Source organism: Mesobacillus jeotgali (genome assembly GCF_900166585.1).
GTDB lineage: Bacteria > Bacillota > Bacilli > Bacillales > Cytobacillaceae > Mesobacillus > Mesobacillus jeotgali_A.
This window is the reverse complement of record NZ_FVZC01000004.1, coordinates 1-57,671: the sequence shown is the minus strand read 5'-3', so window position 1 is coordinate 57,671 and position 57,671 is coordinate 1. Positions and strand designations below refer to the sequence as shown.

The 57,671-nt window shown below is 43.8% G+C and carries 56 protein-coding genes, 2 tRNA genes and 1 rRNA gene (1 of these 59 running past the window's edge); 3 read left to right on the top strand and 56 right to left on the bottom strand.

Features of this window, described 5'->3' with window-relative positions:
• The 19 genes from lysS to spoIIE all read right to left on the bottom strand — a co-directional run.
• On the bottom strand, positions 1–1,369 hold the 5' portion of the coding sequence (gene lysS, locus B5X77_RS00590) for a lysine--tRNA ligase (protein WP_079504217.1). 116 nt of this gene lie to the left of the window's left edge; only the first 1,369 of its 1,485 coding nucleotides appear in the window; it begins with the start codon at positions 1,367–1,369; its stop codon lies beyond the left edge, outside the window.
• A 207-nt stretch (positions 1,370–1,576) separates the two neighbouring features.
• A complete protein-coding gene (gene dusB, locus B5X77_RS00585; RefSeq protein WP_079504216.1) occupies positions 1,577–2,578 on the bottom strand; it encodes a tRNA dihydrouridine synthase DusB in 1,002 nt (333 codons plus the stop codon).
• A 70-nt stretch (positions 2,579–2,648) separates the two neighbouring features.
• The gene (locus B5X77_RS00580) at positions 2,649–2,852 is read right to left on the bottom strand and encodes a helix-turn-helix domain-containing protein (protein WP_079504215.1); all 204 of its coding nucleotides are present in this window, start codon (positions 2,850–2,852) and stop codon (positions 2,649–2,651) included.
• The gene (folK, locus tag B5X77_RS00575; protein WP_079504214.1) at positions 2,804–3,331 is read right to left on the bottom strand and encodes a 2-amino-4-hydroxy-6-hydroxymethyldihydropteridine diphosphokinase; all 528 of its coding nucleotides are present in this window, start codon (positions 3,329–3,331) and stop codon (positions 2,804–2,806) included. The genes B5X77_RS00580 and folK overlap by 49 nt, the downstream gene beginning before the upstream one ends.
• 2 nt (positions 3,332–3,333) lie before the next feature.
• Positions 3,334–3,693, bottom strand: a complete 360-nt coding sequence (gene folB, locus B5X77_RS00570; protein ID WP_079504213.1) for a dihydroneopterin aldolase — start codon at positions 3,691–3,693, stop codon at positions 3,334–3,336.
• Entirely contained in the window at positions 3,686–4,510 is an 825-nt protein-coding gene (gene folP, locus B5X77_RS00565; RefSeq protein ID WP_079504212.1) for a dihydropteroate synthase, read from the bottom strand. Before folP ends, folB begins: the two co-directional genes overlap by 8 nt.
• Complete coding sequence (gene pabC, locus B5X77_RS00560; protein ID WP_079504211.1) at positions 4,503–5,381, bottom strand: aminodeoxychorismate lyase; 879 nt, start codon at positions 5,379–5,381, stop codon at positions 4,503–4,505. The genes folP and pabC overlap by 8 nt, the downstream gene beginning before the upstream one ends.
• Positions 5,381–5,971, bottom strand: coding sequence for an aminodeoxychorismate/anthranilate synthase component II (gene pabA / locus B5X77_RS00555; RefSeq protein ID WP_079504210.1), 591 nt, complete (start codon positions 5,969–5,971; stop codon positions 5,381–5,383). The genes pabC and pabA overlap by 1 nt, the downstream gene beginning before the upstream one ends.
• Complete coding sequence (locus B5X77_RS00550) at positions 5,968–7,371, bottom strand: anthranilate synthase component I family protein (protein WP_373887792.1); 1,404 nt, start codon at positions 7,369–7,371, stop codon at positions 5,968–5,970. Before B5X77_RS00550 ends, pabA begins: the two co-directional genes overlap by 4 nt.
• 221 nt (positions 7,372–7,592) lie before the next feature.
• Positions 7,593–8,519, bottom strand: a complete 927-nt coding sequence (gene cysK, locus B5X77_RS00545; protein ID WP_079504209.1) for a cysteine synthase A — start codon at positions 8,517–8,519, stop codon at positions 7,593–7,595.
• Between the two features lie 227 nt (positions 8,520–8,746).
• On the bottom strand, positions 8,747–9,631 hold the full coding sequence (locus B5X77_RS00540; RefSeq protein ID WP_079504208.1) for a peptidyl-prolyl cis-trans isomerase: 885 nt from the start codon (positions 9,629–9,631) through the stop codon (positions 8,747–8,749).
• Between the two features lie 22 nt (positions 9,632–9,653).
• Entirely contained in the window at positions 9,654–10,532 is an 879-nt protein-coding gene (gene hslO, locus B5X77_RS00535) for an Hsp33 family molecular chaperone HslO (protein ID WP_079504207.1), read from the bottom strand.
• A 52-nt stretch (positions 10,533–10,584) separates the two neighbouring features.
• Positions 10,585–11,361, bottom strand: a complete 777-nt coding sequence (locus B5X77_RS00530) for a type III pantothenate kinase (RefSeq protein WP_176167186.1) — start codon at positions 11,359–11,361, stop codon at positions 10,585–10,587.
• A 265-nt stretch (positions 11,362–11,626) separates the two neighbouring features.
• Positions 11,627–13,597: an ATP-dependent zinc metalloprotease FtsH gene (gene ftsH / locus B5X77_RS00525; protein ID WP_079504205.1), complete on the bottom strand. Its 1,971-nt coding sequence runs from the start codon at positions 13,595–13,597 to the stop codon at positions 11,627–11,629.
• A 134-nt stretch (positions 13,598–13,731) separates the two neighbouring features.
• Positions 13,732–14,271: a hypoxanthine phosphoribosyltransferase gene (gene hpt / locus B5X77_RS00520; protein WP_445081450.1), complete on the bottom strand. Its 540-nt coding sequence runs from the start codon at positions 14,269–14,271 to the stop codon at positions 13,732–13,734.
• Positions 14,272–14,298: 27 nt separating this feature from the next.
• Positions 14,299–15,684: a tRNA lysidine(34) synthetase TilS gene (tilS, locus tag B5X77_RS00515; protein ID WP_079504204.1), complete on the bottom strand. Its 1,386-nt coding sequence runs from the start codon at positions 15,682–15,684 to the stop codon at positions 14,299–14,301.
• 175 nt (positions 15,685–15,859) lie between these two features.
• Positions 15,860–16,885, bottom strand: coding sequence for a protein kinase domain-containing protein (locus B5X77_RS00510; protein ID WP_079504203.1), 1,026 nt, complete (start codon positions 16,883–16,885; stop codon positions 15,860–15,862).
• Positions 16,854–17,591, bottom strand: coding sequence for a vWA domain-containing protein (locus B5X77_RS00505; RefSeq protein WP_079504202.1), 738 nt, complete (start codon positions 17,589–17,591; stop codon positions 16,854–16,856). The genes B5X77_RS00510 and B5X77_RS00505 overlap by 32 nt, the downstream gene beginning before the upstream one ends.
• A gap of 349 nt (positions 17,592–17,940) precedes the next feature.
• Complete coding sequence (spoIIE, locus tag B5X77_RS00500) at positions 17,941–20,415, bottom strand: stage II sporulation protein E (protein ID WP_079504201.1); 2,475 nt, start codon at positions 20,413–20,415, stop codon at positions 17,941–17,943.
• Between the two features lie 281 nt (positions 20,416–20,696).
• Here spoIIE and B5X77_RS00495 point away from each other — a divergent pair.
• Positions 20,697–20,770, top strand: a tRNA-Met gene (locus tag B5X77_RS00495).
• A gap of 138 nt (positions 20,771–20,908) precedes the next feature.
• Positions 20,909–20,980 (top strand) — tRNA-Glu (locus B5X77_RS00490).
• 625 nt (positions 20,981–21,605) lie between these two features.
• Here the strand turns inward: B5X77_RS00490 and B5X77_RS00485 are convergent.
• From B5X77_RS00485 to metG, 26 genes are all read right to left on the bottom strand, one after another.
• Entirely contained in the window at positions 21,606–22,061 is a 456-nt protein-coding gene (locus B5X77_RS00485; RefSeq protein ID WP_079504200.1) for a S1 domain-containing RNA-binding protein, read from the bottom strand.
• 74 nt (positions 22,062–22,135) lie between these two features.
• On the bottom strand, positions 22,136–22,534 hold the full coding sequence (locus tag B5X77_RS00480; protein WP_079504199.1) for an FtsB family cell division protein: 399 nt from the start codon (positions 22,532–22,534) through the stop codon (positions 22,136–22,138).
• Positions 22,535–22,627: 93 nt separating this feature from the next.
• Entirely contained in the window at positions 22,628–23,263 is a 636-nt protein-coding gene (yabQ, locus tag B5X77_RS00475) for a spore cortex biosynthesis protein YabQ (RefSeq protein ID WP_079504198.1), read from the bottom strand.
• On the bottom strand, positions 23,260–23,562 hold the full coding sequence (gene yabP, locus B5X77_RS00470; protein WP_079504197.1) for a sporulation protein YabP: 303 nt from the start codon (positions 23,560–23,562) through the stop codon (positions 23,260–23,262). Before yabP ends, yabQ begins: the two co-directional genes overlap by 4 nt.
• A gap of 87 nt (positions 23,563–23,649) precedes the next feature.
• Complete coding sequence (locus B5X77_RS00465) at positions 23,650–23,922, bottom strand: RNA-binding S4 domain-containing protein (protein WP_079504196.1); 273 nt, start codon at positions 23,920–23,922, stop codon at positions 23,650–23,652.
• A gap of 39 nt (positions 23,923–23,961) precedes the next feature.
• Positions 23,962–25,425 (bottom strand): bifunctional methyltransferase/pyrophosphohydrolase YabN, encoded by a 1,464-nt coding sequence (gene mazG / locus B5X77_RS00460; RefSeq protein WP_079504195.1) that lies wholly within the window; start codon positions 25,423–25,425, stop codon positions 23,962–23,964.
• A gap of 42 nt (positions 25,426–25,467) precedes the next feature.
• Positions 25,468–27,072 carry a putative polysaccharide biosynthesis protein gene (locus B5X77_RS00455; RefSeq protein WP_079504194.1) on the bottom strand — a complete coding sequence of 535 codons (1,605 nt, stop codon included), beginning with the start codon at positions 27,070–27,072 and terminating at the stop codon, positions 25,468–25,470.
• A 334-nt stretch (positions 27,073–27,406) separates the two neighbouring features.
• Positions 27,407–27,943, bottom strand: coding sequence for a stage V sporulation protein T (gene spoVT, locus B5X77_RS00450; RefSeq protein WP_079504193.1), 537 nt, complete (start codon positions 27,941–27,943; stop codon positions 27,407–27,409).
• A gap of 265 nt (positions 27,944–28,208) precedes the next feature.
• Positions 28,209–31,745 (bottom strand): transcription-repair coupling factor, encoded by a 3,537-nt coding sequence (gene mfd, locus B5X77_RS00445; protein ID WP_079504192.1) that lies wholly within the window; start codon positions 31,743–31,745, stop codon positions 28,209–28,211.
• Positions 31,746–31,914: 169 nt separating this feature from the next.
• Positions 31,915–32,145 carry an anti-sigma-F factor Fin family protein gene (locus B5X77_RS00440; RefSeq protein WP_079504191.1) on the bottom strand — a complete coding sequence of 77 codons (231 nt, stop codon included), beginning with the start codon at positions 32,143–32,145 and terminating at the stop codon, positions 31,915–31,917.
• Positions 32,146–32,300: 155 nt separating this feature from the next.
• The gene (gene pth, locus B5X77_RS00435) at positions 32,301–32,861 is read right to left on the bottom strand and encodes an aminoacyl-tRNA hydrolase (RefSeq protein WP_079504190.1); all 561 of its coding nucleotides are present in this window, start codon (positions 32,859–32,861) and stop codon (positions 32,301–32,303) included.
• 134 nt (positions 32,862–32,995) lie between these two features.
• Positions 32,996–33,628, bottom strand: a complete 633-nt coding sequence (locus tag B5X77_RS00430) for a 50S ribosomal protein L25/general stress protein Ctc (RefSeq protein ID WP_079504189.1) — start codon at positions 33,626–33,628, stop codon at positions 32,996–32,998.
• A gap of 153 nt (positions 33,629–33,781) precedes the next feature.
• A complete protein-coding gene (locus B5X77_RS00425) occupies positions 33,782–34,738 on the bottom strand; it encodes a ribose-phosphate diphosphokinase (RefSeq protein WP_079504188.1) in 957 nt (318 codons plus the stop codon).
• A gap of 18 nt (positions 34,739–34,756) precedes the next feature.
• Positions 34,757–36,130 (bottom strand): bifunctional UDP-N-acetylglucosamine diphosphorylase/glucosamine-1-phosphate N-acetyltransferase GlmU, encoded by a 1,374-nt coding sequence (gene glmU, locus B5X77_RS00420; RefSeq protein WP_079504187.1) that lies wholly within the window; start codon positions 36,128–36,130, stop codon positions 34,757–34,759.
• 344 nt (positions 36,131–36,474) lie between these two features.
• Positions 36,475–36,765, bottom strand: coding sequence for a septation regulator SpoVG (spoVG, locus tag B5X77_RS00415; RefSeq protein WP_023613316.1), 291 nt, complete (start codon positions 36,763–36,765; stop codon positions 36,475–36,477).
• Between the two features lie 810 nt (positions 36,766–37,575).
• Positions 37,576–37,950 carry a RidA family protein gene (locus B5X77_RS00410; protein ID WP_079504186.1) on the bottom strand — a complete coding sequence of 125 codons (375 nt, stop codon included), beginning with the start codon at positions 37,948–37,950 and terminating at the stop codon, positions 37,576–37,578.
• Between the two features lie 34 nt (positions 37,951–37,984).
• A complete protein-coding gene (purR, locus tag B5X77_RS00405) occupies positions 37,985–38,809 on the bottom strand; it encodes a pur operon repressor (protein ID WP_079504185.1) in 825 nt (274 codons plus the stop codon).
• Positions 38,810–38,864: 55 nt separating this feature from the next.
• On the bottom strand, positions 38,865–39,734 hold the full coding sequence (gene ispE, locus B5X77_RS00400; protein ID WP_079504184.1) for a 4-(cytidine 5'-diphospho)-2-C-methyl-D-erythritol kinase: 870 nt from the start codon (positions 39,732–39,734) through the stop codon (positions 38,865–38,867).
• 347 nt (positions 39,735–40,081) lie between these two features.
• On the bottom strand, positions 40,082–40,261 hold the full coding sequence (locus B5X77_RS00395; RefSeq protein WP_079504183.1) for a small, acid-soluble spore protein, alpha/beta type: 180 nt from the start codon (positions 40,259–40,261) through the stop codon (positions 40,082–40,084).
• A 235-nt stretch (positions 40,262–40,496) separates the two neighbouring features.
• Entirely contained in the window at positions 40,497–40,760 is a 264-nt protein-coding gene (gene veg, locus B5X77_RS00390; protein ID WP_079504182.1) for a biofilm formation stimulator Veg, read from the bottom strand.
• Positions 40,761–40,957: 197 nt separating this feature from the next.
• Entirely contained in the window at positions 40,958–41,836 is an 879-nt protein-coding gene (gene yabG, locus B5X77_RS00385; RefSeq protein ID WP_079504220.1) for a sporulation peptidase YabG, read from the bottom strand.
• Positions 41,837–42,092: 256 nt separating this feature from the next.
• A complete protein-coding gene (gene rsmA, locus B5X77_RS00380; RefSeq protein WP_079504181.1) occupies positions 42,093–42,971 on the bottom strand; it encodes a 16S rRNA (adenine(1518)-N(6)/adenine(1519)-N(6))-dimethyltransferase RsmA in 879 nt (292 codons plus the stop codon).
• Positions 42,964–43,527, bottom strand: a complete 564-nt coding sequence (gene rnmV, locus B5X77_RS00375) for a ribonuclease M5 (RefSeq protein WP_079504180.1) — start codon at positions 43,525–43,527, stop codon at positions 42,964–42,966. The genes rsmA and rnmV overlap by 8 nt, the downstream gene beginning before the upstream one ends.
• A 393-nt stretch (positions 43,528–43,920) precedes the next feature.
• A complete protein-coding gene (locus tag B5X77_RS00370) occupies positions 43,921–45,105 on the bottom strand; it encodes a G5 and 3D domain-containing protein (RefSeq protein ID WP_079504218.1) in 1,185 nt (394 codons plus the stop codon).
• Between the two features lie 238 nt (positions 45,106–45,343).
• Entirely contained in the window at positions 45,344–46,111 is a 768-nt protein-coding gene (locus tag B5X77_RS00365) for a TatD family hydrolase (protein ID WP_079504179.1), read from the bottom strand.
• Between the two features lie 294 nt (positions 46,112–46,405).
• Complete coding sequence (metG, locus tag B5X77_RS00360) at positions 46,406–48,361, bottom strand: methionine--tRNA ligase (protein ID WP_079504178.1); 1,956 nt, start codon at positions 48,359–48,361, stop codon at positions 46,406–46,408.
• An 841-nt stretch (positions 48,362–49,202) separates the two neighbouring features.
• Here metG and B5X77_RS00355 point away from each other — a divergent pair.
• Positions 49,203–49,490: an AbrB/MazE/SpoVT family DNA-binding domain-containing protein gene (locus B5X77_RS00355; protein ID WP_079504177.1), complete on the top strand. Its 288-nt coding sequence runs from the start codon at positions 49,203–49,205 to the stop codon at positions 49,488–49,490.
• A 50-nt stretch (positions 49,491–49,540) separates the two neighbouring features.
• Here the strand turns inward: B5X77_RS00355 and rsmI are convergent, their stop codons facing one another.
• The 11 genes from rsmI to rrf form a co-directional block, all read right to left on the bottom strand.
• Complete coding sequence (gene rsmI, locus B5X77_RS00350; protein ID WP_079504176.1) at positions 49,541–50,422, bottom strand: 16S rRNA (cytidine(1402)-2'-O)-methyltransferase; 882 nt, start codon at positions 50,420–50,422, stop codon at positions 49,541–49,543.
• Positions 50,423–50,444: 22 nt separating this feature from the next.
• Positions 50,445–51,188 (bottom strand): tRNA1(Val) (adenine(37)-N6)-methyltransferase, encoded by a 744-nt coding sequence (locus tag B5X77_RS00345; RefSeq protein ID WP_079504175.1) that lies wholly within the window; start codon positions 51,186–51,188, stop codon positions 50,445–50,447.
• A 62-nt stretch (positions 51,189–51,250) separates the two neighbouring features.
• On the bottom strand, positions 51,251–51,625 hold the full coding sequence (yabA, locus tag B5X77_RS00340; protein ID WP_079504174.1) for a DNA replication initiation control protein YabA: 375 nt from the start codon (positions 51,623–51,625) through the stop codon (positions 51,251–51,253).
• A 13-nt stretch (positions 51,626–51,638) separates the two neighbouring features.
• Positions 51,639–52,469: a PSP1 domain-containing protein gene (locus B5X77_RS00335; protein ID WP_079504173.1), complete on the bottom strand. Its 831-nt coding sequence runs from the start codon at positions 52,467–52,469 to the stop codon at positions 51,639–51,641.
• Positions 52,462–53,469, bottom strand: a complete 1,008-nt coding sequence (holB, locus tag B5X77_RS00330) for a DNA polymerase III subunit delta' (RefSeq protein ID WP_079504172.1) — start codon at positions 53,467–53,469, stop codon at positions 52,462–52,464. The genes B5X77_RS00335 and holB overlap by 8 nt, the downstream gene beginning before the upstream one ends.
• Before the next feature lie 13 nt (positions 53,470–53,482).
• On the bottom strand, positions 53,483–53,923 hold the full coding sequence (locus tag B5X77_RS00325) for a YaaR family protein (RefSeq protein WP_079504171.1): 441 nt from the start codon (positions 53,921–53,923) through the stop codon (positions 53,483–53,485).
• 28 nt (positions 53,924–53,951) lie between these two features.
• On the bottom strand, positions 53,952–54,281 hold the full coding sequence (locus tag B5X77_RS00320) for a cyclic-di-AMP receptor (protein WP_079504170.1): 330 nt from the start codon (positions 54,279–54,281) through the stop codon (positions 53,952–53,954).
• A 431-nt stretch (positions 54,282–54,712) separates the two neighbouring features.
• A complete protein-coding gene (gene tmk / locus B5X77_RS00315; RefSeq protein ID WP_079504169.1) occupies positions 54,713–55,345 on the bottom strand; it encodes a dTMP kinase in 633 nt (210 codons plus the stop codon).
• A complete protein-coding gene (locus B5X77_RS00310) occupies positions 55,346–56,767 on the bottom strand; it encodes an aminotransferase class I/II-fold pyridoxal phosphate-dependent enzyme (RefSeq protein WP_079504168.1) in 1,422 nt (473 codons plus the stop codon).
• A gap of 84 nt (positions 56,768–56,851) precedes the next feature.
• Positions 56,852–57,013, bottom strand: coding sequence for a sigma factor G inhibitor Gin (locus tag B5X77_RS00305; protein ID WP_373887791.1), 162 nt, complete (start codon positions 57,011–57,013; stop codon positions 56,852–56,854).
• Positions 57,014–57,596: 583 nt separating this feature from the next.
• Positions 57,597–57,671, bottom strand: a 5S ribosomal RNA gene (rrf, locus tag B5X77_RS24065); the annotation flags it as partial.

Here is a 57,671-nt window from a genome sequence, read left to right as displayed (position 1 = left end):
ATTCCAATGCTTCGATGAAATCCTCATCCATTTCGTGTGCTTCATCGTTACCTTGTTCCTTTTCTTTCAACTGTGCTTCAAAACGTTCTCTTTGATCGATTGGATCGTTAAGCTCAGTGAACGCGTTCGCATGCTCTCTCGCTACGATGAACAATTCGAAACGGTCAGTGAAACGTGAATCTTCATCATTCTTTTTCGCCAAAGGAGAGATATCAACCGGATGGCCAAAGATGAATGTTGGCTGGATCAGGTGCTCTTCCACTTTTTGCTCGAAGAACTCATTGACGATATGGCCATATTGCATGTGCTCAGTGATTTCCACTCCGTGTTCTTTGGCAAGTGCACGTGCTTCCTCTGTACTCATCTGTGGCCAGAAGTCCACTCCTGTATATTCTTTAATCGCATCTACCATATGGACTCTCTTCCATTCTGGTTTAAGATCGATTTCATATTCTCCATACTGGATGGTTGTTGTACCAAGTACATCCTGTGCGATATACGCAACCATGTTCTCTGTGAGTGACATGATATCACGCCAATCCGCGTATGCTTCATAAAGCTCAAGCATTGTGAATTCTGGATTATGTCTTGTAGAAACCCCTTCATTACGGAATACCCGGCCAATTTCATACACTTTTTCAAGTCCGCCGACAATCAGACGCTTCAAGTGAAGTTCAATAGCGATACGCATGTACAGCTGCATATCGAGTGCGTTATGATGGGTAATGAAAGGTCGCGCTGATGCTCCGCCAGCAATGGAGTGCATTAACGGTGTTTCAACTTCCAGATACCCCTGGTTATCAAGGTAACGGCGCATCGACTGGATGATGCGGCTGCGGTTGATGAAAGTAGTTTTGCTTTCATTGCTGGTAATCAGGTCGAGATAACGCTGGCGATAGCGCTGCTCAACGTCTTTAAGACCATGGAACTTCTCAGGAAGCGGGCGCAATGCCTTTGTTAGGAATATGAAGTTTTCAGCCTTGATTGACAGCTCGCCAACTTTAGTTTTGAAAAGTGTTCCCTCAACACCGACGATATCACCGAGATCAGCTGAGTCAAAGACTTGGTATTGCTCTTCACCGACTGCATCCTGGCGGACATAGATCTGGATCTGGCCAGCAAGGTCCTGGATGTGCGCAAAGCCTGCCTTTCCTTTTCCGCGTTTCGTCATGATCCGTCCAGCTATTTTTACCGAAACATTCTTTGCCTCGATTTCTTCTTTCTCTAACTCGCCAAATTCGCTGATCAGCTCTTCAGTAAGGTGTGAGCGTTCGAAACGTTTGCCGAATGGGTCCATGCCTTTTTGACGCAATGCACTCATTTTGTCTCTTCTGACTCTAAGCTGGTCATTTAATTCTTCATGACTCATGTCGCTTTCACTCCAATATATAATTAAATTTAATATGTAATCCTGAGTAAGTTAGGTGGATACTTTTATTATTTTACACAAACAAACGTATTCAGACATTAAAAATCTCTTTTTATCTCCCAAATAGAAATAAAAACTGCCAGTTTGACCACTGGCAGTTACATTTAATACACGTATTATAGGAAATGTGATGGGTATTGTCAATTTTTATCCAACCTGGTGAACTGTTTGTTCTTTCGCTTCTACTTCATCCGCAAAGTTCCTCAGCAAGCTGACAAGCTGGTCTCTTGTTGAGCATTCATTAATACCGTTACGAACCGTCGCATTTCCGCGGATGCCTTTCAGGTACCACGCAGCATGCTTCCGCATTTCGCGGACAGCAATATGCTCGTTTTTCAGAGCAATCAGGCGGTCCAGATGAAGAATACTGACATCAATTTTCTCGCGCGCTGTTGGTTCGTCCATCAACTCGCCAGTTTCAAGGTATTTAACTGTACGGTAGATCATCCATGGATTACCCAGTGCAGCGCGACCAATCATTACTCCGTCTACACCTGTCTCTTCCAGCATTCTCTTTGCATCCTCTGGAGTCTGCACGTCACCGTTACCGATCACAGGAATGTTTACAGCCTGCTTGACATCACGGATGATATCCCAGTTAGCTATCCCTTCATACAATTGTACACGTGTACGGCCATGAAGTGCTACTGCCTTCCCGCCAGCTCGTTCTACCGCACGGGCATTCTCGATGGCGAAAATATGTTCGTCATCCCACCCCATGCGCATTTTTACCGTTACTGGTTTATCAACCGCATCTACAACAGCGGATACCATTTCGTAGATTTTATTTGGGTCTAGCAGCCATTTTGCACCTGCATCACATTTCGTGATCTTTGGCACGGGGCAGCCCATATTGATATCAATGATATCGGCATTCGTGTTTTTGTCCACGTATTGGGCAGCCTGGACAAGCATATCCTTTTCACCGCCAAAAATTTGCAGGCTCAAAGGCTTTTCACGTTCATCTATATATAACATGTCGAGGGTTCTATTGTTTTGAGAAACAATCCCTTTGTCGCTGACCATTTCGGCACAAACCAGCCCTGCGCCGAATTCTTTTACTGTCAAACGGAACGCTGAGTTGCAAATGCCAGCCATTGGCGCGAGGACGACCTGATTTTTCATTTCAATATCGCCAATCTTAAGCATGTTTTCCTCCTTCGTTTTGTGCTGTCGATTCCGCTCCGAAGCAGCAGTTCAATTAAATATATCGCAAGCCCTATTGTGGCGTTAATTCATCCAACCCAACATCCAAAAAATTTGCGATTCTGGTAATCAATCTTTCATCAGGCATTCTGTTTCCCCGTTCGATTTCACCAAGGACCGATACGGAAATGCCAAGCTCTTTTGCGAAGCCTTCTTGAGTGTAACCCTTCAGCTTTCGATAAGCGCGAATACGTCTTCCCCATTTTTCTGCTTCCATATTCGTACTCCTTCTCTATCCGGTATACTTAGTAGACAGTTTTTCAGCGGCTCCCTCATGGTTGGGAGCGTGATACTTGGGTCCATTTCAAGCAATGGAAGGATTACAAATGCGCGTTCACTCATCCGAGGGTGCGGAATTGTAAGCTTCTCTGTTTCAATATTCTCTTGATTATACAGCAAAATGTCAAGGTCCAAAGTTCTCGGCCCCCATTTTATTTGCCTCTTTCTCCCAAGCTTCAATTCAATTCGCAGGCAAGTATCCAACAGTTCGAAGGGTGAAAGGTTTGTCTCTACCTGGATTGCCATATTCAAGAATTGATCCTGATCTGTGTAGCCCACCGGGTCTGTCTCATAGACGGATGAAGTATTTACCACAGTAATCATCTCATGACTTTCAAGTAAGATGATGGCTTGTGTTAGATAACCAAATCGGTCACCCACATTGGACCCGAGCGCAATATATGCTTTGTTTTCCACTGTCATCTACTCCTTGTGATTTCGACTGCGACGGATTTGTAATGTCCAGGGATTGGCGGGTCCGGCTTGATGACCTTTACATGGCATGCTTCTACGAGCGAAAACCGGTCCAGTATGGTGCCGGCGATTTTGTCCGCAATGGCTTCTACAAGCTTGAATGGTTTGCCTTCAACGATATCCTTGCATACTTGATATAAATCGGCGTAGTTAATGGAATTCTCAAGTTCATCACTTTTTCCTGCTGTCGAGAGGTCCAGTTCCACCGTCAAATCCACTGCAAAACGCTGTCCAAGCCTTGTTTCTTCAGGAAACACACCGTGGTATCCGTAAAACTCCATTTGATTGACATGTATTTTATCCACCAAATTCACCCTTTCCCATCATAGCATCCATCATTTTAGCCATCCTCGACATTTCTTTCACATCATGGATCCTGACGATCTGACAGCCTTTTTGGATCCCGAAGCATACTGTCGCACCTGTCCCTTCTGTTCTTTCAGAAACAGGGAGGTCGAGCACGCCGCCAATCATCGATTTTTTCGAGGTGCCCAGCAGCACAGGATAACCTAAGGACACTAGAGTATCCAGATGGCGCATCATCTCCAGGTTCTGTGATAAGTCTTTTGCAAATCCGATACCCGGGTCAAGGATAATTTGCTCATCCCTGACGCCTGCTTTTTTGGCTATCGTGATGCTTTCATATAAATCATTCAGTACATCCCTGATGAAATGAGAATAATTACGGTCCTTACGATTATGCATGAGGATGATCGGCACACCTGTTTCAGCTGCAACATCAGCAATCTCGGGGTCTTCCTTTGCTCCCCAAATATCGTTGATGATCACTGCTCCGGCTTCGACTGCGCTTTTGGCGACCTTTGATTTATAGGTATCAATTGAAATCGGAATCTGCAGTTCTTTTGTGATTGCCTCGATTGCAGGTACTACCCTGCTGATCTCCTCTTCATCTGAAATGCGCTCATGGCCAGGCCTCGTTGATTCGCCGCCGATATCCAGGATATGCGCTCCGTCCTCGATCATCTGTTTTGCATGGGCCACAGCATTTTCAATATGGTTATACTTGCCTCCATCTGAAAAAGAATCTGGGGTGACATTTAAAATTCCCATAATCAACGTTTCATTAGTGTAATCCAATGTATATGGACCAGCTTTAATCATTTGCGAGCCCTCCAATCAATTGTCTTCTGCTCCATAGCGTTCCACGCTGTACTTCATATCGTTGGTATAATCTTTTAACCGCCCCGCCTGATTTCCCAGGAAAACTTTTACCTGCAAAAGAAGTGACGGGAACTATTTCCTGTATCGAGTTTGTCAGGAATATTTCATCAGCTGCTTCCGCTTCTTCTTTTTTGTAAAAGCCTTCACGTACCTCAATGCCCGCTGTACGGGCCAACTCGATGACGAACTTGCGTGTCACTCCATCCAAAATACCGGTATCGACCGACGGGGTGAAAAGGATTCCTTCCCGATACCAGAAAAGATTTGAGACGATTCCTTCTGCCAGGAAACCTTCGTTATTTAAAAAGATGCCTTCCGTATCCATTGCGGGGCCTGCTTCACGCTTGGCCAGCACATTGTTCAGATAGTGATGTGATTTCAAACGGACATCCCCTTCTGGAGTGTTCCGCCTCAAATCAAGCAGCACTGCTTTTTTCTCATTCATATCACCTGCCGGGGGCAAAGGCTTGGCAAAAGCGATGACATTTGGCTCCCTGTAGCTTTCCGTCCGCAAACCAATTTCACCATTGCCCGCGGATATATTAAAGCGGATATATGCATCCCGTAGAGAGTTTTTCGCTAAAAGACCTTCCAGGATTCCGACCGTTTCCGTGCGTGTAAATTCAGCTTCGATATTCAGGATACGCAGACTGCCATTCAGCCGCTCCAAGTGATCATCCAGCAAAAACGGATGTCCATTGTATACCCGGAAGGTTTCGAAAACTCCCAAACCATATAAAAAACCATGGTCAAACGGGGAAATCGCGGCCTCATTGCTATCCGCATAACTGCCGTTAATATAAATGTACATTACAGACTTACTTCCTTAGCTTTATTATAATGAGCAATAAAGTTCCGAAGCAGCTGTTTACCCGGCGTCGTTAAAATTGATTCAGGATGAAACTGGACACCTTCTACGGGCAGGGTTTTATGGCGTACCGCCATGATTTCCCCTTCCTCTGTCCAAGCTGAGACTTCAAGGCAGTCAGGAAGGGTATCCCTTTTTACGATGAGTGAATGATAACGTGCTGCAGGGAAAGGGTTTTCCACTCCTTCGAAAATGGTCTTGCCGTCATGATAGACCATTGATGTTTTCCCATGCATGAGCCGCTCTGCACGGACCACGTCTCCGCCAAACACCTGGGCAATAGACTGATGGCCAAGGCAAACTCCGAAGATGGGTGTTTTGCCGGCAAAATTCTTGATAGCCTCCAGGCTAATGCCAGCTTCATTAGGACTGCACGGGCCAGGGGATACCATTAAAAATTTCGGCTCCAGCTCTGCTATTCCCTTTATGGAAGTCTGGTCATTGCGGATGACCTTCAGTTCTTCTCCCATCTCACCTAAATATTGAACCAGATTATATGTGAAAGAATCATAATTATCGATCATCAAAATCATGCGTTTCCCTCCGCGAGCTCTTTCGCCTTCCATAAAGCGATGGCTTTCTTTAAGGATTCTTTGTATTCATTTGCAGGAATCGAATCGATCACAACGCCGGCACCTGCCTGAACATATGCCATCCTGTCCTTGACAAGCATGGTACGAATAATGATGTTCAGTTCCATATTGCCGTTAAAACCAATCCAGCCCAGCGATCCGGTATATGGCCCGCGCCTCACCGGCTCGAGTTCCTCAATGATTTCCATAGTCCTTATCTTTGGGGCACCGGTAATCGTACCGCCCGGGAAGGTCGCATTGACAACATCGAACCAAGTTTCACCTTCTGCCAGCTCTCCCCTGACATTCGAAACAATATGCATGACATGTGAGTATTTTTCAATCACCATGAATTCGTTTACTTCGACAGTACCGTATTTGCACACCCTGCCAAGGTCATTTCGTTCTAGGTCGACAAGCATGACATGCTCAGCCCGTTCTTTCTCGTTATTGATCAATTCGCTGGCGAGCTGCAAATCTTCCTCATTCGTCCTGCCCCTCGATCTTGTCCCGGCAATCGGCCTAGTGCTGACCTCGGAACCTTTCACTTTTGCTAAAAGTTCAGGCGAGCCGCTGACGAGCTGGAAGTCTTCAGTATGCAAATAACCCATATACGGGGACGGATTCAGCCTTCGCAGCTGTCTGTACACTTCAAGAGCTTCTTTCTCAATCGGCTTGGACTGCCGTACTGATAAATTGACCTGGAAGACATCTCCCTGTGAAATGTATTGCTGGACCCTCTCCACTGCCTGGATAAAGTTTGCTTCATCCATGGATACATGCAGCTCATCTGCAGCATGCTTGTCCAATGTCTCAGCATTAGACACTGGCACCTCTGCCTTCCAGCGTTTTTGCCATTCTGACAGCCTATCCTTTGTCTGTTGTTCCTGTCCGGATTCATTCAGCGCCATGATCCATAAGGTTTCCGTTAGGTGGTCAAACACAAACCACTCCAGGAAAACTTGAAAATAAACCTCTGGTATACCGGAATCATCCTTTGCCAACTGCGGTAGCTTTTCAATATAGCGGGCGTAATCATAGCTGATATAGCCAATCGCCCCTCCCTGGAAATCAGGCAGCCCCTCAACTTCGGGCATTTGAAAAACCTCTAGTTCCTGTTTCATTATTTCAAGTGGATTTCCCTCGAGAATCGTTGTCTTCCCTTTTTGGAAAATCGTTAATTTATGATCTTTCCCTGAAAAAGTAATCTCCGGTTTGAACGCGGCGATGCTGTAACGCCCGCCCCGGCCGCTTTCAAGAATGACATGCTCTTTATATTGTTGGGCAATATGATCGTATTGATGAAAAAAACGTGAAGCTGTATATGGAATTGTTAGTGATTGAATGCTGTAATGCGGCAAGCTCTTCACCCCTATTTTTTTCTCTTTTTCCATCATACATGATGAAAGGCCGGCTTTCATTTTTAAAATCATGGTTTTTTCAGAAAATCTTGTTGTTTATTTAAAAAGGCTATTTGCCCTGATTGTTATTTGATAACACATCTTTTCTGCAGTATTCAAAAAAGCCAGGCGCTTTAACCATAAAAAAGAGGCAAGCTAAACAGCCTGCCTCTCCTTATATGTTAGTTTTCAAATTGATAAAGCGGTGTGCTCAGGTAGCGTTCGCCATTGCTCGGAATCACGGCGAGGACTTTTTTGCCCTTGCCTAGTTTTTTTGCTGTTTCGAGTGCAGCGTAAATCGCTGCACCAGAAGAGATTCCGCCAAGGATACCTTCCTCTTTAGCCGCACGACGGGCATAATCGAATGCCTGTTCATTTTCCACCTTGATGATTTCATCATATACATTGGTATCAAGAACGCCAGGCACGAAGCCTGCTCCGATTCCCTGAATCTTGTGAGGACCTGGTTTTCCTCCTGATAAAACCGGTGAGTCTGTCGGTTCTACAGCAACAATCTTGATATCCTTATATTTTTCACGGAGGACTTTCCCTGCACCGGTGATGGTTCCGCCTGTACCGATGCCAGCAATGAACGCATCAAGCTGGTCACCCATCTGCTCGACGATTTCTGGTCCAGTCGTTTGTTCATGGATGGAAGGGTTGGCTTCATTCTCGAACTGCTGAGGCATGAAATAACCATTTTCCTTAGCGAGCTCCTCTGCCTTGCGAATAGCTCCGCCCATTCCTTCAGGACCAGGAGTCAATACGAGGTCAGCTCCATAGGCTCTCAGCAGGTTCCGACGCTCCATGCTCATAGTCTCAGGCATGACGAGAATTGCTTTATAGCCCTTTGCAGCCGCTACCATCGCAAGTCCGATGCCGGTATTGCCGCTTGTTGGTTCAATGAGCGTATCCCCGTTTTTCAGGTTACCCTTTGATTCGGCATCCTCAATCATCGCAAGGGCAATACGATCCTTAACACTGCTGCCAGGGTTCATATATTCAAGCTTTAGGTATACATCTGCACTTTGCTCATCAACAAGTCTGTTCAATTTTACGATTGGTGTCTGGCCGATCAGCTCAGTAATGGAGTTTGCAATACGTACCATATTATCCACCTTCTATTCCGAGTATTTTTGTTGGTTTTATTAAAATTTACCAGTACTTTTAGTCTATGTCAATCAGTATGCTTCGACAAAAACAGATATATCTCTTTTGCCCATCCTTTTTTAAACTATCCTATTTTAAATCGCCGTAAACAAGAAAAGACAGCGTTCGTTACCAGTCAGAGCGAAAAATAAATAAAGCACCGGTTTATATAACCAGTGCTTCACCATTATTTTTCGCTGCCTTCGCCATAGAACCAGCTGACTTCCGCATCATTCCAAAATGCACGTGCAGAAACAGGAATATCCATTTGTTCAAGGGCAATCTGTCTGCGAATCTGGTTCTTGACCTCCTTGAAGCTATACTTCTTCCCTTCAAGTTTTTCATGAAGGTAAATAATGGCATACCCATTCTCTACTTTTACGGGTCCAGTCCATTCTTCTGGTTCCAGGGATTTTGCTGCTCCGATAACCGCAGGTGAAATAAGTTCATCTTCTTCCGTTATAAAGCCGATATCCCCGCCCTCATTAGCAGAGAACTCATCGATCGACCTCTCCATTGCCAGTGCAGCAAAGCTGGAACCTTCTTTCAATTCCTTTACCGCTGATTCTGCGTCTTGTTGCGTTGCAATGACGATTTGTGACAGATGGTACGAAGCAGGGATGTCAAAGAGACTCTTGTTTTGTTCGTAGAAGGATTTCATATCCTTTTCGGATACTTTGACATCCTTCGTCAAAAGTTCTTCGAGCAGCAAACTGTATTTAATCTGCTGCTTCCATTTTTCCTCGCTTTTTGGCTCATTTCCTGGTGATGAATACATCGCTTTATAGATTGTCAGTTCTCGCTCGACAGCTTTATCGGATATTTCAATCCCATATTCATCTGTCATTTGCCTGACTACTTCCTGGTCGATCAGGTCCCTGAGCGTCTCTTGTCCGTATCTTTCTTCAAGCTCAGTGAGCCATTCCTGGCGGGTGATCGACTCTTTGCCAATTTCCGCCACACTCTCCTTGTTCCCTTCAAGAAAAGCAGGTCTGGCCAGCAGCATTATAAGAGTTATTGCGTTCATTAAGGCTAACCCGGCAATAATATACCAAAGCCGCTTTTTTTCCAATTCTCTTCCCCCAACCACTCGCTTATTTTGCTTCTCTCTCTATCTCTTCTAGTTCTTCTTTTGTAAACATGTATTTCTCATTACAGAAATGGCAGTGTGCTTCTGCCTGTCCATCTGTCTCGATCATATCCCTGATTTCTTCAGCGCCAAGGCTGATTAAAGCATTGCTGAATCGTTCTTTTGAGCAGTTGCACACGAATGATACCGGCATTGTATCAAGGAACTTGACATTGTCTTCGCCGAGCAATTCCTCAAGCAGTTCCTCAGGTGACAGCCCTTTTTCAATGAGCTTTGAGACCGGCGGAATGGACTGCAGTCTTTGTTCGATCGCAGAGATGGTCTCTTCAGTGGTTCCCGGCATCAATTGGATGATGAAACCGCCTGCCGCTTTAATAGAGTTGTCCGGATTGACCAGCACTCCAACTCCAACCGAAGAATTGACCTGCTCGGATGTTGCGAAATAATAAGTGAAATCTTCGCCCAGCTCACCTGAAACAATTGGAACCTGTCCTGTAAAATAGTCACGCAGACCAAGGTCCTTAACGATAGTAAGTGTTCCGTCTGTACCGACACCCCGTCTAACATCCAGCTTTCCGTGCTCATTTAAATCGAAGTGGACATGAGGATTTGAGACATATCCCCTGACCTCTCCTTTAGCATTGCTGTCAACTAGAATCACACCCAGCGGACCGCCGCCTTCTACTTTAACCGTTAATTTATCCTCGCCTTTGAGCATTGCACCCATCATCACACCAGCCGTCATTGTCCGGCCCAGCGCAGCTGATGCCACTGGCCATGTGTAATGTCGGCGCTGAGCCTCACCAACTGTTTCAGTTGTTTTTGCCGCATATGCCCTTACTTGTCCATCAAATGCAAGTGCCTTTACTAAATAATCGCTCATTTTTCTACTCCCTTCATGCTGTAAAGTTAAATGTGTCCTCCTACCAGGAAGCTTAATTGTTTTTATCGATATTGCGTTTATAGATAAGCTGCAGTCCTTTTAAGGTTAAAAAAGGATCGACTACGTCAATGATATTTGATTCCTGGGCGATTAAATTCGCCAGTCCGCCAGTAGCGATCACTTGCGCCGGGACCGCACTCTTATCTTTCATCCGTTTAACTATTCCCTCTACCTGTCCAACATATCCATAAAGGATACCTGCTTGCATGGCAGAGACCGTATTCTTTCCAATTACGTCATCAGGACGGCTGATTTCAATTCGCGGTAGCTTGGCAGCACGCGAATAAAGGGCTTCAGTGGATATACCGATCCCAGGCGCGATCGCTCCGCCCATATACTGATTATGGTCATTAATATAACAATAGGTTGTCGCCGTGCCGAAATCGACGATGATGAGCGGGCTGCCATATTCATGGATGGCCGCAACCGCATTGACTATTCGGTCTGCCCCGACTTCCCTTGGATTTTCATATTTTATATCAAGGCCTGTCTTGATTCCAGGGCCGACAACTAATGGCTTTCTGTTGAAGTACTTCTGGCACATTCTCTCAAGTGAGAACATGATCGGCGGTACGACGGACGATATGATAATTCCATCAATATCAGAAAAAGAAAGATTGACATGGTCAAAAAGATTTTTGACAATCATCCCGAATTCATCTTCAGTTCTATGGCGGTTTGTTTCAATTCTCCAATGGTGTTTCAATTCTTCCTGTTCATAAACACCCAACACGATATTTGTATTCCCGACGTCAAAAACAAAAATCAACCTATTCACCAACTTATTTATAGTTTTCTGGACCAATACTGCAAATATCATATCATAATCGCCAGAAATACACTAAATAAAGTAAACCAAATATAGAGCTTGATTAGCAGCATAAGCTGCTTGCGATGCTCCCCTGAATGGCTCTATTATGTGATCTTGATTATCTGCTCTATCAGCTGCTGTTCCCTACCTTTTTTCTGGGTAAATTCCAAATTCATTGAAAAAAACAAGCAGGTGCTCCTAATAGAGCACCTGCTGCGTAAATCTATTCTTTTGGATTTTCGTCAATTGCCTTCGGGTTTTCAATGACTGAATCGAGTTTCTTGTCAGTCTCTTCGATGGCAGGCAACTCATCCCTTTTTGTGTTGATGTTTACTTTTACGTCGTCATTATTCACGCTGACACTGCGGTCAGGAAGACGGCCATGGTCAATCAAATGCTTGATCTGTTCTGCATCAAGAGTTTCAACCTCAAGCAGAGTGTTCGCGATTATATCAAGCTTTTCGCGATGCTCTGTAAGCAGGCTTTTCGCTCTTGCATAGCAATCCTTGATAATTGTTTGGATTTCCAGATCAATTTCATATGCAATCTTGTCAGAATAGTTCTGTTCATTGTTGAAGTCACGTCCAAGGAAAACCTGACCTTGTGACTGGCCGAACTGCAATGGCCCAAGCTTATCGCTCATTCCGAATTCAGTTACCATTCTTCTTGCAATGCCTGTAGCACGCTGGAAGTCATTGTGAGCACCAGTGCTCACTTCGCCAAAGACGATTTCTTCCGCTACACGACCGCCAAGCAATCCGGTGATTTTATCGAGAAGCTCCGGCTTCGTCATGAAGTAACGATCTTCCTTAGGAAGCATGACGGCATAGCCGCCTGCCTGCCCACGAGGGACAATAGTTACCTTATGGACCATTTCTGCTTCATCAAGCACCACGCCAATGACTGTATGGCCAGCTTCATGGAAGGCAACAATATTTCTTTCCTTTTTGGAAATGACACGGGTTTTCTTAGCTGGACCAGCAATGACGCGGTCTGTTGCTTCATCCAAATCCAACATGTCAATCTTCTTCTTATTTCTTCTCGCTGCGACAAGAGCTGCTTCGTTCAACAAGTTCTCGAGATCTGCACCAGAGAAACCTGGAGTACGGGCTGCAATGCTCTTTAAGTTCACAGATTCATCAAGAGGCTTATTTCTCGCATGTACCTTCAGTACAGCTTCACGTCCAGTAACATCAGGACGGTCTACTGTGATCTGGCGGTCAAAACGGCCTGGACGCAGCAATGCTGGATCTAGGATATCAGGACGGTTTGTAGCAGCTACGATAATGATTCCCTCGTTGGCACCAAAGCCATCCATTTCAACAAGTAACTGGTTGAGCGTCTGTTCGCGCTCGTCATGCCCTCCGCCAAGACCAGCACCACGCTGGCGGCCGACAGCATCGATTTCATCAATGAAAATTATACATGGAGCATTCTTTTTAGCTGTTTCAAACAAATCACGCACACGTGATGCACCGACACCGACGAACATTTCAACGAAATCGGAACCGCTGATTGAGAAAAACGGCACTCCCGCTTCTCCAGCTACAGCACGAGCAAGCAAAGTTTTACCTGTTCCCGGAGGTCCTACCAACAGGATTCCCTTTGGAATACGGGCTCCCAGCTCAGCAAATTTACGAGGATCCTTAAGGAATTCAACGACCTCGACCAACTCTTGCTTTTCTTCATCTGCGCCCGCGACATCTTTGAAGCGGACTTTCTTCTTCTCTTCGTTATAAAGCTTTGCTTTGCTTTTTCCGAAGTTCATGACACGGCTTCCGCCGCCCTGAGCCTGGTTAAGCAAGAAGAAGAATAGAATGAAAATAATGATAAACGGAATGATCGATGTAAAGAATGTCACCCATCCGCTAGTTTCCTTGGCAGGCTTAATCTCGACATCTGCACTTGCAGCCGCTTGTTCAATGCGGTTCAATGTTTCCGGGTTGTTCCAAACATAAGTAATGAAGCCCTGGCCTTCCTTCTGGCCCTTCAACTGACCTCTAACTTCATACACACCGCGTTCAGGCTGCAGCGAAAGATTACCTTCGACATTACCTGCCTCAAGTTCCTGTATGAATTTATCGTAAGTGATTTGTTCAGTTGGCTGGTTATTGCCATTAAAGAAGCTTACTACTCCGATAATGACTAAAAATATCAATAAATAAAAGATGGTATTACGGAAGATCCGATTCATCCCTTACCTCCTCCCACGGTAGACAAACTATACTAAATAGTATCATAGCAATTTATGCTAATACAAGAAATTAACATTCAGAATATTTGGTTGTTAGGCGAAATAATAAATTAAATTCACTAAATTCAACCATTTTATTTCGTATACACTTCTGGCTTTAGAACACCGATATATGGAAGGTTACGGTACTTTTCCGCATAATCAAGTCCATATCCGACAACGAACTCATCAGGAACAATGAATCCTACATAATCAGCAGTGATGTCGGCTTTTCTTCCTGTTGGTTTATCTAGCAGTGTAACAATCTTTATGGACTTTGCCTTTCGGTATCTGAACAGCTCAACCAAATAGCTGAGTGTCAGGCCGCTGTCGATGATATCCTCGATGATGAGGATGTCTCTTCCTTCTACTGAAGTATCAAGGTCCTTAAGGATCTTAACTTCACCAGATGATACCATCGCATTGCCATAACTTGATACATCCATGAAATCCATTTCTAGATAAGCATCCGTACGTTTAAGCAGATCGCCCATGAATGGCATTGCGCCTTTTAAGACACCGATTGCCAGCGGAAAGCGGTCCTTGTATTCTTCCGTTAATTCTGCCGCCAGCTGCTTAGTCTTTTCCTGAATTTCCTCTTCTGTAAACAATACTTTTTCAATATCATTTTTCATCATGATCATTGTGCCCCCTGGAAGATATCAATGCTTTATATAAGTTAATAGTAATAACCTGTTTCCTTGTTCATCTGCTTCATGTTTCGATTTTTTCAGGCCCGGAAGCCAAAGGATCCTGTCTTCCCGATCTGTCACAACCGGCCACTCATCCCTCTCATTTATAGGTATTTTCATATCGATGAAAATATCTTTCAGCTTCTTAGAACCCTCCATTCCCTTCAATGACATCCGGTCCCCATTCTTCCTGGTACGGATATATAAGGGAGTCCCTGATTCCTCCAGGTCGATGACGAAACGATGATTGGAAACATCCCCGACATGAACATCATTGAGCAATTGGGCATCAATGACATCACCATTGGGCAAAATTAGCTGATCTGATCCTGATATTTCGTAACGATAGCTATGCCTTTCTGGCGGATTCAATTTGAAGTGGCAATTTCCATACGATCGTATGATTCTTAAACCGCTGGGGAAATCAAGAGTTCCTGACGGATGGGGGTTGCGAATTATTGAAAAAATCTTTTCAATATGTATAGCGGAAAGAGAAGCAGGTCGATCATTGTAAAGATAATTTAATATTAGTTTAATCCCTCTTCTTTGTAAAGGCATTGGCATTTCCCGAAAAGAACTAATACCAATTGTAATCCCTTTGTCCTCTTTCTTCATTACTTTATTCAATTTTTCCTTTGTTAATTCAAGAAGATATTCTTCATCCATTTGCTGTTCTTCGCTGAAACGCTGGAAGTGCTCATGGACTGCAGGATTCTCTTCCTTTAAAAATGGCAGGACAGTTTTCCTGAATCGATTCCTGCTATAGTATGTCTTGTCATTGCTGGGATCGATTCTAGGTTCCAGGGAATTTAGGGCGCAATAATCTTCCAGTTCCGCTTTTGTCAAACATAGAAACGGCCTGAAAATCGAGAAAGGACCAAACTTACGGGAAAAAGGAATACCAGCCCTGGCTTTTCCAGAACTTCCCCTCGTAAGCCTCATCAATACCGTCTCAACCTGGTCATCACCATGGTGTCCAAGGGCAAGGTATTGGAGCTGATGCTTCTCCATTACTTCCTCAAAAAATGCGTATCTGCAGGCACGGGCAGCTTGTTGGGAGCTTAACCCCGTCTCCCGCATATAAGCCGGAACGTCAATTCTTTTCATCTCGAATGGAAGGTTGTGTTTGTCACAAAAAGCTTTTACAAAAAGAGCATCCTGATACGATTCTTCACCTCGGAACATGTGATCTACATGGACCGCAACAATTTTGAGTAATTTCCGTTCTCGCTGCTGAGATAAATAATGAAGCAGAGCAAGCGAATCCGGCCCGCCGGATACACCGACTGCAATTGACTTGTTATTCAGCTGAAAATCATGCCTTTCAAGAAAAGCATTCACCTTCATATCAATCATCATGTTCTTCCTAACCCGGCATTGCCGATTTAACTCTATACCCAAGCCGGCAATCCATTAATCTTGTAAATAGGTTTATTATTATTCAGCTTAACACTTTCCCCATCACTTTATCAAAAATCAGGGCTCTAATCCCCTTTCTACGTATAAGCAGGCAAAAAGGTTTCAAAATTACTCAAGTAACTTGACTATAAATATAGAAAAAATAAAGCATTGAGATAACCAGAATGATCGTGACTGTTTCAAGAGCTGAGGATTTCCTCTTGCTCTTGTTGTATCGCTTCCGCGTTTGGCCGCCCGCTGAGGCTGCAGCCTGTTTCATATTGCTTGCAGCTTGTTGCTGGGGCTGCTTTTGAGCTCCGGTCCTTTGTGGATGCCGTCTGTTTCTTGGTGATGAATCTGGCTGATGGACTTGCAATAAATCGGTCCTCATCTCCTTTGCTGACTGATACTTGCCAGACAAAGCATTATATATGACCTTTTCATAAATTCCTAAATCGGGTTTTTGCTTCACCATATCCATTATTTCACTGATTCCGCCTGACTTCTTCGTGAACCTTTTCGGATAACTTGTGTTGACTATGATCATGGCGACAGCGAAAAGATCATAGCGTGGATCTGCCTTCCTGCTGCCAAGTCCCCAATAACCCCGGTCAAAAAACTCCGTAAATTCTTTTATTGACCTCCCCTGCAGCGTTGTTCCGCCTACATCGATACAGCGGATTCTGGCCGGTGGTCCTGTCACAATCAAATTTTCCGGCTTTAAATCACCAAAAATCCAGCCATTTTCATGAAGCTGCTGCAAATCAGCCAGTAACTGGAGAATCATCACTCCAGTCCAGTCCGGCCCTTTCTGCTGGAGGAAAGCTAGGAAATCTGGTCCTTTGATGAACTCCATCACATAAAAGCTTACTTTCTTACCCGGACGTTCCCAATCATCCACATCCATCAAAGAAGGCCCGAGGGCAGATCCCTGGACCTTGGCAAAAGCTTTCAATACATTGACCTCTGAAGTAACCGACATTCCATTGTCACTCATTTTCAATGCAACCTGTATATTGTTATGCCTAGCTAAGTAGACGATCCCATTCGCTCCAAAGCCAAGCTCTTTAATGATTGTATAGCGATTGTGATGCCATTTCCCCTCAATGATCGTTCCAGGGATGACCTTACACAGATTCTTCAAAGAAGGATTCATCATCACGGGACAGAAGGCTCCTTAAAGATCGTTTTTTATTGAAATAAGAAAGGGCTTCGCGAATGGCAGGACCTGTCGGAGTAATACCGCCGGTCGTCAGCTTGGCAAAAATGCTTGTAAGTGATTCAAGCTTTGGGGTCCAATCCAGCAATTTTTCGACATCATTTCTTTTCCCGGGAAATACGAATACTGAAAAACGATTATCTCCAGACCGTGCATTAAGACTCAGACTTAAGTCCAGCAAGGCTTCTTTAACGGTAGGGAGCTTATGCTTCATGCTCGCGCTTGTATCGACAAGAATCAACACATCCAACTCAACCGTCTCCCCTAGCTCATCCACAACCTCCATGACTTCACCCCGCTGTTCAGGAGGAAGGTCTTCTACTGTCCTGCCTCCGCCAAGGATTTGCTGAAGCTCCTTATTGACCACTCCCTGAAGGGTCTGGGTCATAGCCTTCCTTGTTACCATCTGGACTGTCTGGGAAAGCTGCTGCGCGTAAACAATCTGGCTGACCCCGCCGCCGGACATCGCAATACCCTCGATTTCTGTCATTCCCTGTTCATCTATAACATCCTGTTCCATCACACCGATGACATTCACCGTAATTCCCTGCTCCTTAGCCAGAGCAGCCATTGCAATCGGGTCTTCACCCTGATTTGAGCAGCCATCTGTTATGAGCAATATTTGCCTGATTGTGCCTGTTTTCATGCAATCCCCTCACTTCCAGGCTCAACTTTTACAATCTAGTAAAAGAAAGAACCCTATGATAAATTTGTTACCATTTTCGACGAAGTAAAGGGGAAATATACATATGAAATGCGAAAGCGCCTTGGTCAGCCTATACAAGATCTGGAGGGCCTGACAGTGAAGTCGTTCTTTGACTTCATTGGCAGGACCGAAGCGACTCAGGCTGCTCAAAGCTAACGCTTATCGCAAGATACTCGAGAAAGCCCAATCAAGAATGAAAACTGGCTAGGCGCTGGAGCTAGACATTTCTTGAAGTGAAAATTATACTTCCTCATACATAAAGAAATAGCATATTGCTCAAATTAAATGGTTAAGCCCTTTTTTGATAATTGGTCGCTGGAATCGAAGCCCATTTAGGGATATTGTGGTCGATCTTTGCCACGACTACCGTCATGTCATCTTCAATTGAGCCATCCCGGGAACGGATGACTTCCTCCATGATCAAGTCTGCAATTGCCTGTGGGTCTTCTGTCCGAAGTTCATTAATTTTCCGCTTCATCCACAAATCATAATTCTCTACATGCTTAGGTCCTTCAAAAACACCGTCGCTCATCATGATCAGCAGGTCGCCTGCCTTGAGTTGTTCTCCTACGACATCCACCTCGAACTCCTGCAATATTCCCATTGGCAGATTACTGGCCTGGACCTTCATCACTTTGCTGCCACGTTTGATAAAGCTAGGCGTCGAACCAATTTTTAAGAACCGGGCTGACGCATTCTGCAGGTCGATCATGGCCAAATCGAGTGTTGAGAAAATTTCATCGGTCGTCCTTAGCGATAAAATCGAGTTGACTGACTTAATTGCCACTTTTTCTTCGATTCCTGACTGCAAAATTTGCTGGAGCAATAATAGCGTATCCCTGCTTTCTGAATGAGCCCTTTCTCCATTGCCCATTCCGTCACTGATTGCGATTGCGTACTTCCCGCCGCTCAGTTCAATCGTCGAGTAGCTGTCCCCGGAAACGAGATCGCCATCCTTAGCGGCATGCGCTACCCCTGTCGCTACGGCAAAAGCCTTCGCAGATCGGAACGTCACATGGCAAAAGCCATTCGGGAATGTAGAGCACTCCTCCGAATTAACTACAATGTTTTCCTTAAGGATATCGGAAAGCATAGGCGCAATCAGTTTTTCGCATTCACCGTGCCCCTGGCAATACGGTATCGTCATATCAATATCAACATTGCCCTGTTCGAGGCTGTAGATTTCGACATGTTCGATATGGATGCCGAAATCCTGGAGAGCTTCGAGGATTTGTTCCTCCTGCTTAGAATGGTTTTCACGTTCACGCTGTATCTCCTTTGCGAAATCCCCCATTACTTCTGATACACCTAACAGCTGATCAGCCACAAGCCGTCTGCTTTCCTGTACCTGCTTTTTCAGCTTCCGGTTCGCCTGGTAGTAGGTAAGCTGCTGCTGCATGATTTCGAGTACTTTCTTGGATCTCGTGCAATGCTTATCCCACTCACGGGAAAGTTTCTGAGGCACTGTACCGGAATTTTGATCCATCTCCTGCATAATTTCGCTCATATAGTCATAGGTTGTATTAAAGTTCCTTGTCCAGCAATGGTCCTTTTTAAAACATGTCTGACATGTCTTTTCGGTGACATTGCTCAAGAAATAATCCATATCGCGGTCTGTTTCAACTGTTTCATCCTGCACCTGCAATGTGGAAAAACTTTTTGACAATGCCTCAAAAACATTAGAGAACTGGACGACACGCTGTGCTGTCACATCTCTCATTTTCCTCATATATTGCTGCTGTTCAGCGGAATATTCCGGGGTGCCAGGAATATGTTTTGCGATTTTTGAGGTAAGTGAATGCGGAGTCAGGAAAAAGAGCAGGACTGCCGCCGCCGATTCGGTCAACGTTTGGGTAAGTGCGCCTCCGCCCTCTCCATACATCCCAATCAGCAATGTGGCAATGAAAAGCCCTAGTGCTACACCTGGTTTCTTCCCCTCTTTCAGCAAGCCGCCGAGCAATCCAGAAAACGCTAGCAAGCTCATATGGTAGAAACTCGACACATTTGCCAGGCTGAATATTAAACCTGTTACGACACCGACTGTGGAACCTACTGTTGCTCCTGCGACAAATGAGAAAATAAGGACCAGGTACCGAGACATAACGTGTTCTACCGACAAATCATAGATTGTCCAGCCAATTGTACCTGTCATCACGGAAGCGAGCATGATGATCAAGCAGACGATCTCCTCAGTCTTTAAAGATTGCCTGCGCAGGCTTGAAGTCATCAAAGGAATGCTCTGCAGAAAAATGAAGGTCAATACAAGCCCCAAGCCGGCTTCGACTCCAGCCATCATCCCTTCATATAAAGTGATATTTCCTGACAAAATGAGAGCTTTCAACATTTTGGCTATTAAAATAGTGAAAAATATATAGAATGGCAGCACCTTTAAATCATTCTTGATCCACTTCTTAGTAAATTTATATAACAGCAAGAACAAGAATACCGAACCGAAGGTGAAAGCAGCGTCAGTAAATGACAGGGTTGCAGCTCCAGCAACCAGTCCAAACAGCGCAATAGGAGCGCGGTCCTTACGGATGAGGTAAACGGCGGCAAAAAACGGAAGGCTAAAAGGGGTCAGCTGCGCCAGTATTAAGGCACGGCCAAGCAAGAATCCAATAATCAGGAATATTAAGCCCTTTTTCAGGAAAAGTGTTTCGATCTTGGATTGCAGCTTCGACATGCCTTTTGCCAATCTGAATCGAGATTCCTCGAGATGAACTTCACCGATCGGTTCCATCATGTTCCTTTCTACCTTTTGCATTAAATACACTCCCCACTTTTTTATCGTTGCTGATTATTATAAGAGGGAGCAATTCAGAAGTTTGTCAAAAACAAGGACAAGCATCGAAGTTTCGTTCGACGCATTTCCCCGTAAACGAAGCAATTACTCGAAATACCACGGATAATTTTTTATCCAATACTGAAGTCTTTGGGAGCATAAAAAATTACCTTTTATTTTTTATGATTCTTTTTTAAAAATACATTGACACCAATTTAATATCTATGTATTATATTTCTTGTGCCTCAAAACAATCTCAATATGGCGGTGTAGCTCAGCTGGCTAGAGCGTACGGTTCATACCCGTAAGGTCGGGGGTTCGATCCCCTCCGCCGCTACTTTAAAAAAGTGTAAGGCAATCTCCTCGGTCAGCCCGACAAGCATGACGGTCTGAAACCACTTGAGCTGCTCAAGACTGAAGCACCTCCCGAGATACTAGGCGCAAAAGACGGAATCATATCAAGACATTTTAATACGGCCCCTTGGTCAAGCGGTTAAGACACCGCCCTTTCACGGCGGTAACACGGGTTCGAATCCCGTAGGGGTCATCAAATAAAACCTCGTTCCTTTTAAAGGAACGGGGTTTTTTATTTACTTTATTATTTCTGTTTATAAATTGCCTCCAACTTTTATGTCATACTTAACCAAAGCTTTTACCGTTGTCTGCTCTTCGGTACATTTTCGGGTAATGCAGCGCCTCTCCTTTTACCGTTTTCCCCTCTCCACTTCGCTTTCGGGCAATGCAACTCCTCTCCTTTTACCGTTTTTCTCTCTTCAATTCATTTTCGGGCAATCCAGAGTCTTTCCTTTTACCATTTTCCCTTCTTCACTTCAATTTCGGGCAATGCAGCTCCTTTCCTTTTACCGTTTCTATCTCTCCACTTCATTTTCGGGCAATGCAGAGCTTTTCCTTTTACCATTTTCCCTTCTTCACTTCAATTTCGGGCAATGCAGCGCTTCTCCTTTTACCGTTTCTCTCTCTCCACTTCATTTTCGGGCAATGCAGAGTCTCTCCTTTTACCACTTTTCGATCTTTGCTTCATTTTCGGGTTTATGCAGAGTCTCTTGTCTAGCCAAAATGCACCTTTTGTAAAAATAAAAAAGACAAGCCTCGAAAGACTTGTCTTGATATAGCATATTACCTGCTATTATTTATATTGACTTAGCAGCAAGTTATCCTCTTCTGGCTCCTCTTCCACCGCGCTTGGATTCGGTAGCACGTTTCAGAGATGACAAACGGTCTTCACTGTCCTTCAGGAATTTCGCCATTTTTGACTCGAAATTTTCTGGACGGGCATTGCGGTTGTCGTTTCCTCTGCCGCCGCCGCGTGGACGCTGGGAATATGGTCGATCAGATCTTTCTGGTCTTGCAGGTCTTTCTGGTCTTTCTGGTCTATCTACAGCCTTCTTGATTGATAGCCCAATTTTACCGTCTTTCTCAACATTGATGACCTTCACTTCAACCTGGTCGCCTACTTTGAGGTGGTCATTGATATCCTTGACATAATTGTCTGCAACCTCACTGATATGGACAAGTCCAGTTGATCCTCCCGGCAGTTCCACGAACGCCCCGAAATTTGTGATGCCTGTTACCTTTCCCTGTAGCTTGCTGCCTACTTCGATTGACATAAAAAAGTTTTGCCTCCTTAAAGATATAAAAAATCAAACTTACATTATATTATACAGAATATAAAAAAAGAGTGTCAATAAGGCGAATCTTGGGAGTCCTTTTTCTCTTTAGGAAGGTTGAAGATAATTTCGTTCTTTTCTGAAAGGAAGTATTCCTTGCGGGCAAGCTTCGCTATGTATTCGTCATCGTTCAATTTGACGATTTCTTCATCCAAAACTTCCTGCTTTTTCTGGAGGCTTGCTAATTTTTGCTCAAGCTGCGCTCTTTGCGCCTGCTTCTTGTCCAGGTCCGCAGTCTGGGAAATGAACGTTGAGATCATTAAATATGAAATAATCGATGCGAATAAAGCAAAGACTGCGAGGCGCCTGAAAAGCAGTTTTCGCTTCCTGGTTTCAGCTATACCTGCTTTTTCACGCTGCTGTATATATTGATTTTCAATTTTTGCTATCTTCTTTTTCCTGATGACACTCATTCCCCGCAGTCCCCCTTACATTTATTTTTTGGTTATTTTAGTTTCGGCTCTTCATTTCAATTCTATATGACAAAGAAAATTACGTAACACGTTCTACTTTTTTAACTTCTTTATCCATTTTATCGGCTTAGTGAAATAATTCTTTACTATTATTAGAAATCCTGCCAATTTATTATATAACTTCTCGACGCTTTTTTTAACTGTTTTCGGCAAAAGTTTCCAAAAAAGTAGGAAAATCATCATAACCGGCTTCCAAAGGATATTTTTCACCAGCCATAAGAAAACGGAAAGAAGCCATTTCAATAGGACGTAAAGGCCCCTCCCCGTCAGAATGAAGAGTGATAGAGCAGTAGCGGCAAGGACTTGCAATGGCCTGACCACAATGAGCCTGACAGCCTTCACGGAGAATAAATAGATACTGATGGTGATGGATATCGCTCGCTCAAGCAGCTTCAGATACATTTTCTTGAAAAGGCTTTGATAGGCCGCAAAGCCGCAAAGTAATGCAAGGAAGATATAAAAACGCAATTCTCCCATATTGACTGAAAATAACACATAAAAAATCGACAAGCCCTGAAATAACCAGAACAGGATGTCATTGATGAAGACAATCCAGGATTTCCTTTTTGATCTTTTCAAGAACCGATTATGCGTATCAAGTGAAGCTCCGAATAGGCTGCCCATCCCAATCATGGCGAGCATCGTCAAAAATTGGGTCGACAGTGTCATCGGAATAACTTGCTAAAGAACCCTTTAGCTTTCTCCCCATGCTGGTCATCGAGATAGACCAGATCAAAGATTTTGCCTTTGATTGATACAACACCCTTGTCGACATCGAGATTCTTCATTTGAAGGTTCTGACCCTTGATTGCCAGGAAACCCATGACCGTCTCTAATAAAAATTCTTCATTATCAAAGCTTTCAACCTGTTTTACACCCGTGATCTCCAATGTCCGTCTGCCTCTCATCACTAAGTCATGATCCGGCAAGTTGCTCTTTGTCTGATTCGTTTCATAATATTGGCTCATCATAACCCCTCACAATCATAATGCACTTTTGTACATGTTTATGATTGAAGGAGGGAGAATAGAACAAGCCTTCAGGCTAAGCTTGGTTTACTCTTCATCGTCCCCTGGGATTCGATCTTCCCCAAGAATCGTATACATTTCAGCGGCTTCTTCCTTTCGGGAATTCTCCTGAATCCGTTCAATTTTAACAGATACTATCTTTTGCCCGAATCTGATTGCCAGTTCATCGCCCGCTTTTACATTAGTACTCGCTTTTGCCGGGACTCCATTGACTGAAATCCTTCCCTGATCGGATACTTCCTTCGCCAATGTTCTTCTTTTGATCAATCTTGACACCTTTAAAAATTTATCCAGCCTCATCGCAGTTAAACCCCTTTTTAATAATTGGTTTGATTTACCTTACAATCCTTGCTTCTTTGCATCGTCCCAGTAGGCGTCCAGCTCATCAAGTGAATGATCCTCGAGGTTCCGGCCTTTTTCAGCGGCCTTCTGTTCAATAAAGGCAAACCGCCGCATGAATTTCTGGTTTGTCTTGTGTAATGCCTCTTCAGGATTAATATTGTAATGCCTTGCAAAGTTCACGAGCGCAAACAGCAAGTCACCATATTCCAGCTGAATATTTTCAAACTGGCCATTCTCGTTTATTTCAGCTGACAGCTCCTCAATTTCCTCTTTAACCTTATCAAGAATTGGTGAAACCGTCTTCCAGTCAAATCCGACCTTTGCCGCTTCTTTTTGCAGTTCATATGCCTTTAGAAGGTTGGGAAGGCCTTTGCCCGCTCCCTCGAGCAGAGATTTTACGGATCCGCCCTTTTCCTGCTCCTTGATTTCCTGCCAGTTTCGCATAACGTCCTCTTCATTTTCCGCTGTCTTATCACCGAAAACATGTGGGTGCCTGCGAACCATCTTCGACGATAAACCTTCTATGACATCATCGATAGTAAAATAACCTTCATCCTCACCGATCTGGGCATGAAGCATGACCTGCAGAAGCACATCTCCCAATTCCTCTATCATATGGTCGATATCGTCATTGTCGATTGCTTCGATCAACTCATAGGATTCTTCAATTAAATATTTCTTCAAAGACTGGTGAGTTTGTTTTTTATCCCACGGACAGCCATTTGGACCTCGCAGTTCTGATATAATTCCACGCAACTTCTGGAAATCCTTGTATAGAATCTGCTCATCTTTTACCGGGGGAACATAAATCGATGTCAGATTGCTCAGCTCCATCTCGCGGTCAAGCTCATATAAGGGCAGTTTTTTAATCACTTCATCACTGCTTCCGGCAGCCGTAACAATATAGACCTCGTAGTCATCAGGCAATTTCTCCATCAGCGTCAGCTTGACATCAGATGCAACAAAGGCATCATAGACTTGCCCTATGATCGTATGATTCTTCAGCAGAAGATCCTCTTTTTCCAGATCGGTACCATCAAGGAGCTGAAATCCTTCGATCGGATCAATCTCCAGGGATTGGAACATGGCGTCAAGGAAACTTTGGCCGCCCCCGATTTCGATTTCTGTAGACCGTTCCGGACCTCTTTCAAGCAAAAGCTGTACAGTCCGCTCGGCAATCAAAGGGTGTCCAGGAACCGCATAGATTACAGGTGCCTTGGATGCTTCAGCCAGCAAAAATTCCGTGATTTCCTCATATACATCCGCAAACTGGTCATGCTTTTCATAGATTGCATCGAAAGATTGAAACAGCATCCCTTCATTCTCAAGCTGAGTCACCACAGGATGTTCCTTCGTCCGCAAAAACAGGTTTTTCTCCTGTTGCAATTTTTTATATACACCAAGCGGCAGCTGGTTTAGGTCGCCCGCTCCCAGTCCGATGATCAATATCTTTTTTGTCATTTCCTGCTTCCTCCTTCTTATAAACGACTCTCTAGCCAGGCATTACCTGGAGAACAGCTGTACAATCCGGCTGCCGAATGGCAGGGCAGCCATCTCATCTTCAGTCAATGCCCTCGTTTTGACCAGCACGAAAAAATAAACAAGCGCACCGATTGCCACTGAGCTGAACGCCTGGAAAATCGCTCCAAGCCTGTCAGGTTCAATATATCCATAACCGAAATCTGTTATAAATAAAAACAACCGCAAACAAACCGCCATCACTGCTGAGGAAAGCAGGATTTTCAGGATTGAAGCCAGCGATAAAACTGGCTGTCCCAGCTCCCGCCTCAATTTTACAATCAGGACCACCATGACAGCCATCATGGCAATCAGGGTAGCATAGGCTGCGCCCATTGTCCCGGCATCCGGGATGAGCAGAAGATTCAATATATATTTCAGGCCAAAACCGGCCAAAACGACGGCTGCCGGGAAAAGCGATCGATCTAGACCCTGAAGAATGCTCATAATTGTCAGGATGACAGAGCCTAATAGAATCATCATACTGAGCACTCCGAGAACGTTCGATCCATCGCCATTTTCAAACAGCATAATATTCACTGGGACGATGATGCTCGATAATCCTACTGAAGCTGCTGCGCCAAAAATCAGGCTTGTCTGAAGTGCCAGCCTGACTTTCGGCAGAATATTAATACGACGATTAATTGACTTGTCACCGGAAATTGCCGGTACTAGACTCAATGACATCGATGTGGCGACAACGGTACCAAGCTGGATAAGCGGCTGTCCCCGGTCAAAAATTCCCTTAGCCGACTTCGCTTCATTTGCTGTCATGCCCATATTGAGCAAAGAAGTATACATGTTCAATGAATCCGCGAGCTGGAGCAATATTAACAGCATGCCGCTGATGCTGATCGCTAGCCCCTGGACAACCAGAGCCTTTATCACCCACGCTGCGTCGTTGAAAAGATTTTTTGGATTTAAATGTTCAAATAAGCTTGGTCCTCTGTTTTTCAAGAAAAAAAAGCCGAGAATGACGATAGACACCAGTCCTCCGGTTACTGACCCGAGTACAGCACCTGCTCCCGTCACATAAAGTGAGAAGCCTTGCTGAACCAGGACCGCTGACAGAATCAGGATGGTGGCAACACGGATGAATTGCTCGGAAACCTGAGAAATTGCTGTGGGTACCATATTTCCCTTTCCTTGAAAATAGCCTCTGAAGACAGAAATCAATGGGAAGAGTAAAAATGGTACGGAAACGACTTTAAATAGAGGCCTTAGTTCTGGGTCGCCGATTTTCCCTGCTATCCATGAGGCACCAAAATAAAAAAATGAAAACAAAAGAACTCCAAGCATGCTGAGAAAAACAAGGGAGACCGCCAAAAGCCGATCAGCCCTGCCGATATTCCCGGCAGCTTGCTCCTCTGTGTACAGTTTGGATATGACAACAGGAAATCCATATGTAGATAAAATCATAACAATACCGAAAAACGGATAAACCTGCTGATATATATAAAAACCAATATCCCCGACAATATTTTGAAACGGGACACGATAAACAGCGCTTAATATTTTTGTGACAAGGGCTGCCAGCGTCAGTATCATGGCTCCCTTCATCAATTCCTTCGAGTCTGCAACGGGCTTCATCGCCCATCTCCTTCCAATTTCAGTTTCAAACGTATTATATCACAGCCCGAACCTAACAGCTTAAAGCCATATGGCATTCATCCAATTGTAAAGTATACGTAATAAATGAAAGACCTTCTTGGTCCCTTTTATCATTTCTAATTTAAAGGGTTGGGCATGGCTTGGAAAGTAAAATTCAGCATCTTAAAATACCATTATAAAAGGGCAGTTAAAGTTATGATCCTGTTCAGCATAAGAGTGAAGCCCGCCACAAACACATTTTTAGACAAAGAAAGAGGCAGCCTTATCAGCTGCCCTTTCAGGTATAAAGGATTAAGTTAAACAGGAATCTTGATTATTGCTCCATTTGTCTTGCGAGGAAACCTGCTGCAGTTTCTACAGCTTTTTGTTCGACATCGCCTAGTGATCCTTCTTTAGAGAAGATGATTACAGCCCCAATTGGGTCTCCGTTAGCAATGATCGGCCCGATTGTATAAGAAGAAATAGATTCTTCATTACCATCAACAAGCGCGAAGTTAGATTGCTGATTCACCAGTGTGGAAGTACGGTCTTCCATTGTCTTTTCGACAAGTTCACTGATATTTTTATTCAGGTAGTCCTTCTTGAATCCTCCAGCCACTGCGATATAAGTATCTCTATCGCAGATTAGCACCGGGTTGCCAAGGCTGTCATACAGCGCTTCTGCATACTCCTTTGCAAAATCGCTCAATTCGCTGATTGGTGAATACTTCTTAAGGATTACTTCACCATCACGGTCCACGAAAATTTCCAGTGGATCTCCTTCACGAATACGAAGGGTTCTTCTAATTTCTTTAGGAATAACGACACGACCTAAATCATCGATTCGACGAACAATACCAGTTGCTTTCATCCAACGTTGCCTCACTTTCATCTGATGATTATTTTTTTGGTAAAGATAATGGCTTTATTAATCATCCTTACCAAGATTTGAACTTAGTATCTTTCATATGGAAAGTTCTATACACTTCTCATTATTATTTTCTTGGAAGTGATAAAGGTGCCAAAAACGGATAAACCTTCCAGTCAATAATTGCGTACACACAAAAATTACCCTTGTCTATCTTTTTTGAAACACCGTTTAGTTTTACATTTTGATTACAAAAAATTCCCACACATCAAGATACTGTGTTTTCTTGTTCTTTTTGGGAGTCGTGCAGTCCCTTAACCATCTCGAAAGTGATATCGAACCAGCGATTATCTTTCATTCCTCTTGTATGAACTACCATCTTGAGTTTATTTCCTTCCATACCTAGACCGACCGTATTCCTGTACTGGCTGCTAAGCTTGAACACTTTCTGTCCGTCAATCCTGCTGCTTCCGTCCTCTGATAAAAGAATTGTCACATCCTGCTTAGTCTGTTTGATGGACTCCACCCCTGCGGTAATCGCATATACCTTGAGTTCCGCGACCTTGAATAAGGTTTTAACCTCTTCCGGATAATCCCCAAACCGGTCCATGATTTCTTCTTTCAGTTCATCGATATCCTTCAATGATTCTATGCCTCGGAAGCGTTTATACATCTCGATCTTTTGATGGCCATCGGAGATATAGGTGTCCGGGATATAAGCATCGAGCTCAAGATCAATTTCAATTGCAGGCTTGCGTACCTTTTCCTTCTCAGGCTTCCGCTCTTCAATCGCTTCCTTAAGCATTTGTGAATACAGATCAAAACCAACCGAATCGATAAATCCATGCTGCTGGGCGCCGAGCAGATTACCGGCTCCTCGAATAGACAGATCACGCATGGCGATCTTAAAACCAGAGCCGAGCTCGGTGAATTCCTTAATGGCCTGCAGACGTTTTTCTGCTACTTCAGTGAGGATCTTGTCTTTCCGGTAAGTGAAATAAGCGTAGGCTACCCTGTTTGAGCGTCCGACTCTTCCCCTTAGCTGATAAAGTTGAGAAAGCCCCATTTTATCAGCATCGTAAACGATCAGTGTGTTTACATTCGGAATGTCTACACCAGTTTCGATAATTGTCGTGCTGACAAGGACATCATATTCTCCTTCAAGGAATCCAAGCATCACTGACTCGAGTTCATTTTCAGTCATCCGGCCATGAGCAAAAGTGACTCGCGCATCCGGCACGAGCATTGAAATCTCCTCCGCCTTCCGCTCGATGTCCTCGACACGGTTATAAAGGAAATAGACTTGTCCGTCCCTTGCCAGTTCCCGTTCGATTGCCTCGCGGACAAGCCCGCCGTTATATTCCATGACATACGTCTGGACAGGGAAACGGTTTTCAGGCGGTGTCTCGATGACAGATAAATCCCGGACGCCGAGCATGGACATATGGAGCGTCCTGGGAATTGGCGTAGCAGTCAATGTAAGGACATCTACATTTGTTTTCAATTGCTTGATTTTTTCTTTATGGGTAACCCCGAAACGCTGTTCTTCATCAATGATCAGCAAGCCCAAGTCACGATAGGTAATTTCTTTTGATAAAAGCCTGTGGGTGCCTACCACAATATCAACGCTTCCAGCCTTTAAGCCTTTGATTGTCTCCGTTTGCTGTTTCCGCGTGCGGAATCTGCTCATCAGGCCGATATTAATTGGGAAGTCCTGAAAGCGTTCACGGAGCGTTTCGTAATGCTGCTGTGCCAGGATTGTCGTCGGCACGAGGAAAGCTACCTGCTTGCCGTCTGCTATTGCTTTGAACGCTGCCCTGATGGCGACTTCTGTTTTACCGTAGCCAACATCCCCGCACAACAGACGGTCCATCGGACGCTCACGCTCCATATCACGCTTGATTTCATGAATGGAACGGATTTGGTCCTCTGTTTCCTGATAAGGGAAGGATGATTCGAAATCTCGCTGCATCTCTCCATCCGGTGAATAAGCATGGCCGACACTTGCCTCACGCTCTGCATACAGCTTAATCAAGTCATCAGCTATATCCTGGACAGAAGATTGCACCTTGCTCTTGACTCGTTTCCAGTCGCTTCCGCCAAGCTTATAGACCTTGGGCTCTTTTCCTTCTGAGCCGACATACTTTTGCACAAGGTCAATTTGCTCAACAGGGACATACAGCTTATCCGTCCCTTGATAGCGGATGTGAAGATAATCCTTATGGATACCATTGATGACAAGCGTTTCAATGCCAAGATACTTCCCGATTCCATGATTCACGTGGACAACATAGTCGCCAATCTTAAGTTCTGAATAGCTCTTGATCCGCTCTGCATTCGAAAGCTTTTGCCGTCTTGCCGGCTTCTTTGTTTTCTTGTTGAAAAGTTCCTCTTCAGTGATCACGGTAATCTTCTGGATTGGGAATTCAAAACCCGTATTCAGGCTGCCCTGGATGATCTGGACTTTCCCAGGCAGCAATTCCTGCTTGCTGCCTGCCTTTACTGCATCAATCTCATAGTCTTCCAGGACGCGTTCGAGCTTCTTTACCCTTTCAGCATCCGGACCCACAAATACCACCGCATAATTCCCCTTGCGCCAGCGGTCGACTTCACCTTTCAGCACATTCATCTGCCCGTGGAAGTTCTGCATAGGTTTGCATGAAATATTGATGATATTCTGCGGGCTTGTGTTTGGAACATGCCGTAAAAACAACGATAAATAAACGATCGGTTTTCCTGCTTTGCTCATCAAATCAGGAAGGTGATGAGAAATTTTCAGGTCATGGATGATCTGCCCTTCACCCAGGAGGCTCGTATACCACTCTGCTTCCTCCTTGCTGAGAGACTCATTCATTTCCTGAACCCTGCTGATTTCATCAACAAACAGGAAGCCATTCGACGGCAAGTAATCTATTAAACTTTGAGGCTGTTCGTAAGCAATGGATAAATATTTGAACACCTGATCAGGTTTTTGTCCATTGCGGAGCTGCTCCAGTTCATAGCCGATATTTTGTGACATCAGCGTCTTTGCTTTTTCATCCTTAAGCTTTTTCAGACTTTTCGACAGACCCGCTTCAATTCCTGAAATCATCCGATCCAGCTGAACATTCTCTATAAGGTTTTCAGCCGCTGGCCCGATCGCAACGGATTTCATTTTTTCCTTTGAGCGCTGATCCTCGAGTGAGAATGTCCTGATTGAGTCAACCTCTGTGTCAAACAGCTCAATCCTGATTGGATCCGCAGAAGTAAGCGGGTAGATATCAATGATTCCGCCGCGAACACTGAATTCGCCTGGCGCTGATACCATTTCCGCCCTTACATAGCCCATGCCGACAAAACGGTTCAGTATGGTTTCAAGTTCAATCTCTTCACCAAGCTTGAATGTCAGCTGAAATTTTGCCCATAGCTCCTTTGGCGGCAGCAGCTTTCTCAGACCTGCCATTGGAACAATGACAATCCCCGTTTTCTTTTTGCTCCAGTGATTCAACGCTTCAATCCGCTGCGCTTTAAGCTCGGGACTGGAAATGCTGATTTCAGCAGCAATCAATTCATTGGCAGGATAAAGATAGACATCATTTTCCCCTACTAAATTCACTAAATCATCATATAGCTTTTGAGCTTGCAATAAATTATGTGTCACGACCAGGACGGGGCGTTTCGTCTGTTCGTAAATCGCCGCTAAAAAGACCGTCCTTGCCGAACCGGACAGGCCTGCGACGAGCTGTTCCCTAAGCCCCGCATCCATTCCGGAAATAACGGATTGGACATCATCCTGATGACTAAAAAGAGCTTTCAGCCCCTGCATCCAAACCTCTCCCTCTCTTTTAAAAATGGCTATGTTTATAATAAAAATCGGATACGCTGTTGCCTTCAAAAACACCTATAAGAAGCACAAACAGCATGCTGATTGTCCATGCTGTACAACCGCGATTTTTTAAACAGAAAAACGCTTTGGATGTAGAATCCAAAGCTTGTCAGTGAATCAGGTAGTCATGCTGGTGGAAGTCCGGGTTGCGTTCCAGAGCTTCCTGACAGTCTTCACAGATCGATTTTATATGGATATCGCCATTGCCTGTGTAAGAAACCATCTCCTGGCGTTCTTCCTCTGTCAGCTTGTGCAACCCTAAGCTTTCACTGTGGACAGACAACCTGTCCAATGAGCCGATATTCGTGCCGCAATGACGGCAATGATAATGTATAGCCATACCCGTCCCTCCCACAAATCAAGTCATTATTCATTATTGACCCGATGTGGGGAACTTATGCACTTAGCCTATTGTATGATTCTATTTTAACATTATATTACTTAATCAAGTTATTGGCATGAATTATTGTGCTGCCTTTCCTGATTATAGGAATGTTATTGATTAAAAGTATTCATCACTTCAAGGAACGGCTTTTTGAACCACGCTTCACACGCATCTGCTGATTTTAGGACAGCATCATTCATCTGGTCCTTCTCCTCCGCAGTAAAACGGCCCAGCACCCAATCTGTGATGGCCATTCCGTTCGTCGGCCGGCTGATGCCAACCCTGATTCTCTTGAACTCCTGCGTTCCTGTATGGGAAATGGTGGACTTAATTCCATTATGGCCACCTGCGCTGCCCTTTTGCCGCAAGCGGATCCTGCCAGTCGGCATATCAAGATCATCGTAAATTACCACTAAATCTTCAATATCAATATCATAAAAATCCATTACGGCCCGAATCGATTCACCGGACAGATTCATATAGGTTAAAGGCTTCAGCAGGATAACTTTTTCTCCGCCAACAAATCCCTTTCCATATAACCCTTTATGCTTTGCCTGGTCCAATGGGATATTCCATCGTTTGGATAACTCATCAATCACTTCAAAGCCGATATTATGCCTTGTCATGTCATATTGCCTTCCGGGATTCCCCAGCCCTACGAATAACTTCACTTTCCACACCCCTAACCAAAAGCTTACGGTTTTTCGCTCCCCCTTATTTGAGGAGCTCACAGAAAAACCATCCTTTTCTAATGTACATGAAAACCGCAAAAGACGTAACCCTTTCAGGCTACGTCCATTGCAACTTATTCTCCGCTGGCTTCCGTTTCTCTTCCTTCTTCATTTTCAGGCACTCCTGGTTCTTGTTCTTCACCAGAGTTAATTTCTTCTTCCACCTTAGGAGGCAGGATCGAAACGATAACCGTGCTTTCATCATCATTAATCTCATAATTTCCTGATTTAACATCAGCCAGTGTCAAGTTTTCACCCACCTGCAGGTTCGTCACATCCACATCAATTGATTCCGGAATATTGCCTGGAGTCGCTGTGATGCTTACCTCATGGAGCGGCTGCTGAATGACACCGCCATCCTTCACACCTGCTGCCTCACCAACGAGATTTACCCTTACGCTGGCATTGACCTTTGAATTTTTGTCTACTACTAAAAAGTCAGCATGCAAGATTTCATTTTTAACATGGTCCTGATGGTAATCTGTAAGCATGACATCCTTCTGGCTTCCATTCACATCAAGTGAGATTACACCATTCTTGCCATTTTCGCGAATTGTTTTTAGGAATTCGATTCCATTAATATATACGGACTGGCTTTCTGTACCTTTTCCGTATACAACTGCTGGAATATTCCCCTCCCTGCGTAATTGCCTCAAGGCAGAACGTTGCGAACCTGTGCGTTCATTGGCTTTCAAAGTTGCACTCATGGTTTTGTCCCCTTCCTTTTGGTTAATTCTTGTCTATATAAAAAATGCCCCAAAACAGGAAGGTCTAAACGTTCTACTTTTGACAGCCCAGTGATTTCACGGAAAACAAGAGTAGGCTTGCCGATTGGCAAGCCTGGGATCTCTGTTATAAAATCAATCAAACAATGTGCTGACCGATTGCTCTTCGTGGACGCGGATAATTGCTTCCCCGATCAAAGGAGCAACAGATAGCTGATCAATTTTTCCAATGCGCTTTTCTTCCGGAAGCGCGATTGTATTTGTCACAACCAGTTCTTTAATTTTGGAGTTTTCAATACGCTCAATCGCAGGACCTGACAATACAGGGTGCGTACAGCAAGCGTAAACTTCCAGTGCTCCGTTCTCAACCAAGGCATTTGCCGCTAGAGTAATTGTCCCGGCTGTATCGATGATATCGTCAATTAAGATCGCGATCTTGCCTTCAATATTACCAACGATATTCATGACTTCTGCAACATTTGGCTTCGGACGACGCTTATCGATAATTGCGATTGGCGCTTTCAGTCTTTCAGCCATTTTTCTCGCCCGGGTAACTCCGCCATGGTCAGGGGAAACAATGACGACATCGCCATTCAATTCCTTGCCTTTGAAGTGTTCCGAAAGAATTGGCACACCCATCAGGTGGTCGATAGGAATATCGAAGAAGCCCTGAATTTGCGGTGCGTGAAGGTCCAGCGTGATTACGCGGGTTGCACCGGCTGTTTCAAGCAGGTTTGCCACGAGCTTAGCCGTGATTGGTTCACGTGCACGCGCTTTACGGTCCTGGCGCGCATAACCATAGTAAGGCATAACAATATTGATTGTTTTAGCTGAAGCGCGCTTTAAAGCATCAATCATGATCAGCAATTCCATGATGTTCTCATTTACTGGAGAACTGGTAGACTGGATGACATACACATCACAGCCGCGGATGCTTTCCTCGATGTTGATTTGGATTTCTCCGTCGCTGAACTGGGATACGGAGCATTTCCCAAGCTCAACTCCAATGACTTTCGCGATTTCCTGGGCAAGTTCTACGTTTGAGTTAAGTGAAAAAACCTTCAAATTTGGATCAAGATACTGGTTTGACATTGGGGACCTCCAAGACTCTTATTTCTTTACGTTCATTTTCCCTACATAATCTTCTTTGTTGACTTGGCGGGCACGCGCAAGCGCAAGTGCTTCACCTGGGACATCTTCCGTGATTGTTGAACCGGCCGCAACATATGCGCCTTTGCCAATTGTCACTGGTGCAACAAGATTTGAATTACAGCCAATGAATACGCCATCCTCAATCTTGGTCAGGAACTTATTTTTGCCATCGTAATTCACAGTGATCGAACCGCAGCCGATGTTCACATCCGCACCGACTTCTGCATCACCAATATAGCTGAGGTGGGAAGCCTTGCTTCCTTTGCCGAATACCGCTTTTTTAATCTCGACAAAATTGCCGATTTTTACTTCATCATGGATATCTGAATCAGGCCTGATATGCGCAAAAGGCCCGATATTGACTTCAGAACCGATGCTGCTGTCGAAGGCTGCTGATTGACGGATAACTGTATTATTTCCTACCTTGCAGTTACTAATTTCAGTATTTGGTCCGATCTGGCATTCCGAACCAATGACTGTGCTGCCTGAAAGCATTGTTCCCGGTAAAATGATTGTGTCTTGTCCAATTGCTACATCCGGTCCAATATAGGTGTTATCAGGATCAATAATCGAAACACCATTTCGCATATGAAACTCATTGATTCGCTTCTTCATCGTGCGCTCAGCCTCAGCAAGTGCGACACGATCATTTACACCAAGTGTCTCTGCAAAGTTATCTGTCACGTATGCAGATACGATTTCGCCCTGGTTTTTAAGGATCTCGATGACATCTGGAAGATAATATTCTCCCTGGACATTATCATTCGATACATTCTGGATCGCTTCAAATAGCATCTTGTTATCGAAGCAATACGTACCTGTGTTAATTTCATCAATAGCTCTTTCCTGCTCATTCGCATCCTTATGCTCGACGATTTTCTCGACAAAGCCTTCTGAATTCCGGACGATACGGCCGTAGCCAGCAGGGTCTTCGGCTCTTGCAGTCAGGATGGTCGCTTTAGCGTTAGTCTCTTCATGATGCTTGAAAAGAGCTTCCATTGTTTCTCCCTTGATCAGCGGAGTATCACCGCAGACAACGATAGTGACTCCTTCTTTGTCAGCAAGCATTTCACTTGCTTGCTGTACAGCATGAGCAGTTCCCAGCTGTTCTGCCTGCAAGGCATACTTGCTGTCCTCACCTAGCTGCTCTTTCACCTTTTCGGCGCCATGACCAACTATGGTCACGATTTCGTTTATATCAAGACTTTTCACCTGGTCAATTACATGCTGTACCATTGGCTTGCCGCATACAGGGTGAAGCACCTTATACAACTTGGACTTCATTCTTGTTCCCTGACCGGCTGCTAAAATGATTGCATAACGATTAGACATTAGCAGGCCTCCAATTTACCTTTTTATCCATTACGAATATATCTTAAATAGCCGGTCATTTCAAGAATAGAAGAACAAGTACAATTATTTGTCATTTTAGGGGGGAGTGTATTAACCGAAAAGCGGAGTCGCCTTGGTCAGCCCCGGCAAGCGCTGGAGGACCTGACAACGAAGTCGTTCTTTGACTTCATTGGCAGAGCCGAAGCGTCTCGAGGGGCTAGACGCTGAAGCTGGACAATTTTGAAAGGGATTTTTTAAAAAAAGGTTTAATTTCGGGGCACACAGGGAAATAAAAAAGAGCCTTACTTATGCAGCAGGCTCTTGATGATTTACACTTCTATATTCTAGGAAGCTCCAGCTTCTTCGAATTCCACTTCCAATTCACCTAAACGGTGGTACTCTGCCAGCACAGCGTCCTGAATTTTACCGCGTGTTCCCGAATTAATCGGATGTGCGATATCACGGAACTCGCCATCAGGAGTGCGTTTACTTGGCATTGCAACAAATAGGCCGTTGTTTCCATCAATCACCCTGATATCATGGACAACAAACTCGTTGTCAAGCGTGATGGAAGCGATCGCTCTCATCCGTCCATCTGTATTAACGCGGCGTAATCTTACGTCAGTTACTTCCATTCTGTTCACCACCTTTACAAATAGATAAAATTCTAGTTAAATAATTCCACGTGGAAATCAAAACTCCTTCTTTTACAAGAAAATTTTTTCTAAAAAGTAGGGCAAATTTGTGAACTTTTTCATGGAGAAAGCCTTTTCAAGCTCATTTACCCTTTTAAAATAGGCTTTTTTGGCTATTGACGGACAGGAAAATTTTTATATGAATTTTCACTTTGCAGACAATATTTTAAAGAGTAAACAAAAATTCAAGCACATTTCTTATTAGTTCTATTTATGATATAGGGCCGTTCACTGTTACCTTGTTCTCGTTTTTTCTTCTCAGTTGGGACACATAAATCTTTTTTATGTTACCGTTCTCTCGCTTTTCTCCTCAGTTGGGGCACATATACCGCTCTTATGTTACCGATCTCTCGTTTTTCTCCTCAGTTGGGGCACATATACCGCTCTTATGTTACCGATCTCTCGTTTTTCTCCTCAGTTGGGGCACATATACCGCTCTTATGTTACCGATCTCTCGTTTTTCTCCTCAGTTGGGGCACATATACCCCTTTTATGTTACCGATCTCTCGCTTTTTTCCTTAGTTGGGGCACATATACCGTTCTTATGTTACCGATCTCTCGTTTTTCTCCTCAGTTGGGGCACATATACCCCTTTTATGTTACCGATCTCTCGCTTTTTTCCTTAGTTGGGGCACATATACCGTTCTTATGTTACCGATCTCCCGCTTTTCTCCTCAGTTAGGGCACATATACCGCTCTTATGTACCGGACTCTCCTTTCCCTTCTCTTCGGACAAAAAAAAAACGCCCGTTATTTAACGAGCGCTACTACTTCGATTTCCACAAGGGCGTCTTTTGGCAGTCTTGCTACTTCGACTGTGGAGCGTGCTGGTTTATGTTCATTGAAATACTCAGCATATACTTCATTCAATTGAGCGAATTCATCCATATTTTTGATGAACACAGTTGCTTTTACGACTGTTTCAAGTGATGCTCCGGCAGCTTCCAGCACAGCTTTGAGGTTTTTGAAGACCTGGTGTGTCTGGGCCTGGATATCCCCTTCGACCATTACACCCTCTGGAGTCAGCGGGATTTGGCCTGAGCTGTAGAAAAGATTGTTGACTACTACACCCTGAGAGTATGGTCCGATTGCCGCTGGCGCATTTGAAGTTTGTACAATATTCATATTGTCACCCCATTAATTTTTTCGTCTGACACTACTATTCTTTACGAGCGAAGTAATTTCCTTCACTAACGGTAATTTTTCTATCTTTTACATCAACGTCTGACAGCCGGACGAGTGACAGGTATTCGTCAACAAGTCTCTCTTCGGCATTTTCTGATTCTACCAATACCGCGATTCCTGCTAATTCTGCATTGAATTCCTCCAGCAGGTTGATCATTCCGTTGACCGTACCGCCTGCCTTCATGAAGTCATCTACAATTAGAACCTTCGAACCCTCTGCAAGGCTCCTCTTCGATAACACCATTGTCTGGATTCTTTTGGACGAGCCGGAGACATAATTAATGCTGACAGTTGACCCTTCTGTCACCTTGCTGTCCCTTCTGACAATCACAACCGGTACATTCAAATGGCTTGCCACAGCGTAAGCGATTGGGATTCCTTTTGTTGCCACGGTCATGACGACTTCAATGTCTTTTTCGGCAAAAGCAGATGCAAGCAGCCTTCCTACCTCCTGCACTATGGCTGGATTGCCAAGGATGTCATTCATGAAAAGATAACCGCCTGGAAGCAGTCTGTCAGGGTTGGCCATGATTACGCACAATTCTTCAATTATATTCCTTGCCTTTTCGTCACTGACATGAACATGGAATTTCACTCCTCCTGCAGCACCAGGCACAGTCTGAAGGACACCAATTCCCCGCTGTTCAAATGTTTCTTTGATGATTCCGAGATCTTCGCTGATTGAGGACTTGGCTGAACCATACTTCTCCGCAAAATAGGTTAACGGCACCAATTGACGTGGATGTTCCAGCAAATAAGTAGTCATATCGATCAAACGCTCGCTGCGTCGAAATTTCATTCAAGAACCTCCAAAATCCGAATATTTAAGGTTAATATACCATCAATATACGGATTTAATCAAGGGTATGGCGCTCTCCAAGCATCCTTACAGCAAATACCTGATCACAAAAGCCACGTAACCCGTTATAAATACGATGCATGCGCGAATCGTGGGCCACAAGGCTGAAGACCGTCGGGCCGCTTCCGCTCATCAGGACCGCATCGGCTCCGAAACGTTTCATCTGGTCCTTGATTTGCGCTACCTCTGGATAAAGGGAGAGTGTCACATCCTCAAGTACATTGCCGACACTGCTGCAGACTTGGCTGAAGTCTCCCGTTTCGATTGCATTGATCATTTGTTTTGTAGGCGGATGCTGAACTTTTTCTACATTAAGGCGGCGATAAACTTCAGCAGTCGATACACCGATGAAGGGTTTCGCCAGAACGATCCAGCACGTTGGCGGTGCCGGCAATTCTTCTATAATTTCTCCGCGTCCGGTGGCAAGCGCTGTTCCTCCGTACACACAGAAAGAAACATCTGAGCCAATCTCAGCGCCCAGCACAGCCAGCTCGTCCAATGACAGTCCGAGATTCCAAAGCTTGTTCAATCCCCTTAATGTTGCCGCCGCATCGCTGCTGCCGCCAGCAAGGCCTGCTGCCACTGGAATTGTCTTTTCAATCCCGATTAGCACCCCTTTCTTTACCTGGAACTTTTCCTTTAACAGAAGGGCCGCCTGGTAAGCAAGGTTCCGCTGATCATCCGGAACAAACCGATTATGGGAATGGATCATGATCCGGTCTTCTTCTAATAAACTTAGCTCAATCCGATCAGCTAAATCAATCGTCGTCATGACCATTTCCACCTCATGGTAACCGTCCGGACGTTTGTGCAAAACATCAAGTGACAGATTGATTTTTGCTGGCGCCTTCACTAAAATCTTCACTACTTCCACCTACTTTTAAACGAATTCCACATTTTGTCCTATTTTACCACAAAAAGAAAAGAAAAGCGCAACCGCCTCGTTCGGTCTTGGCTTGCGCTGTTGAGCTGGGCAATAACCTATTTTAGACAGTACGCTTTGAGTAAAATAGTGAGACTCCTCTTCTAGAAACATTCCTCTATTTTATCATTTGCTTAATGGCGAATACAGTCATTTCACAAAGAATTAGATTTGTTGGTCTTATAACGCAAAAAGCCGGAGCAATAGCCCCGGCACCGTGATGGATCTGAATTATATTGGCCACTGCAAGAAACAGCTTTGTGGCAGCTTACAAAGAATGTCTATCCGGGTCAGCGGTTCTGGTTCGCAAGCTGCTGTTCAGCCAATTCAATTGCCCGCTTTACCATATTACCTGCGTCCCTGGCTTTGATTCCGCCCCATCCTTCATTCTGGACGACATCATAAAAACCAAGCTCTTTCGCAAGCTCTTCCTTCAACCTGTCAGACATAATCCCTCTTCTTCTGCCCAATACTACCATCTCCTTTCACCATCACGGCTTTCTTAGTATTTTGGAGAAAGGAGATTTTCATGTACGCCTTATTTATCCTGTCATTGAAAAACTCCAGCGTGTCAGCCAGTCCTGGCAAGTGCTGAGCTGGACAATACTTAAAGTAAAAAATGAATCACTCTGATACTTTAAAAATGGGCAAAATAAAAAGCAGCTAACCCGAAAGTTCACTGCCTGTACTTCATTTGAGCATAAATTAGCTCAAAGCGATCGATCCTGTTGTATCTTCATAGAAGGTAATTTCAACTGTTTCAGTTAGAACATCTGCATAGCTGTAGGAAACACGTTCAAAAGCATTTTCATCCTGGTCAAGCTCAATGACGAAAACGGAAGGATAAGTTTCCGCTAATACACCTGAACGCTCGATCGTTTTTCTGCGTCCGCCGTTGGCCTTTAGCATGAGTCTTTTTCCTAAGTTTGAATCAAGTGCTTTTTTGATATCCGATAATGTTTTTGGCATTCGGTCCACCTCACTATAAAAAAGTATAACATGCTTGAACACTTTAGTCAAACAAAAACATAAATTATAACAGTACTTAAATTTAAAAGTCAATATATTTCCGTCTTCTTTTTCTTCTAAATTTCAACATTTTTAGAGTGGCCTTTAATGCGCTAAAATATGTATGAAAAAATAAAAAACGCCGGACATAAAGATGATCAGTCCGGCGAATTCTTCTTATATGGCATTCCTGTCCTTAATACTCCCTTTGTTTCAATGCCGCCAAGACCTTTGTCCCCAGTCAAAGTATTCCGAAGTACATCCCAGACATTTATACGTTCCATGAATGGAGTAAAGCTGATTTTCGCGACGATATAGACTGGGTCTAATGCGTGAATATTGACTCTTGAGGGAGAACTGGCAAAATTGGCTCCAGCGTGAATCAATGACTCGAAATGAGATTGACATGCACCGGCAAAAATGACAAGCTGGTCAAGATGAGGAACTCTCTTTCGTGCCTCTCTCACAGTCTGCACAAAATGCTTTGAGTGGCGGTAAGCATTAATGTCATCTATAGAGCCCTTCGATTTTGAATAAGCATCATGGCCGGTGATGACCAATATATCCGGCCGGTAATAATCAATCAGCATCCCGACTTTTTCTGGCATTTCTTTTTCATTGCAGTGAAATCCGTAAACCGGTACCCCGACCTTCTCGTATAGGGTCAGGCATTTTTTAAGATAAATCGGGTCCCCGTCAATATGGAGCACCTTTCCAGGCATTTGAAAGTAATTATATGATTTGCTGTAACCTTCGGTGGTCTCATATTCTTGCTTCTGCTGCAATAAATCCACATCCTGCCGGAAGAGCTTATATGATTGTTCTTCAAGTGACCGGAATTCCTCTGTCAGCCTCATGCGCATCCCTGGATCAATTTTAATCAGGTCTTCATAGGGGGCATCCGCAATCAATCGGAAATCCTCACCATATAATATCGCTATTTTCTTTCCATATATCTCTCTGATATCGATTACCCGGAACATAATATCGCATTGATGCGAAACCCTGCCGACGATATCCATGAGGTTAATATTCATCATCCTCACTCCAATTGCCCCGCACACAGGCTGCGCTAAGTGGTTTTCTTTCATAAAATATGCAAACACCTATAGACATGTGCTTTTGGGACTTTGAAGTGCAATCTATTCGGATACTTCATAGATATTTAAGGGGTTCCTCGGTATTGTCTTTAACCAGCCTTAATCCAGATTTGTTTTCCGGAAAAATAAATTATATTTTAAATCTTAGGCTTTAACCCCTAAAAAAAAAATAAAGCCCGGACTACACCGGGCATTAGTTGAAATGAGGGTATAATGCATCGCTCAAGCGCGCGAATTCTTCAATCGACAATGTCTCTCCTCTTCGAGACTCCAGAATGTCGGCTTCCTTAAGTGCTGCCAGAATCTGTTCTTTTTTCTGTTTCCCATCCGGCAGCTGGCTAGTCAGATTATTCAAGATGGTCTTTCGGCGTTGGGCAAAGCTAGACCTGGTGACATGGAAGAAGAAAGCTTCATCCTTCACTTTGACTGGCGGCTCCTTATGCAAGGTCAGCCGGATAACCGCTGAATCGACATTTGGCTGTGGCATGAATACTGTTTTTGGTACAATCATCACCGTTTCAGCCTTCGTGTAATACTGTACAGCGATTGACAATGATCCGTATTCCTTTGTTCCCGGCTTGGCCGAGATTCTGTCTCCTACTTCTTTTTGCAGCATGCAGACAATTCCTCTGATCGGAAGCCTTTCTTCAAGCAGCTTCATAATAATTGGTGTTGTAACATAATATGGAAGATTAGCAACAACCATTACATCTTTTGACTGGTCAAATTCCTGTTCCATGACAGCACGGACATCTGCTTTCAATACATCATTATGGATGATTTTCACGTTGGGGTATGGGGATAATGTGTCCTCCAGGATTGGTAAAAGGCGCTGATCGATTTCGAAAGCTATAACCTTTTCCGCCCTTTTAGCAAGCTGCTCCGTTAACGCTCCAATTCCCGGCCCGATTTCAATCGCTCCGCTATGATCCGTTAATTCCGCATGGTCGACGATCCTGTTCAGGATATTGGTATCGATCAGAAAGTTCTGACCCAGGCTCTTTTTAAAAGAAAAGCCGTATTTATCAAGTATTTCCTTCGTTCTCACAGGGGTTGCAATATCTTTATGCATTCGATTGTTCCTCCTTGAGGATCTCAGCCAGTGCGTCTGCGAAATCCTGTCTTTTCACCTGAAACATCATCAGGCGCTTGTGCAGCTGCTTGCCGTTTGTATATCCGATTTTCAGCAGCCTGCCCAGCTTTTCACGCCTTTCCCTGGAACCAGGGCCACCAATCAGACCCGCAACAATCAAGTCTTCCTGGGTAATCTCCTCTACTGCCTCCGCATCCATCACCTGTGCATCCTTAAGAGCTTCACGAATCACTTCGGGCGATGCATGTTCAACACCAAGGCCTCGCCCGGACTTCGGCTTGGCCAACTCCTTTGGAATGAATGCATGTTTGCAGCCTGAAATTTGCTCTGAAATGGTCTTGCGGATTTTTTCACCCGGAAAATCCGGATCAGTGAAAATGATGACTCCCCTTTTTTCGTGGGCATTCCGGATTCGTTCAATCGTTTCTGCATTAATGGCAGAACCATTTGTTTCAATTGTATCGGCTTCGACGGCACGCCTGATTGCTGTTGTATCATCCTTGCCCTCGACCACAATGATTTCTTTTAACTTCATAATTCCTCCGTTAATATCGCCTATACATCTGCCGGTATTGGACTCTTTCAACCATAAGACTCTTTGCATAAACTTGTTTCTTCGCATGAAGGCTTTATGTAAAACAAGCGCTGGAGTTTCCATGGAAAAAGTAAAAATTTTTTTCAAAGAAATTAAATTTTTCTTTGAAATAAATGAAACATTTTTGAAATATAATCGTCTATATAAGTGTAAAGTTTTTTAGACTGTTAAGCCTTCTCCAGTGTCTAGCTTTTTTTTAGACTGTTAAGCTTTCTCCAGTGTCTAGCTGCAGCACTTGTCGGGCTGACCAACACGGTTTCGCTTTTCTTATTATACCTTAAACATTAATTGAAAAAACAAAAATGCAGAGGAAGGTCCCCCTGCATCCGTAAATTAATTTAAAATTTTAATTTTAACTTTCTTGCGGCCCCAGCGATATGCATCAGATTTTGATGCGAAAAAGACGTCAATCTTATGGCCCTGGATTGCTGATCCCTTATCGGCAGCAATGGCATAGCCATAGCCTTCAACATATACTTTGGTTCCTAATGGAATAATGCTTGGATCCACTGCAATGACTTTCATATTAGGATTCGCCCTAAGGTTAATACCTGTCGCAGTGTAGCCGGAGCACCCTGAGCAGCTTGCAGTATAGGCTGTTGAGGAAACATAGAATTCTTTTCCTGCCGGTTCACTTGCTCCGCGGGAAACTTGAGCAACAATGACCTTTGTTCCCATTGCCACGACTTTATCCTGTTTTTCTTTCACTTTCTTTTCAGTGACCAGTTTTCTTGATACTTCCTTGCCGTTTTCAAGGATTACTTCATATTCCTTAGTAAGCAAACCTTCCTGGCCTTCTGTCACGACTTTCTGTTTCCCTTTTTCCAGTTGGCTGTCATTCTTCGTAATGACAGCATAGCTAATTGGTTCTTCCACTACATCGGTGACTTTTTCAACTCGAATGACATTAATCACGGCATCTTTTGTGACTGTCTGCTTTAACGCAGGCTCAACACGGTCCATTTTGTTCAGTGTGATTCCTTGCTGTGATAAAAAGTCAGCGACCGTAGTCGAAGTCGACCATACATCTTGTTCTTTTCCGCCTACTACAACCTTAAGCGGGAAAGCTCTTTGAATGGCAATCTTCGCATCTTGCTTTAACTTAGCGTCTGGGTTTGGGCTTAACTTGTCGTGCTCATTGATAACGATATTCTGTTCTTTCAGGAAATCTGCGACCGTATCGGCTGCTGTCCAATACCTCTTCTTCTCCTGATCCTGTATTACCTCTACCTGTTTTGCCGGCTTCCACACGATTGATAGGTTGTTCTTAACCTCGGTGTTCGCCGCCAGCGATAAATAATCCTCTGAGCGTAGTGAGATATTGAGATCATTAAATATATCCTGGATAGTATTTGCATGTGTTTTAATGACTCTTTCTTCGCCATCCAACGTCAATGCGACTGTCTTTTTGGTTCCTTCATACATGAAGAATCCAAGAGCAGCAGCAAAAACTAGGAAACTAGCAGAAAAAAGCACAAGCTTCTTCTTACTCAAAGTCTTGGAAAACAGGTTTTTCATGCTATTAATCACGATGAAAAACGCCTCCTCTTCTCGGAGTGATTATAAAGATGTTGTTGCCGACTTGTCAACCCAGACACCCTTGCCCAAACGTAGTCCCTATTATGCAAGATGCTCCATAAAAAGAAAAGCAAGAGTTATCGACACGGTTATCCTATGTCACAAGTGAGACATGTAGAACTTTTTAGAAATAGAAAAAGTTTGGACAACCTTTCTGAAAAATCGACAACATTCTCTATCACTTTATGCCGAATAATTTTTTTGCATTTTTGGCAGTTTCGCCTGCAACTTCTTCGAGTGTTAGCCCTTTTAGTTCTGCAATTTGTTCGGCTACCAATTTTACATAGGCAGGTTCGTTTCTTTTTCCGCGATATGGATGCGGCGTCAGGTAAGGGCAATCCGTTTCGACCAATAGACGTTCCATCGGAATCGACTCTGCCACTTCCTTCGGTTTTTTTGCATTTTTGAATGTAACTGGTCCGCCAAGCGAAATATAGAAGTTCATCTCGATACATTCTAATGCGGTTTCCACGCTGCCGCTATAGCAGTGCATGATCCCGCCTACTTCGCTAGCGTTTTCTTCCTTTAAAATTTCTACTATGTCTGCAGTTGCTTCACGATTATGTATGATGATAGGAAGATTGACTTCTTTAGCCAGTCGGATTTGCTTGCGGAAGACTTCTTTTTGGATTTCCTTCGGTGACTTGTCCCAGTAATAATCAAGACCCATTTCACCCAGCGCCACCACTTTGGGGTGGGAAGCCAGTTCTTTCAGCCAGTCCAGATGCTCCGGAGTCAAATCAATGGCATCGACTGGATGCCATCCCACGCTTGCATAGATAAAATCATAGCTTTCAGCAAGTTCAATCGCTTTTTTGATCGTGACCTCATCAAACCCGACAACAACCATATTTGTTACACCCTCAGCAAGCGCCCGGTCAATGACCTCCTGGAGATCTTCATTGAATTGTTCTGCATTTAAGTGGACATGTGTATCAAAAAGCATTTCAAAACTCCTTTGCAGCTGCCTGCAGCTTCATTCTATCCCTGCTTAGCTATAGATTGAATAAACTCGCTGCGATGTTCTTATTATTGTGATAAAGTTGTGTCGATATCATAACTTTTTTCTCATGTCCAGGTCAAATTTTTGACCCCCGGTTTGATAAATACCCGACAAGTGTCGGGATGCTTGCTGTCTAACTCTCTTTCCTATCATAATTCAATCTCTTAAAAAAATTGCCTTTTTAACACAAAAAACCTGAAAATGTTACACATGAAACATTTTCAGGTTCTTAGGGTATTATTTTATTTTCGCTCCGATTGCCAGTGAATCGTCAACTGATGCCAGTGACATGATGCCATCTTTTTCACCTGCAAGGATCATTCCCTCAGAAAGCTCCCCGCGAAGTTTGACTGGCTTAAGGTTTGTCACACAAATTACTTTCCTGCCTACAAGGTCTTCCGGTTTAAAGTACTTTGCGATACCCGAAACGACCTGGCGTTTTTCATAGCCAAGATCCAATTGAAGCTTCAGCAGTTTATCAGCCTTTTTGACAGGCTCTGCATGGACAACTTTTGCTACACGAAGTTCAACCTTCATGAAATCATCAATCGTGATTTCATCCTGAGGTTCCGGCTTTTCTTCTTCCACCGGTGCTGCCGCTGGAGCAGAACCCTGCATTTTTTCCTTGATGAATTCGACTTCTTCCTTCAGTTCAAGGCGTGGGAATATCGGTTCACCCTGTACTACCTTTGTTCCCGCAGGAATCTGTCCGAAATCTTCAAGGCTTTCCCATGTCTGAAGTGACTCAGAAACAACATTCAGCTGGGTGAAAATTTTATCCGGAGTCCTTGTCAGGAACGGCTTTAAGAGGATTGCCACCCTTCTCAATGATTCAGCAAGGTGGACCATTACATCAGCCAGGGCCGTTTTCTTTTCTTCATCCTTCGCAAGCACCCATGGCTGTGTTTCATCGATGAATTTATTGCAGCGGCTGACCAGCTGCCATACAGTCGTCAGCGCAACGGAAAACTCCATTTTCTCCATTGCCTCTTCATACTTAAGGACAGTCTCCTTGTTCACTTCAAGCAACTGCTTTTCAAATTCTCCTTCAGAACCATTGTAAGCAGGAATTTCACCGTCAAAATATTTATTGATCATGGCCACGGTTCTGTTCAACAAGTTGCCAAGGTCATTCGCAAGATCGAAGTTGATTCTTTCAACAAACCCTTCAGGCGTAAATACACCATCAGAACCGAATGGAACCTCGCGAAGCAGGTAATAACGAAGAGCATCCAGGCCGTATCGGTCAATCAATGTGACTGGGTCAACAACATTTCCTTTGGATTTTGACATTTTTCCGTCCTTCATCAAAAGCCAGCCGTGGGCAAACACCTTTTTAGGAAGCGGCAAGTCAAGCGCCATTAGCATGATTGGCCAATAGATAGTATGGAAGCGGACAATTTCCTTTCCGACAAGATGGACATCCGCCGGCCAGTATCTCAAATATTTTGAATCATCCTCAGTCCCATAACCAAGTGCTGTAATGTAATTAGACAAGGCATCAATCCATACGTAAATAACGTGCTTTGGATCTCCAGGGACTTTGACACCCCAGTCAAATGTCGTGCGTGAGACCGCCAAATCCTCCAGTCCCGGCTTGATGAAGTTATTGATCATTTCATTTTTGCGTGATTCCGGCTGAATGAAGTCAGGATTCTCTTCATAGTACTTGAGGAGCCTGTCAGCGTATTTGCTCATTTTAAAGAAATAAGATTCTTCCTTTACCTTTTCAACAGGTCGGCCGCAGTCCGGGCAATTCCCGTCCTCAAGCTGTCTGTCAGTATAGAAGGATTCACATGGTGTACAATACCAGCCTTCATATTGGTCAAGATAAATATCACCCTGCTCCAAAAGCTGGGCGAAAATCTTCTCGACAATCTGTTTATGCCGGTCCTGGGTAGTACGGATAAAATCGTTATAGGATATATCCAGTTTACCCCAGAGTTCCTGGATCCCTTCGACAATTTCATCTACATATTGCTGTGGGGTAATACCCTTTGCCTCGGCATTGCGCTGGATTTTCTGACCGTGCTCATCTGTGCCTGTCAAATACATGACATCATAGCCGCGCAGTCTCTTATAGCGTGCCATCGCATCGCCAGCTACAGTTGTATAAGCGTGTCCAATATGAAGATTGCCGCTTGGATAATAAATCGGTGTCGTAAGATAAAAGGTTTTCAGTTTCTCTTCCATGAAGATCCTCCTTAACTAATACTGCTAGTTCATTCTAATAGTAGTTATTATACCAGTTAATGTGATAGGTTTCATAACACTTTAATGAAGCCTCATTTGCTTTTATATTTAAGTAAACGACGGATTCCAGATTACGCGTTTTCAAATTAGAGGTCCGCTTGAAAAGATTCTTAAAGCCTTTAAGAGTGTGCATTCCTTCAAAAATGTGATTGGTTCAAGAAAGCAGCATTCTATACAAAAATATTGCTGCTTTCAATTCAGAATTAGGAGATTGTTAAAGGGATAGCAGGTAAACTCAATGTACGAAGTTAAAAATAAACTCGAATTATGTAAAAAAGTTTACTGCTACGGACATTCTTGACATTAGGTTAACGTATTTTTTCAATAGCAGAATACTCCGGCAGGGTTATGGAAGTAAAAATCCCGCCTCAATTATTCTGGCAGGAGATTACCTTTTACATAATAAAATCATAACCAAATTTATTAATAGATTATACCTGATCACAAAATATTGTTTTGTACGTTTCAAATATGACAAACTTGTGAATTTTTGTCGAATAAATTGTAGAATTTTGTCGAATTATGCGCTTAATGTTATATAACGAATAGTATTTCCCCCTCTAAACTATTGTTTAAAACCCTCGTCAGCCTGTAACTCCTTCCGTACCACTTAACACGAAACCTTGATTTAATAAGGTTTGTGCTCTATGTTAAATTTTTCTAACAAAAGAAAAATAATTTAATTGACGGTAATTGGAATCACTGGTATTATAAAACCAATAAGAGAAAAATGTCGAAAAATGACGAATTAATATAAGGGAAAATGAGAGGAGATTATAAAATGAAATCTACTGGTATCGTACGTAAAGTTGACGAGCTTGGCCGCGTGGTTATTCCAATCGAACTAAGAAGAACTCTTGGTATCGCAGAAAAGGATGCTTTGGAAATCTATGTTGACGATGACCGCATCATCCTTAAAAAGTACAAGCCTAACATGACTTGCCACATCACTGGTGAAGTTTCTGACAACAACATCACATTGGCTGGCGGTAAGCTGATCCTTAGCCGTGAAGGTGCTGAACAGCTTCTTAAAGAAATCCAGGGAAGCTTCGAACCTGTAAAAGCTTAATATTAAATATGACAAGGCCGTGGATATCATCCACGGCCTTTTTTGACTTTTTATTCTTGGATATGGTAGGCCTGGTAAACTTCCCGTTTTTGCATACCCCTGTCCACAGCAGCTTGCTTAATTGCATTTTTGGAATTCATACCCTCGTTGGAGATATAATGCTCGACATGCTCAGTCAGGCTTAATTTTTCCCACCACAGGTTTTCATCAAGAGTGAGTGAATCTTCAGATGCCCCCTCAATAATCAGAACAAACTCACCGCGTACCTCTTCTGACTCAGCCCACGCAATAGCTTCAGAAATGGTCCCCCTTAGAAACTCTTCATATTTCTTCGTCAATTCCCGGCAAAGAACTATCCTGCGCTCACCCAGCCCATCAAGCATTAACGAAAGCGTCTCCTTCAATCTATGAGGAGATTCATACAGGATCACGGTGGCTGACTGTTTTGCCAATTGTTCGAGTTCCTTCTTTTTATCCTTTTTGCCTCGCTGTAGAAAACCGTAATAATAGAAAGGCTGTGGCTGAATACCTGAAGCAATCAATGCAGTGAGCGCTGCGTTTGCTCCCGGAAGCGGAACGACCGTCAAACCCTCGGCAATTGCCTCTGCAACAAGTTCTGTACCCGGATCTGAAATCGTCGGCATCCCTGCATCGCTGACAAGAGCAATTTTAGCTCCGTCTTTAATCTTCTCAATCAGTTTATATCCGCTGCTTTCCTTATTGTGTTCATGATAACTGGTAACGGGTGTTTCAATTTCAAAGTAATTGCAAAGCTTTTTGGTATTCCTTGTATCCTCTGCAGCAATTAAATCTGCTTCCTTCATGATTCTGATTGCCCTGAAGGTCATGTCCTCCAGGTTGCCTATGGGAGTTGGCACGAGATACAAAATTCCTTTTTCATTTTCTCGTTCAAAACTTTTTTGCTGATGCATCTAAACCACCCGTTTCATTATCTTAATTGCTGCCATACAACATCTCTTTAATCACTGGGGTATACTCATTATTTTCACCATATACAATTAACGGTTCCAGGATTTTAAGCTCTGGATTGCCATCCTTTATCGCTTCGACTAATAGCGTGTTGGCTTCCTTCCCTGCCTTTGGATAGACGAATTGAATACGTTTGGGCTCTAGCCGATATTTTCTCATCATTTCTATGATATCAATCAGCCTTCCCGGACGGTGGACAAACGCTACCTTCCCACCCTGTTTTACAAGCTGGCTTGCCGATCGAACCGCATCTTCCAGTGTGCAGAGAATCTCATGTCTTGCAATCGCAAGGTGCTCATTTATATTGATCTCTTCTTTTGAAGGCGTCGGAAAATAAGGAGGATTGCAGGTTACAACATCATACTTCTCATAGCCAAGCTGTTTTGGCGCATCCTTTAAGTCCCCATGAACCATATGTAGTCGGTCCGCTAATTTATTGTATTCAATGCTGCGGACAGCCATATCATACAGACGTTCTTGAATTTCCACCCCTGTAATCGTGCCCTTTGTCCTCGCACTTAGAAACAATGGAATAACCCCGTTCCCGCTGCAAAGGTCGACAATCTTTCCCTTTTGGATTGGCACCCATACAAATCTTGCCAGCAGGACAGCATCAAGGGAAAAAGAAAACACATTTGGGCTCTGGATGATCCGCAATTCCTCCGCAAGCAGATAATCCAATCTTTCATCTTCTCGTAAGGTTACCATTTTTGTGTTCCTCCAAAACGAAACTTATAAAAATAGCCTTCCCTATAAAGGAAGGCTGCCAATTATTTTTTATTAAGAAAGGAGAGGCAGAACAAGCAATCCTCTTTCCGCGGGCTGCCAAAATGCAAGTTGCAGATGTGGAAGCCTTCCTGGTAAAGACGGGCGAGGTTGTCGTAGCCTTCACCAATGTCGACCACATTTTTGTCGCCCTGGGACCTATTGCCGTTCCCTCTGCCGCTTTTCTTAATGTTAGGATCCTTTTTGCCAATAATCGACTGATCCAGACGGCGTCTTATATGCTCATTTTCCAGCTTTAAAGCGTTATTCTCTTCAAGAACCTCTGCTAAATGCTGTTTTAACTCACCAAGCTGACGGTATAAATCACCAATCTGCGATTCCATATTACTTACTGAGTCAAAGATATCTTTTTTATCCACCTGTTCCACCTCATTAATCTGTGGATGATTGCAACGATACAGCTCCGGCTTCCTGTATTTCCTCAAGTGTATATTCCAGGACACGTTCCTGTCCTGGGATGTCCACTTGCATGACACGCTCCAGGATGTTCAATCCAACGACCTTCCCGCGTCCCTCCGGTGTCAAGATTGTTTCACCGAGGTCAGGCAGCTCCGCTTTCGCTGTTTCATATTCGTCGTTCTCATATTTCAAACAGCACATCAGTCTGCCGCAAAGACCGGAAATCTTGGTTGGATTGAGAGAGAGATTCTGATCCTTGGCCATCTTAATTGAAACAGGATCAAAGTCTCCCAGGTACGTAGAACAACAAAGCATCCTGCCGCATGGTCCAATGCCGCCAAGCATTTTTGCTTCATCCCTTACACCAATCTGGCGAAGCTCGATCCTTGTCCGAAAGATTGATGCCAGATCCTTGACCAATTCCCGGAAATCAACGCGGCCGTCAGCCGTGAAGTAAAAAATGACTTTGTTGCGGTCAAATGTATATTCAACATCAACAAGCTTCATATCAAGCTGATGTTCATTCACTTTTTCACTGCAAACATCGTATGCTTCCTTTGCAGCTGTTTTATTTTCCTCGACGATTAGACGATCCTTCTGATCTGCAATTCTGACGACCTTTTTCAGAGGCAGGACTACATCATTTTCGCCGACTTGTTTTCGGGGAATTACCACTCTGCCGTACTCAACGCCCCTTACAGTTTCGACAATGACGAATTCGTCCTTTAGAATTGAGAGATCGCCGGGATCAAAATAATAAATCTTCCCCGCTTTCTTGAAGCGGACACCTACTACATCATACAAGTGTAGATCCCTCCTGCAATTTTAACACCAGCTCTTCCATGAGCAGCTGGGGATTCATATTGGCATGCAGCTTCCTCTTCGCCTCCAGAATGGCTGCCATTTGTTCGGTAAGACGCCGTCCGGATGTCTGTAGTGCAAACTGTTCTAAACGTGAGCTTTCGTTTAGATAAACAACCTGGTCTTTCTTGCCAAGCTGAATGTATAATAAATCCTTAAAAATAAGAAGTAATAAATCCAAACCACGATCGATTTGTTCTTTCTCTTTAAAGTGCATGAACCAGTTCTCCTGAAGCGCGACCATAGCTTCAAGCGAATTCTTTTTCAGCACTTCATATAATTTTAACACTATTTTTTGTGCTTGTGCAAACCAATCATCAATACTTATCTCTAAAGCTTCTTCCAAATTATTCGTCAGCTGTGCCAGCAGCGGTGCTGTATGCGGATGAACCCCATTTGCTATCAATTGTTCTGCCATATTTTTAGGAGATAATGGGGTAAAATTGATCAGCTGGCATCTGGATAAAATGGTAGGGAGCATTTTCTGTGCCTGCTCGGTAATCAACACCGCCACTGTCCCGGCATGAGGTTCCTCAAGGAACTTCAGCAAACTGTTCGCCGCGTTGGTTGTCATCCGGTCCGCATGGACGATCGTGTAAAGCTTGTTCTTTGACTCAACACCTGTTTTCGAAAACTCTTCCTGAAGCTGCTGGATTTGCCCTTTTTTGATCGACAGTCCCTCTGGCTCGACAAGATGGATATCGGGATGGTTACCATGATTAATCCTTTTGCAGTTCAAACAGTTTTCGCAAGGTTTATAGCCATCTACTCGAGCGAGGCAATTGATGCTCTTGGCCAGGAGTATACTTATTTCCTTTTTTCCAGTGCCCCTCATTCCCTCAAATAAATACGCATGGGCTACCCGATTTTTCAGGATGCTGTTTTTTACCATCTTCAAAACATTTGGCTGAAGTGTTTCCAGCTCGTCCCAAGTCTTTGCCAATGCGATCACTCACTTACGTATATAAATTGATCAACAGGCCTTTGACTTCCCCAATCTTGCCGAGGATATCAATCTGTTCATCCTTATTCTTCATCAGCTCATCGGTCAGCTCGACCAGCTTTTCATCAACTGTTTCCACAAGCTTAAGCGACCTGCCCTCGCCAAATTGATTCCAGCTATGCGAGTGCTTAAGCTCCATACCGAAATTAACTGCTTCTTTAACAAATTGCTTCACCAGTGTCTTGAACTTGGCAAGGTCCTTAAAAGTCCTGGACCGCGCAAGCCTCTCACCAGCCGTTTCAACTTCCTTCATTAATTGCTGAAGCTGCCCAAGCTGCAATTTGTGTTCTTGTTTTTCCACCAGTTCATTGAACTTGATCCCGCCGCCAGGCTGCTGTTTTTGATCCTGGCGAACTTTATCTATGTTAAGGCGCATATCCTGATTAATTTTCATTTAGTGCTAAACCTCCGGGCTTTCCCCGTTAAAATTGATGAAACTGCTCGACAGGCAAGACGAAAACAGTCGCTCCGCCAACTTCGACCTCGACAGGGTAAGGAACATATGAATCCGCATTCCCTCCCATTGGTGAGACAGGGGCTACCAGCTGGTCACGTGACTTACAATTGTCCCTGATGACCTCTAAAGCCTTATCCACCCTGATGTCTTCTGTTCCTATGATAAAAGTGGTATTTCCTGATTTCAGGAATCCACCAGTACTGGCCATCTTTGTTGCACGGAAATTATGGTCTACCAGCGCATTTGAAAGACGGTTGCTATCCTGGTCCTGGACCACTGCTAAAATTAATTTCATTCGGTTTCCCCCTAGAACTATTTTATTGACATGAAGTTTGATTCCGTAACAATTGTATCCTTATTATAACAGGATTATTGGGACAACACATGATATAAACGTAAAATTCCATTGGCTTCCAGATGAACGGTATTACGTCTGGCTTTTTCGTTAATAACTGCTCTTTATTTGCAATTCACCTTTTAAGTTACTGGCAAAAAACTGTTATTCGCAAATCTATGAGGTTACAAGCTAAAAAAGTTTTTATTACTAAATACCCAAGAGATATTAACTAAAAAACGTTTAATTAGCAGACTCCTGAGTGATTTTTAATTTCTTCGAAAATGTTCAGAGTTGATCTGTAAATACCGATCGCTTTTTCGCAAGAAGCTCACTTGAATTTTTCCCAGATAAAAACAAGCCTGACAGCGACAAGGCTTGTTTTTGTGATTTTATATATTAAACAGCTCTTTAATTTTCGCTTCGGCTTGTTCGTAAACAGCCTCTAATTCCCTTGACGCATCAATTTTGACAATCCTGTCGGAGAATCTTTTTGCAAGCATCAAATAGCCTTCCCTTACCTTTTGGTGGAATTCCAGCTTTTCCATATCGAGACGATTCACTTCACGGCCCTTATTCTGATTAATCCTTTCCAGCCCAATCTCTGGTGCAACATCAAAGTACAATGTCATTTTTGGCATCATGTTTTCAATGGCAAATTTATTGATGGAATAGACCTCCTCAATGCCTAAACCACGGGCATGCCCCTGGTAGGCCAGTGAACTGTCAACAAAACGGTCACACAAAACAATTTTTCCTTTTTCAAGAGCAGGCTTTACCTTTTCCGCAAGATGCTGCCTCCTGGCCGCAGCGTATAAGAGGGCTTCCGTGCGCGGATCCATCGCTGTATTCTCTGGGTCCAGGATGACTTGCCTGATCTGCTCGGCAATATCGATTCCTCCTGGTTCACGTGTAGCCACGATCGCATATCCTTCTTTTTCAAGTTTCTCTGCCAGCATTTGAATGATGGTTGTTTTACCGGAACCATCAGGCCCCTCAATCGTAATGAATATACCCTTGTCCATCTATATCCTCCAACTCTTAAATACTTTTATTTTACCAGCATGCAAATACTCTCCGCCCTGGATCTTAGCATCTTGGTTTATTAAAGATTTAATCATATTAATTTCTTCTATGGTGACAATTTCCCCCGGCAGGCAAAGCGGTATTCCCGGCGGATAAGGGATGATTTGTTCCGCACAGACCCTTCCAGCTGACTCCTCAAGCGGAATATACTCACCAGGCTGATTATCCATCTCTTTATAGCTGGCAGACAGGGTTGAAATTCCTTTATTCCTGATGGTTAACACCGGTTTTTCAAATTCATTTGGAATGGTGCTGACAACCTCTTCAATCTTTTCAGCTGCTTCCTCCAGGCGATGTCCCATGTTTCTTTTTATTAGTGGCAAAACAAGCAAGACATTGTAAGGATCCGCCAGCTCTGTGTAAACCCCTTTTGCTTCAAGTCTTGTTTGCAGCTCAAAACCTGACCAGGATTGTATGGTTAACTTTAATGGATCATTCCCCGTCAAGACCCGAATCGATCCCAACTTATCGAGTCTTCCACTGAATTTTTTCAGCTCTGTTTTCAGATATGACAGGTCCTCCTGGTTATATGTCCCTAAATAGCTCCGTGCCAAATCAAGTGAAGCCATCAATGGATAAGAAGGACTGCTTGACTGCAAGGCTTGCAAATAAAACTTCAGCTTGCTGATCGGCACTAATCCAGTCTGATAATGAAGGAAAGCTCCCATGGTCATCGCCGGCAGCGACTTATGGGCTGATTGAACAACGATATCGGCCCCAAGTTCAACCGCTGATTCCGGAAAAAAATCGCCGGCAATCAAATGAACACCATGAGCTTCATCCACCAATACAGGAATAACATGAGCATGGGCCAAATCTATGATGCTTTTAAGATCATAAGTTAATCCGTAATAATTAGGATACGTTAAAATAAGCGCCCTTGCACCAGGGTATTGTCGGATTGACGATTCAACGGCCTTCACAGTTAGCCCTGCTGCAACACCATATTCCTCGTTATACTCCGGGCTGATTAACACAGGTCTGGCTTTAGCCAGCTTAAGTGCATTCATGATGGATTTATGGGAATTGCGCTGCACCAGTACGATGTCATCTTCGTTAATCGAAGCAAGGACCATCGCAAGATTCCCGACAGTCGAACCATTTATTAAAAAAAAGCTTTTGTCAGTTTTGTATAAATCTTTGAGTAAATCTTCAGCTTCTAAAATAACTCCATCGGGATCATGAAGATCATCCAGTCCGGTTATTTCAGTCGCATCCAATTTTAAAATCTCATCAAAAAAGCTTTTTCCCTTTTTAGAAAAAACCATCCCATTCTTATGGCCCGGTACATGAAAGGATATCGGTCTTCCTTCAGAATGCAAGGCCAAACGGGAAAACAAGGGGGTATTGGATTGATCCATATTCTCACCTATTATGTAAATTTCACACCTATCTATTCTAACACTGTTTCCAGGCAAAAAAAATAAAAGCCCGAAAATGAGCTTTTAACTGTAAATGCCTGGTTTTGTTACTTTCCTTAATTTTTCAACGTAATATCTATATTGAGGATCACTCGTATCTGTCTTGATCATGATGCTCTCACAGTCTGTGCAAATGAAAGAAGTATACAGGTGTATGCCAGCCGTTTTCGTCTGTTCGCAAATCACACAGTTTTCCCCTATTTGATTTTTTGCTAAAAGCGAACCCAAATTCTCCACCTCCGTACACCTATTATTCCCATCAGCCTGGTTTTGTATACAATTTTCCGAATAATATTTCAGAAAGTTTAGTTGTTTTATATTTTATGATTGGCATTCGATTTCCTTGTATGTCTTATATCAATTTAGGTTGGTTTATTATTTGATTAAGCCGTTGCGAGTGTGAAACAGGGCACCCACTCTTATATTTTTATTAAATATGAATGCTTAAGGATGTCTTTGAGACGCCTGGCCCCCATTTTTTTAATATTTAATGAAAAAGTATCCAACTGGGCGAGCGATCAAACGTAAAGGGATGGACGAGAGTGGTGCATGAATATGATTTTTGGGTAGTATTATCGATTTTTTGATTTTATCTAACACTTTTTTTGGATATATCGGTGGATTTTTAAATATATCGATCACTTTCAGCATTATATCGACCACTTTTACGAAGATATCTACCAGCTCAATAAAATGGTTTCCAAAGATGATTAGAAGATCCTTTTCCATGCACAAAAAAAGAACAGCCATTACAGCTGTTCTTTCATGTGCCCGGCGGCGTCCTACTCTCACAGGGGGAAACCCCCAACTACCATCGGCGCTGAGAAGCTTAACTTCCGTGTTC

Coding starts and splice junctions, on each gene's coding strand:
- B5X77_RS00425 (WP_079504188.1), bottom strand. CDS start 34,738: ATGTCAAACCAGTATCTTGATCCAAATTTGAAGGTTTTTTCACTTAAC.
- B5X77_RS00310 (WP_079504168.1), bottom strand. CDS start 56,767: ATGGATCAATCCAATACCCCCTTGTTTTCCCGTTTGGCCTTGCATTCT.
- rsmA (WP_079504181.1), bottom strand. CDS start 42,971: ATGCATAAAGATATTGCAACCCCTGTGAGAACGAAGGAAATACTTGAT.
- spoVT (WP_079504193.1), bottom strand. CDS start 27,943: ATGAAAGCAACTGGTATTGTTCGTCGAATCGATGATTTAGGTCGTGTC.
- yabP (WP_079504197.1), bottom strand. CDS start 23,562: ATGAGCCAATATTATGAAACGAATCAGACAAAGAGCAACTTGCCGGAT.
- glmU (WP_079504187.1), bottom strand. CDS start 36,130: ATGTCTAATCGTTATGCAATCATTTTAGCAGCCGGTCAGGGAACAAGA.
- ftsH (WP_079504205.1), bottom strand. CDS start 13,597: ATGAATCGGATCTTCCGTAATACCATCTTTTATTTATTGATATTTTTA.
- hpt (WP_445081450.1), bottom strand. CDS start 14,271: ATGAAAAATGATATTGAAAAAGTATTGTTTACAGAAGAGGAAATTCAG.
- B5X77_RS00355 (WP_079504177.1), top strand. CDS start 49,203: ATGAAATCTACTGGTATCGTACGTAAAGTTGACGAGCTTGGCCGCGTG.
- tilS (WP_079504204.1), bottom strand. CDS start 15,684: ATGATTGATATGAAGGTGAATGCTTTTCTTGAAAGGCATGATTTTCAG.
- rnmV (WP_079504180.1), bottom strand. CDS start 43,527: ATGAAGTTAAAAGAAATCATTGTGGTCGAGGGCAAGGATGATACAACA.
- veg (WP_079504182.1), bottom strand. CDS start 40,760: ATGCCAAAAACATTATCGGATATCAAAAAAGCACTTGATTCAAACTTA.
- yabQ (WP_079504198.1), bottom strand. CDS start 23,263: ATGACACTGTCGACCCAATTTTTGACGATGCTCGCCATGATTGGGATG.
- B5X77_RS00320 (WP_079504170.1), bottom strand. CDS start 54,281: ATGAAATTAATTTTAGCAGTGGTCCAGGACCAGGATAGCAACCGTCTT.
- folP (WP_079504212.1), bottom strand. CDS start 4,510: ATGATTAAAGCTGGTCCATATACATTGGATTACACTAATGAAACGTTG.
- spoVG (WP_023613316.1), bottom strand. CDS start 36,765: ATGGAAGTAACTGACGTAAGATTACGCCGCGTTAATACAGATGGACGG.
- mazG (WP_079504195.1), bottom strand. CDS start 25,425: ATGACAAAAAAGATATTGATCATCGGACTGGGAGCGGGCGACCTAAAC.
- B5X77_RS00465 (WP_079504196.1), bottom strand. CDS start 23,922: ATGAGGCTGGATAAATTTTTAAAGGTGTCAAGATTGATCAAAAGAAGA.
- B5X77_RS00410 (WP_079504186.1), bottom strand. CDS start 37,950: ATGAATATTGTACAAACTTCAAATGCGCCAGCGGCAATCGGACCATAC.
- B5X77_RS00370 (WP_079504218.1), bottom strand. CDS start 45,105: ATGAAAAACCTGTTTTCCAAGACTTTGAGTAAGAAGAAGCTTGTGCTT.
- B5X77_RS00430 (WP_079504189.1), bottom strand. CDS start 33,628: ATGAGTGCAACTTTGAAAGCCAATGAACGCACAGGTTCGCAACGTTCT.
- B5X77_RS00505 (WP_079504202.1), bottom strand. CDS start 17,591: ATGAAAACAGGCACAATCAGGCAAATATTGCTCATAACAGATGGCTGC.
- B5X77_RS00485 (WP_079504200.1), bottom strand. CDS start 22,061: ATGTCAATCGAAGTAGGCAGCAAGCTACAGGGAAAGGTAACAGGCATC.
- metG (WP_079504178.1), bottom strand. CDS start 48,361: ATGGAAGAGAAACTGAAAACCTTTTATCTTACGACACCGATTTATTAT.
- B5X77_RS00325 (WP_079504171.1), bottom strand. CDS start 53,923: ATGAAAATTAATCAGGATATGCGCCTTAACATAGATAAAGTTCGCCAG.
- rsmI (WP_079504176.1), bottom strand. CDS start 50,422: ATGCATCAGCAAAAAAGTTTTGAACGAGAAAATGAAAAAGGAATTTTG.
- dusB (WP_079504216.1), bottom strand. CDS start 2,578: ATGCTTAAGATTGGCGATATTGAAATGAAAAATCAGGTCGTCCTCGCG.
- B5X77_RS00365 (WP_079504179.1), bottom strand. CDS start 46,111: ATGCTTTTTGATACACATGTCCACTTAAATGCAGAACAATTCAATGAA.
- pabC (WP_079504211.1), bottom strand. CDS start 5,381: ATGTACATTTATATTAACGGCAGTTATGCGGATAGCAATGAGGCCGCG.
- hslO (WP_079504207.1), bottom strand. CDS start 10,532: ATGAGCGATTATTTAGTAAAGGCACTTGCATTTGATGGACAAGTAAGG.
- pabA (WP_079504210.1), bottom strand. CDS start 5,971: ATGATTTTGATGATCGATAATTATGATTCTTTCACATATAATCTGGTT.
- yabG (WP_079504220.1), bottom strand. CDS start 41,836: ATGAATATTAACCTCATGGATATCGTCGGCAGGGTTTCGCATCAATGC.
- spoIIE (WP_079504201.1), bottom strand. CDS start 20,415: ATGCAAAAGGTAGAAAGGAACATGATGGAACCGATCGGTGAAGTTCAT.
- B5X77_RS00510 (WP_079504203.1), bottom strand. CDS start 16,885: ATGATGAATCCTTCTTTGAAGAATCTGTGTAAGGTCATCCCTGGAACG.
- mfd (WP_079504192.1), bottom strand. CDS start 31,745: ATGCAGGGGCTGAAAGCTCTTTTTAGTCATCAGGATGATGTCCAATCC.
- B5X77_RS00440 (WP_079504191.1), bottom strand. CDS start 32,145: ATGGCTATACATTATCATTGCCGTCATTGCGGCACGAATATCGGCTCA.
- cysK (WP_079504209.1), bottom strand. CDS start 8,519: ATGGTACGTATTGCAAACTCCATTACTGAGCTGATCGGCCAGACACCA.
- B5X77_RS00455 (WP_079504194.1), bottom strand. CDS start 27,072: ATGAAGCCCGTTGCAGACTCGAAGGAATTGATGAAGGGAGCCATGATA.
- B5X77_RS00345 (WP_079504175.1), bottom strand. CDS start 51,188: ATGGTAACCTTACGAGAAGATGAAAGATTGGATTATCTGCTTGCGGAG.
- B5X77_RS00580 (WP_079504215.1), bottom strand. CDS start 2,852: ATGGAAGCAGAAAAATGGGGAAGACGTATTCGCGCTTATCGAAAGCTG.
- tmk (WP_079504169.1), bottom strand. CDS start 55,345: ATGGACAAGGGTATATTCATTACGATTGAGGGGCCTGATGGTTCCGGT.
- purR (WP_079504185.1), bottom strand. CDS start 38,809: ATGAAATTTCGACGCAGCGAGCGTTTGATCGATATGACTACTTATTTG.
- B5X77_RS00480 (WP_079504199.1), bottom strand. CDS start 22,534: ATGAGTGTCATCAGGAAAAAGAAGATAGCAAAAATTGAAAATCAATAT.